Annotated in this window: 55 protein-coding genes and 1 tRNA gene (2 of these 56 running past the window's edge); 4 read left to right on the top strand and 52 right to left on the bottom strand. The window is 33.8% G+C overall.

Annotation, left to right across the window (positions count from 1 at the left end; genetic code table 11):
* From KO493_RS04755 to KO493_RS04620, 28 genes are all read right to left on the bottom strand, one after another.
* On the bottom strand, positions 1-996 hold the 5' end (the start) of the coding sequence (locus tag KO493_RS04755) for a class I SAM-dependent DNA methyltransferase (protein ID WP_216066788.1). It extends 1812 nt beyond the left edge of the window; the window shows 996 of its 2808 coding nt (coding positions 1-996); it begins with the start codon at positions 994-996; its stop codon lies off the left edge, out of view.
* A gap of 10 nt (positions 997-1006) precedes the next feature.
* Positions 1007-1204, bottom strand: coding sequence for a helix-turn-helix domain-containing protein (locus KO493_RS04750; RefSeq protein ID WP_216066787.1), 198 nt, complete (start codon positions 1202-1204; stop codon positions 1007-1009).
* A 113-nt stretch (positions 1205-1317) separates the two neighbouring features.
* Positions 1318-2898: a type IV secretory system conjugative DNA transfer family protein gene (locus KO493_RS04745; protein ID WP_216066786.1), complete on the bottom strand. Its 1581-nt coding sequence runs from the start codon at positions 2896-2898 to the stop codon at positions 1318-1320.
* 5 nt (positions 2899-2903) lie between these two features.
* Positions 2904-3935 carry a MobB family relaxase gene (gene mobB, locus KO493_RS04740; RefSeq protein WP_216066785.1) on the bottom strand — a complete coding sequence of 344 codons (1032 nt, stop codon included), beginning with the start codon at positions 3933-3935 and terminating at the stop codon, positions 2904-2906.
* A gap of 38 nt (positions 3936-3973) precedes the next feature.
* Positions 3974-4372, bottom strand: coding sequence for a BfmA/BtgA family mobilization protein (locus tag KO493_RS04735; RefSeq protein WP_216066784.1), 399 nt, complete (start codon positions 4370-4372; stop codon positions 3974-3976).
* A gap of 405 nt (positions 4373-4777) precedes the next feature.
* On the bottom strand, positions 4778-4975 hold the full coding sequence (locus KO493_RS04730; protein WP_034043620.1) for a hypothetical protein: 198 nt from the start codon (positions 4973-4975) through the stop codon (positions 4778-4780).
* 11 nt (positions 4976-4986) lie between these two features.
* Positions 4987-5367 (bottom strand): DUF6876 family protein, encoded by a 381-nt coding sequence (locus tag KO493_RS04725; RefSeq protein ID WP_216066783.1) that lies wholly within the window; start codon positions 5365-5367, stop codon positions 4987-4989.
* A gap of 77 nt (positions 5368-5444) precedes the next feature.
* A complete protein-coding gene (locus KO493_RS04720; RefSeq protein ID WP_055436643.1) occupies positions 5445-5798 on the bottom strand; it encodes a single-stranded DNA-binding protein in 354 nt (117 codons plus the stop codon).
* A 625-nt stretch (positions 5799-6423) separates the two neighbouring features.
* Positions 6424-6969 (bottom strand): hypothetical protein, encoded by a 546-nt coding sequence (locus KO493_RS04715; RefSeq protein ID WP_216066782.1) that lies wholly within the window; start codon positions 6967-6969, stop codon positions 6424-6426.
* Positions 6970-7005: 36 nt separating this feature from the next.
* Positions 7006-7167: a hypothetical protein gene (locus KO493_RS04710; protein WP_216066781.1), complete on the bottom strand. Its 162-nt coding sequence runs from the start codon at positions 7165-7167 to the stop codon at positions 7006-7008.
* Between the two features lie 258 nt (positions 7168-7425).
* Positions 7426-9222: a ParB/RepB/Spo0J family partition protein gene (locus tag KO493_RS04705; protein ID WP_216066780.1), complete on the bottom strand. Its 1797-nt coding sequence runs from the start codon at positions 9220-9222 to the stop codon at positions 7426-7428.
* A gap of 374 nt (positions 9223-9596) precedes the next feature.
* Positions 9597-11471, bottom strand: coding sequence for a P-loop NTPase fold protein (locus KO493_RS04700; RefSeq protein ID WP_216066779.1), 1875 nt, complete (start codon positions 11469-11471; stop codon positions 9597-9599).
* Between the two features lie 89 nt (positions 11472-11560).
* On the bottom strand, positions 11561-13525 hold the full coding sequence (locus KO493_RS04695) for a heavy metal translocating P-type ATPase (protein ID WP_216066778.1): 1965 nt from the start codon (positions 13523-13525) through the stop codon (positions 11561-11563).
* A gap of 11 nt (positions 13526-13536) precedes the next feature.
* Entirely contained in the window at positions 13537-13743 is a 207-nt protein-coding gene (locus tag KO493_RS04690) for a GDCCVxC domain-containing (seleno)protein (protein ID WP_034043606.1), read from the bottom strand.
* On the bottom strand, positions 13743-14336 hold the full coding sequence (gene merTP / locus KO493_RS04685; RefSeq protein ID WP_216066777.1) for a mercuric transport protein MerTP: 594 nt from the start codon (positions 14334-14336) through the stop codon (positions 13743-13745). The genes KO493_RS04690 and merTP overlap by 1 nt, the downstream gene beginning before the upstream one ends.
* 22 nt (positions 14337-14358) lie before the next feature.
* The gene (locus KO493_RS04680) at positions 14359-14943 is read right to left on the bottom strand and encodes a methyltransferase family protein (protein ID WP_216066776.1); all 585 of its coding nucleotides are present in this window, start codon (positions 14941-14943) and stop codon (positions 14359-14361) included.
* A 66-nt stretch (positions 14944-15009) separates the two neighbouring features.
* Positions 15010-15423 (bottom strand): Fur family transcriptional regulator, encoded by a 414-nt coding sequence (locus tag KO493_RS04675; protein ID WP_216066775.1) that lies wholly within the window; start codon positions 15421-15423, stop codon positions 15010-15012.
* Between the two features lie 2 nt (positions 15424-15425).
* Positions 15426-16631, bottom strand: a complete 1206-nt coding sequence (locus KO493_RS04670) for an efflux RND transporter periplasmic adaptor subunit (RefSeq protein WP_216066774.1) — start codon at positions 16629-16631, stop codon at positions 15426-15428.
* Positions 16632-16635: 4 nt separating this feature from the next.
* On the bottom strand, positions 16636-20970 hold the full coding sequence (locus KO493_RS04665) for a CusA/CzcA family heavy metal efflux RND transporter (protein ID WP_216066773.1): 4335 nt from the start codon (positions 20968-20970) through the stop codon (positions 16636-16638).
* A 124-nt stretch (positions 20971-21094) separates the two neighbouring features.
* Positions 21095-21406, bottom strand: coding sequence for a DUF6660 family protein (locus KO493_RS04660; RefSeq protein ID WP_147677779.1), 312 nt, complete (start codon positions 21404-21406; stop codon positions 21095-21097).
* Positions 21407-21514: 108 nt separating this feature from the next.
* Entirely contained in the window at positions 21515-21955 is a 441-nt protein-coding gene (locus KO493_RS04655; RefSeq protein ID WP_216066772.1) for a heavy-metal-associated domain-containing protein, read from the bottom strand.
* Positions 21956-21976: 21 nt separating this feature from the next.
* Positions 21977-23749 carry an efflux RND transporter periplasmic adaptor subunit gene (locus KO493_RS04650; protein WP_216066771.1) on the bottom strand — a complete coding sequence of 591 codons (1773 nt, stop codon included), beginning with the start codon at positions 23747-23749 and terminating at the stop codon, positions 21977-21979.
* Positions 23750-23752: 3 nt separating this feature from the next.
* The gene (locus tag KO493_RS04645; protein ID WP_216066770.1) at positions 23753-26251 is read right to left on the bottom strand and encodes a heavy metal translocating P-type ATPase; all 2499 of its coding nucleotides are present in this window, start codon (positions 26249-26251) and stop codon (positions 23753-23755) included.
* A complete protein-coding gene (locus KO493_RS04640) occupies positions 26248-27219 on the bottom strand; it encodes a metal-dependent hydrolase (protein WP_216066769.1) in 972 nt (323 codons plus the stop codon). Before KO493_RS04640 ends, KO493_RS04645 begins: the two co-directional genes overlap by 4 nt.
* Before the next feature lie 4 nt (positions 27220-27223).
* A complete protein-coding gene (locus KO493_RS04635; protein ID WP_216066768.1) occupies positions 27224-28441 on the bottom strand; it encodes a TolC family protein in 1218 nt (405 codons plus the stop codon).
* Positions 28438-32166, bottom strand: a complete 3729-nt coding sequence (locus KO493_RS04630; RefSeq protein ID WP_216066767.1) for an efflux RND transporter permease subunit — start codon at positions 32164-32166, stop codon at positions 28438-28440. The genes KO493_RS04635 and KO493_RS04630 overlap by 4 nt, the downstream gene beginning before the upstream one ends.
* Positions 32167-32277: 111 nt before the next feature.
* Entirely contained in the window at positions 32278-32691 is a 414-nt protein-coding gene (locus tag KO493_RS04625; RefSeq protein ID WP_216066766.1) for an HYC_CC_PP family protein, read from the bottom strand.
* A 214-nt stretch (positions 32692-32905) separates the two neighbouring features.
* Positions 32906-32987, bottom strand: a tRNA-Leu gene (locus KO493_RS04620).
* Positions 32988-33178: 191 nt separating this feature from the next.
* Between KO493_RS04620 and KO493_RS04615 the strand changes: the two genes are divergently transcribed.
* On the top strand, positions 33179-34567 hold the full coding sequence (locus KO493_RS04615; protein WP_216066765.1) for a dipeptidase: 1389 nt from the start codon (positions 33179-33181) through the stop codon (positions 34565-34567).
* Positions 34568-34805: 238 nt separating this feature from the next.
* Here the strand turns inward: KO493_RS04615 and KO493_RS04610 are convergent, their stop codons facing one another.
* Positions 34806-35084 (bottom strand): hypothetical protein, encoded by a 279-nt coding sequence (locus tag KO493_RS04610; RefSeq protein WP_216066764.1) that lies wholly within the window; start codon positions 35082-35084, stop codon positions 34806-34808.
* Positions 35085-35282: 198 nt separating this feature from the next.
* Between KO493_RS04610 and KO493_RS04605 the strand changes: the two genes are divergently transcribed.
* On the top strand, positions 35283-35747 hold the full coding sequence (locus KO493_RS04605; protein WP_252723155.1) for a YybH family protein: 465 nt from the start codon (positions 35283-35285) through the stop codon (positions 35745-35747).
* Positions 35748-35844: 97 nt separating this feature from the next.
* Here the strand turns inward: KO493_RS04605 and KO493_RS04600 are convergent, their stop codons facing one another.
* From KO493_RS04600 to KO493_RS04570, 7 genes are all read right to left on the bottom strand, one after another.
* Entirely contained in the window at positions 35845-36423 is a 579-nt protein-coding gene (locus tag KO493_RS04600) for a PhnA domain-containing protein (protein ID WP_216066763.1), read from the bottom strand.
* A gap of 86 nt (positions 36424-36509) precedes the next feature.
* Positions 36510-37331 (bottom strand): hypothetical protein, encoded by an 822-nt coding sequence (locus KO493_RS04595; RefSeq protein WP_216066762.1) that lies wholly within the window; start codon positions 37329-37331, stop codon positions 36510-36512.
* Positions 37332-37450: 119 nt separating this feature from the next.
* On the bottom strand, positions 37451-37819 hold the full coding sequence (locus KO493_RS04590) for an MmcQ/YjbR family DNA-binding protein (protein WP_216066761.1): 369 nt from the start codon (positions 37817-37819) through the stop codon (positions 37451-37453).
* 15 nt (positions 37820-37834) lie between these two features.
* Entirely contained in the window at positions 37835-38584 is a 750-nt protein-coding gene (locus KO493_RS04585; protein WP_216066760.1) for a cyclase family protein, read from the bottom strand.
* 12 nt (positions 38585-38596) lie between these two features.
* Positions 38597-39748: a radical SAM family heme chaperone HemW gene (gene hemW / locus KO493_RS04580; protein ID WP_216066759.1), complete on the bottom strand. Its 1152-nt coding sequence runs from the start codon at positions 39746-39748 to the stop codon at positions 38597-38599.
* 13 nt (positions 39749-39761) lie between these two features.
* Complete coding sequence (ruvC, locus tag KO493_RS04575) at positions 39762-40310, bottom strand: crossover junction endodeoxyribonuclease RuvC (protein ID WP_216066758.1); 549 nt, start codon at positions 40308-40310, stop codon at positions 39762-39764.
* Positions 40310-40948 carry a cell envelope biogenesis protein OmpA gene (locus tag KO493_RS04570; RefSeq protein WP_216066757.1) on the bottom strand — a complete coding sequence of 213 codons (639 nt, stop codon included), beginning with the start codon at positions 40946-40948 and terminating at the stop codon, positions 40310-40312. The genes ruvC and KO493_RS04570 overlap by 1 nt, the downstream gene beginning before the upstream one ends.
* Between KO493_RS04570 and KO493_RS04565 the strand changes: the two genes are divergently transcribed.
* Positions 40948-41946, top strand: coding sequence for a lysylphosphatidylglycerol synthase domain-containing protein (locus tag KO493_RS04565; RefSeq protein WP_289846507.1), 999 nt, complete (start codon positions 40948-40950; stop codon positions 41944-41946). The genes KO493_RS04570 and KO493_RS04565 overlap by 1 nt on opposite strands.
* On the top strand, positions 41943-43070 hold the full coding sequence (locus KO493_RS04560; protein ID WP_354667419.1) for a glycosyltransferase family 2 protein: 1128 nt from the start codon (positions 41943-41945) through the stop codon (positions 43068-43070). Before KO493_RS04565 ends, KO493_RS04560 begins: the two co-directional genes overlap by 4 nt.
* On the opposite strand, the gene KO493_RS04555 is transcribed toward KO493_RS04560, so the two are convergent.
* The 16 genes from KO493_RS04555 to KO493_RS04480 all read right to left on the bottom strand — a co-directional run.
* Positions 43071-43547 (bottom strand): hypothetical protein, encoded by a 477-nt coding sequence (locus KO493_RS04555; RefSeq protein WP_216066756.1) that lies wholly within the window; start codon positions 43545-43547, stop codon positions 43071-43073.
* A 126-nt stretch (positions 43548-43673) separates the two neighbouring features.
* A complete protein-coding gene (locus KO493_RS04550) occupies positions 43674-45011 on the bottom strand; it encodes a M56 family metallopeptidase (RefSeq protein WP_216066755.1) in 1338 nt (445 codons plus the stop codon).
* A gap of 2 nt (positions 45012-45013) precedes the next feature.
* Positions 45014-45373, bottom strand: a complete 360-nt coding sequence (locus KO493_RS04545) for a BlaI/MecI/CopY family transcriptional regulator (RefSeq protein ID WP_216066754.1) — start codon at positions 45371-45373, stop codon at positions 45014-45016.
* A 434-nt stretch (positions 45374-45807) separates the two neighbouring features.
* Complete coding sequence (locus KO493_RS04540) at positions 45808-46482, bottom strand: response regulator (RefSeq protein ID WP_216066753.1); 675 nt, start codon at positions 46480-46482, stop codon at positions 45808-45810.
* A gap of 9 nt (positions 46483-46491) precedes the next feature.
* Positions 46492-48471 carry a tetratricopeptide repeat-containing sensor histidine kinase gene (locus tag KO493_RS04535; protein ID WP_216066752.1) on the bottom strand — a complete coding sequence of 660 codons (1980 nt, stop codon included), beginning with the start codon at positions 48469-48471 and terminating at the stop codon, positions 46492-46494.
* 464 nt (positions 48472-48935) lie between these two features.
* Positions 48936-49082, bottom strand: a complete 147-nt coding sequence (locus KO493_RS04530; protein WP_216066751.1) for a hypothetical protein — start codon at positions 49080-49082, stop codon at positions 48936-48938.
* A gap of 19 nt (positions 49083-49101) precedes the next feature.
* Entirely contained in the window at positions 49102-49284 is a 183-nt protein-coding gene (locus KO493_RS04525) for a hypothetical protein (RefSeq protein ID WP_216066750.1), read from the bottom strand.
* A complete protein-coding gene (locus tag KO493_RS04520; protein WP_216066749.1) occupies positions 49268-49414 on the bottom strand; it encodes a hypothetical protein in 147 nt (48 codons plus the stop codon). The genes KO493_RS04525 and KO493_RS04520 overlap by 17 nt, the downstream gene beginning before the upstream one ends.
* Positions 49415-49722: 308 nt before the next feature.
* Positions 49723-50724 (bottom strand): LacI family DNA-binding transcriptional regulator, encoded by a 1002-nt coding sequence (locus KO493_RS04515; protein ID WP_216066748.1) that lies wholly within the window; start codon positions 50722-50724, stop codon positions 49723-49725.
* Between the two features lie 231 nt (positions 50725-50955).
* Positions 50956-51720: an SDR family NAD(P)-dependent oxidoreductase gene (locus KO493_RS04510; RefSeq protein ID WP_216066747.1), complete on the bottom strand. Its 765-nt coding sequence runs from the start codon at positions 51718-51720 to the stop codon at positions 50956-50958.
* Between the two features lie 33 nt (positions 51721-51753).
* Positions 51754-53043 carry an MFS transporter gene (locus KO493_RS04505; protein WP_216066746.1) on the bottom strand — a complete coding sequence of 430 codons (1290 nt, stop codon included), beginning with the start codon at positions 53041-53043 and terminating at the stop codon, positions 51754-51756.
* A 169-nt stretch (positions 53044-53212) separates the two neighbouring features.
* On the bottom strand, positions 53213-53929 hold the full coding sequence (locus KO493_RS04500; protein ID WP_216066745.1) for a FadR/GntR family transcriptional regulator: 717 nt from the start codon (positions 53927-53929) through the stop codon (positions 53213-53215).
* Between the two features lie 172 nt (positions 53930-54101).
* Positions 54102-55025, bottom strand: coding sequence for a polysaccharide lyase family 7 protein (locus KO493_RS04495; RefSeq protein WP_216066744.1), 924 nt, complete (start codon positions 55023-55025; stop codon positions 54102-54104).
* Positions 55026-55061: 36 nt separating this feature from the next.
* Positions 55062-56459 (bottom strand): PKD domain-containing protein, encoded by a 1398-nt coding sequence (locus tag KO493_RS16000; protein ID WP_216066743.1) that lies wholly within the window; start codon positions 56457-56459, stop codon positions 55062-55064.
* Between the two features lie 14 nt (positions 56460-56473).
* Positions 56474-57652 (bottom strand): hypothetical protein, encoded by a 1179-nt coding sequence (locus KO493_RS04485; RefSeq protein ID WP_252723154.1) that lies wholly within the window; start codon positions 57650-57652, stop codon positions 56474-56476.
* Between the two features lie 13 nt (positions 57653-57665).
* A protein-coding gene (locus tag KO493_RS04480) for a RagB/SusD family nutrient uptake outer membrane protein (protein ID WP_216066741.1) crosses the window boundary here: on the bottom strand, positions 57666-57671 show its final stretch. The gene runs 1539 nt beyond the window's last position; the window shows 6 of its 1545 coding nt (coding positions 1540-1545); the start codon falls outside the window, past its right edge; it ends in the stop codon at positions 57666-57668.

Genomic DNA, 57671 nt, shown 5'->3' with positions numbered 1-57671 from the left:
TGTTCTTAATTGGTTAACTGTTGTAGCATTTTCAAATGCTTCGTATAGTTCATCTAAAAACAGCGGTTTAATTAATTTCAGAATGTTTTCTACTGAAGTGTAATGCATTCCTAAATCACTACGATATTCTGGAATTACAACAGCTTGAATCATTGATCCAAAAATATCTGGATTAATGTCTTTCCATTGTAATTCTCCAAGGTCGATTAATGTTTTTCTTGCCTTTGTTGTAAATACAGGTGAACTTATGCTGTCATTAAATAATCCTCCATTTACATAAGGGAACTTTGCTAAATAATCTGGATACTTATCTGCCTTTTTATCGTTTAATCTGTCGAATAAATTATCTAAAAAAGTATGTGTGTCTTTTCCGTTTTCTGATGTATGTTGAGCTAACGTATTTGTAAAAATGTTTTCCTCAAATATCTCTGTGTCTTCTGAAAAAAAACAAAATAATAAGCGAGATAGAAAAATATTAAGATGATGAATACTTGCTTTTGAGTTATAAATCTGTGGATTTTCTTCTATAAGCAAATCGTATAAATCTGCCATTTTGTATGAAGCATTTCTATCAGCTTCATCATCATTTTTGGCATTATAAATTTCACTTCCAGCTAATGGCAAAAAGAAATCGAAATAGTTGGGTAGTTCTTTTAATTTAATGTCTAAATTTCTACTTTTAAGTAAGTCTTTAGCAACTATTTGCTTATAGTCAGTAAGAATTGCAAATCTTGGTTTGTGTTTTAAAATGCGTTCATCTTTAGAAATTTCTTCAATGCTACTCAATAGTTTATCAGTAGATTCTACCTTAAAGAATATTTTCTTTTTGTATAAAATTTCGCCATCTGCTTTGGCAAAATTATAATCGCCTTTTTTAAGTCGAGTTACAGAGGTTTTTGAGATTCCGTATGCAATCAACAAATCATAGATAAATTCCTCTTTTGAGAATTTATCTATTACGTTTTGAACGTTAGTTTTTATTTCGGTTGATTTCATTTACTTTTTTCTATTCAGGTTTATTAGAAACTAACAATTCTTTGATGTCAACATTAAGTATTTCAGCAATTTTGTATAAGTCGTCTAAACTCGGTTGTCTTTTGTTTTGAACGTAAGAGTGAACCATATTGTAACTCTTTTCTAACTGTTCAGCCAACCAGATTTGTTTTATTCCTTTTTGTTCTAAAACCTCTTTTATTCGGTTCATTTCGATTTTTTTTAATTCCGTTCACTAAAGTAAAGAACATTTTCAATATACTCACTAAATGAGTATTAAAATTATCATTTAGATTTTATGTTGGTTTTAAAGTGTAAGTCCTTCTATTTGAATATTGACTTCGCCTCCTCATAAACCCGCTCGAAGTTTTCCGCCAAATCAACCTTAGAAAACTGCTTCGATTCCTTTGGTAACTCTCTTTGGATATTAGCCAATTTGAATTGTACCTTCTTATCCCTACCATCGGCATAAGTGATAAACTCGCCCTGTTTCAACCTAAAAAATAAGTCCGCCCGAATCTTTGGGATTTCCTTTTCGCCCGTAGTAATGCGAGTATCAAAATCAAGGTTATGTCCTCGACTGATACTCTTGGTTGGGTCTTTAATAATTTCAAAAAAGCGTTCGTAATATTTTGCGGTGTCCGGGTCATTGACCTTTCCGAAAAACTGATAGGATAGGTTGCTCAAAATCGCCTTACTTGCTTTATCCCCATACATCATATCGTTCTGTATTTTATCCTGCATCACGTAAATGGTTGAGATGTTATAACTACGTAATGTTGCCGGAATGCGGTGCATATTCAATAAACGAATTGTAGGTGCTTCTTCCATTAATAGAAATGATGGTTTTGAGTTTCTCACGCTCATTTGCTTGGTAATAGTGTGAATTATTGTAGCAATTACTGGCGAATAAGAAGTTTCAAATTTTGGGTTGTTGACTATCGAAATTATAATAGGATTTTCCTCGCTATTGATGTTTAATGGCACTTCATCTGCGGATAGTGCCATAAAAATACGTTGTGTACTAATTCGTTTGAGCGCATTGGCCAAGGTGCTTTTTACACCTGCGGTTTGTCTTTCAGAATCTTTGCCACTAATAAAAGCATCTGCCATCGCCCTTGAGGTGGTGTTGGTTTCCAGAAACTGGATTAGGCTTTTTGTATCAAGAAATTGATAAACAGCTATCAAATGGGGTAACGTACAGTATTTTGGATATTCCGTTTTTAATTTCCAAATCAATCCACCAATCAAACCTTCCGCAGCATCGTTAAAGAATTTTGTTGTTCCCGTAGTTCCGCTTTCTCTTTGTTCTAATAGATTTTCGATTAAGACCCTTGAAACCTCATTAACGCTTTCCTCGTTCTCTAAATAACGTGGCGCAATAGGATTTACCCTATGGATGATTTTATCGAAGGAAATGACCTTAAACGGAATATCGCTATCCTTGAAAAGTGGATATGCCATTTCGGTCAATTCAAAATCTTTGTAATCGTGAATGATTCCGCAAAAGCCTTCTTTTTGGAAGTGTTTAAGAAATCCGTAAACGACACTTTCGGTTTTTCCGCTTCCAGCGGATCCGATGACGGATGCGCCACGTTTAATATTATCTAATTTGAAATTTCCTTTGGTGGTCGCAAAGTTGACTTGGTATTTACTATCTCCGTTTTGCGAGCTTTCTGTTTTATGCAGAAAAACGTATAGTCCTGTATTAATTAATAGTAGCGGACAAACTAGATACAACAAAATGAATGTTAATTCATTTCCAGCAGCAACATAGAATACGAGAAATGACAGTATTGCGATATTCAAAAGAAACGCATACTTACTTACCCGAAACATCGCATAGAAAACAGTAATGGTAAAACCAATAATTGAAAGTGTCGTTATGATATTATCTATCTGCATACTACTTATATTCCGATGGAACTTGATTTAATTGCTATTTCTGCACCACGTCTTAACCGTTTGAAAATCCGAAGTGCGATTTGTGTTTGACTAACTGGAATACTTGGCACTATCGGCAATCCCGTTTTTGTAATCATTTTGAAAGCCAATGCCTTTTCATTTGCTGGTAATTTCATCAAGGCTGCGAAATAGAGATTGGGATTTTTTACAAAATCTTTTCGTGCTTTGTAAGTCTCGGCAAAATTGCGTTTGTACCCAAAATTCTTATCGAAGGACTTTTCTGCTCTTTCAAAAAATTTGTCTCGGTCAAAACCTCGTTTTACGGTTTCCCCATTCAACTTCACATCGGAAGCTTTGTATTTGCTTCCGGGTGACAAACTGAATCGGTTTGATGCATCCTTTCGGCTCACTATGATGTGGATGTGACTTTGGTTTCCATCTTTCGCCATTCCCTGGACAATTCGTTTTCCGTTTTGTTGATGTGGTGCTTGCCGTTCCAGTTTGGCGATTTCCTTTTTCATCTTTTTGATATTCCCTTCAGCTCGTCCTTCTTGAATATTTCTAATTTCAGTTTTTAGCTGAAGTATTTTTGTGGCAAAAGGTTGGTTCTTTTTTACCTGAAAATCCGTCCCCTTAAATGTGCGTTGGTGTTCGACTTTCGCATAATATTTTATGTCGTCGATAATGACAGGTCGCCCTTTAATTTCTCTATTAAATGAAGCCACATAATCTTTCATCAGCTCGCGAGTATATCTTTTTAAATCTTCGCTACTGTTCTGAAGTTTTCGCAATTCATATTTTGAAGGACTCACGGTAATTGAATAGAATCTTGGTTCGTGTTTTTCCAATTTTGCGGTATTCCCATCTATTTCTTTGACTACTTCTTCAGCGGAAATTTCATCGCCATATGGATTGAAAAAATGTTCCATTTCGTGTTGTTCCAATCCTTGGTTTTCCTTCTCTAAATAGCCAACAAAATCTGCTGAACTTTTGGAAAAGTTACCGCCCATTTTTTGAGGTGTGATTGTGATGTACATAAGCTAAATTTTTAAAGTTCATTGTTGGTGTTTCGCTTTTACCGCTTCGCTCTCCCTTTGGTCGTGAATCTCGCAGACTCGATTTCGCGAAAGCGTACTTCCTTCTTTTCCTCAACATATTTTTTTTCCAAAATGAGCGGCTTTTTTTTGGGTTCGTCCATTACAAAAAGGGATTGCAACATTGCAACCGTAGGTTTGGTTTGGGTCTTTTCCACGTCTCGCATTATGGCGATAACTGCATTTATTCTTTTGAGTAACTTGGCTTCGATAGTACGTCCAGTTGGTCCCAATTTTTCCTTTGGGGATATCTCATTATAGAGGAAAAAATCAAGGATGTTTTCCATCGCTTCGGTGTGCGTCTTGAAGTGCTTTTTGGAAAATTCCTGAAACCTTTTTGCAGTTTTCCGTTTGAACCTGATAGTGATGAATGAGTCCATTTTCTTTCGCTTTTTTAAAGATTTGACGTAAATCCATCCCTGTTTACTGGTGTTTCAAGACCATTTGACGCAAATCGATGGATTTTTTATATCTACTTTATTTTTAAGTGCTTAAAAATCAATAGATTAAAATGAAAATAGAATAAGTAACGCGGCGCAGCCCGTTACCCTCTTGCTATTCCTTTTCGTCCAGCTCGCTGGACAAAAAAAATACCATTTCATCCAAAAATGTAATGGCTTTTTAACGATTGCTAATTGTAATTCAATTTTTTAAGAGTGTTATTCTTGAAGTTTAAAAGTATCTTTAAGGAATGGCTCTTTTTGTTGCAGAATATAAAATAACATGACAAAAAAAGACCTCTAAATAATTAGAGGTCCTGGGTTAATAATTCAATTATAAATCTTCTAAATGTTAAAAACATAACTATAAGTGTATAAATTTTTAATCATTTCTTCGTCTATCAGGCTATCATAATCTGCGCCGGTTTCGTCAACATACTTTTTAATGGAATCTCCATAAAGATATGTAACGTGTTCTCTTGAAACTTGTAAAAGTTCCTCTTGCTTTTCCGAACTCAAATCTTGAAATTTAATATAAATCATATCTCAAAAATTTAATATTCACTTGGAAGCATCAGCGTATTATTTACAAAAAACAATCGCAATTCATCCAAAGGAAAATCGGTTACATTATATCTATGCGTTTCAAAAATTTTATCATTTCCATCACTATAATTAATGATGGCTTCGCATTGCTTTTCAAACTGTTCCTTTTCAGAAAGTCGCTTAAAATCGATGGTAATAAAAGAACTTCTATTTGATAAACTTTTTGCAATTACCGATGCATCCGTAATCAACCAAAAGCATTCCGCTTCGTTGGCTAAATATTTCAATCCGTCAGTAAAACGAGTTCCAATTAATGGAATTTTAAAGAACATTTCTGTACCACAAAAATGTTGCAAATCGGCTTTTATTTTGTTAACTTTATCATTCATTGTAATTCTATTTAATAAGATTAATAATGAAAAAGAGAGCGCATCTTTCCACAGGAACGCTCTCTTTTAATTTTCAATTATTCCGTAGCGTTATCGCCTTTAATTCCTAAAAGCAAGATTTCATCTACGACCACTTCGGTAACGTATCTTTTTTCTCCCTCTTTGGTTTCATAAGAGCGTGAAGTCAATTTTCCCTCTAGTGCTACTTCTTTTCCCTTGCCTACATACTTTTCTACGATTTCGGCAATTTTTCCCCATGCTACAATATTGTGCCATTGGGTGTTTGTCACTTTTTCTCCATTAGAATCTTTGTAAGATTCATTGGTTGCGATTGAAAATTTTGCAACTTTCTTTCCGCTTTCAAGGTTTGTGATTTCTGGCTCGTTCCCTACGTTGCCAATTAACTGTACTTTGTTTCTTAGAGTACTCATAATTAAAAAATTTAAAGATTAATATTGACCTATCTGAACCATTCAGAAAGGCTTTGTTATTGATTTACTTATTATATCCAGAGCGTTTTCCTTTTTTTGTTTTTTTAACTTTTGTTCCGCTTCCTTTTTATTGATTTTGTAAGATTTCATAAGATTCATTTTAGATTTACTTCCCATAGAGCCGACGCTGTTACCTTCTTTTTGTTGCTTAGTGCTTTCGATATTCAGCTTTGTTTAGACATATAAAAAGTGCGAGGCACGAGCCTGGTTATGCTGTCGTTCAAAGCTGAATGTTGTTATTTTGCTGTCAAAAAAAGGTATGACGGTGTTGGATTACGGAAGTGATTCTAAAGTCTTTGTGAAATACAAAATCATAGGAAGTGGAACAAAATGCAAATACATTTTTCCTTATTTGGCGGACTTGATTCACGCTTTTTACTTGGAATGTAGTGTTCCTTTCCAGAGAAGCGGAAAGGGTTAACGTAATGGAAAGTCAAAAGTGTGGATTAGGTCCAAGACTTTGATAATGAAGCTCTTTTTCTGGAATGTAGTTTTTACGGAATGGAAGGAAATGTGCTGAATGGGATAGTAAAATAAATTCCCCTCGTAAATTGAATATTTATTTTTAAAATAGTTTCTCTTGAATATCTAGAATACCATCTTCTTTTGACACTTTATTCTTTTTCAAAATGTCTTTTAGAGCTTTTCTTCGTTTATCATAAATCCATAGTCTCAAGTTTTTTAAGAGTCCTTTTTCATAATCTGAAAGCTCTTTTGGTGCTATTTCAATCATAGCTTCTAGTTGGTCTTTACTTTTGTTCTGCATTGCATATTGAAGTCCTAACCATGTGTAAATATTTGCCCATTCTCTTTGCATAGGTGCTTCATATGTTCTGGGCATTATGTAAGCTAAAGTCTCTGTAAGCGATGCCATTTTCTCTTTTGTCATCGAGCAAATGATTCTTGATAGTTTTATTCTACCAAGTATGTCTTTTGGTATGGTGTCTTGCCATGCGGATTTAAAAACTATGATTGGACTAGAAAGGCAATCCATAAAATCGAAAACGAAATCACTCTTGTCCTTTTTAGTTGGTTTTACTACTTTTTCTTTTGCTAATATCGGCTTACATTCAAAACCGAAATCAAACTGAACTACTTTTAAATTTTCCATGATATGAGATTTTAAACCTGTCTGCCGACAGGCAGGTTAAACGCTATCTAATAGTACTTGATAATTCGCAGGATGCTTGTCTCTGTAATAAGCTAAATGACTTTCTCCACTATCGACATCGTATTTTTCACTACTTACTCGATAATGCTCTCCTACTTCTTGTAATGACATGTTGGGTTTTTCGGATACGTGTTTCATAATTCTAAGATTTTTTGATTAAACAATATTTGAGCAATACCTAAACGGAAGCTAAAATCACAGCTCAAAAGGAAACGGAATAAATAAGCGTTGGATGATGCGTAGGCTTTATGCCGTAGTCTTTTGATGGGTGTATTTTACGAGTTTACCTTTGCGCTGATATTGATTGAATACTTTCTACTTACCCATTTTCATGAATATTATATAAAAAAAATAAGAGCCAGCACGAATGCTGACCCTTACTTCCAACAACAAAAGCTAATCGTTTAATTCCTGAATTTTCTTTTCAAGATTTCCTATTCTCTCTTTCAAACGTTCTTCACGCTTGTTTCTCTCTTCTGCGTATTCCTTTTCAATATTGGCAATTTTGGTTTTGTAATAGCCTTGCATCGCATTGTAGAATGAAATGTTCGTCAAGTTATTAACGTGATTACTTTCGCCAAAATTCACTTGTTTGGTAAGGATATACCGAATCAACTTATAGAATTTTTCCTTTTTGAAATTCTTTTTGAAATTCTCGACAGTTTCCACATCAGACATCTTTGAGGTATTGCCCAATAATTTTGAAAAGTGCTTTTGTCGACCTACATAATCCACATTATTTTCAAATAAGGTTAATGAGAAAGCCACCATTTCATCTGTTGAAAGTGCTTTCTTCTTTTCAATATAATCGGTTTGGCGAATCATCTGAACCATATCCTCAAACTGCTTGTTATGCTCAATGTGTCTTTTACGAATTTCTCTTTCGTTGATTTTTACAATTTGTTCTTCAGGTGTACAATCCGCCATTTTTCTATTGGCCATTGGTTCAGAATATGTAGAATTTTCAGTTTTTGAATCTTCTTTTATCTTCACAAAAACTACTTTGTGTACATACGTTTTTGGATGAAACATGATGCCATTTACAAATCCATTTTCCTTTGCAGAATTGTATGTTTTCAACTCTTCCTTGTAATTCTCAATCGCTTCTTCAAGTTCAGTTTTCAGCTCATCTTCAGAATAGTCGTAATGTTGGTATTCAGTCCGAATTGATTCTATTGTAGGCTCAATCGGCTCTTCAATTATTTCAACATCATCCAGAAGATAGACTTTCAATCCTTTTTTTTCCAATTGTGATAAAATGAGCTGATTATTGTCATCATCAGCCCAATACTTGCGAATTTCAGGAATCAATAGCACATTCTCTTTCTTCGATTTCTCAATCAAGTTCAAGAACGACTTACTTTTTTTCGTTTCATAACAAGCTGATTTTGTACACACCATTTTACCATCGCCAAACAAATTACCTTGATTCATTGCGTTGAACGGACATGTTGTACAGGCACCAACTTTGGTAATCAATTTTTTATCGACTACATCAAAAGGTGCTTTCTCTAAATCATAGGTCTTGTTTTTAATCATCTGATTAATTTGATGGATGCTAAAATTTTCGCCCATTGTTTCCAGCATCATTTGCTGTTCTTCTGGCTCGAAAAGTGCAACACCTACTCCTAATGAAATAGTCATTTCGCCATTACGAACAAATGTTTTAAAACCTTCAATTAGACCTGCTAATTTTAAACGTTGCCTTACAAAGTTTTCAGTTCTTCCCAACCGTTTTGATATCTCTGTTGGTGCATATTTGTCGCTTAGGTACGCGATTGCTTCAGCTTCTTCGGTTGGCTCAACATCTTGTCTTTGCAGATTTTCGATAATTTGAATTTCCAGAACATCATTATTAGCATATTCCCTTACGATACTCGGAATTGTCTTCCTCTTTGCCAATTTGCTTGCGCGATACCTACGCTCGCCCATTACGATGATGTAATCTTTTCCAGATTTTCGGACTGTTATAGGTTGCAGAACACCATGCTCTTCGATGCTTTCAGACAATTGCTTAAGAGCTTCCTCGTTAAAGGACTTTCTTGGTTGCATCGAGTCTGGAATAATCCTGCCGATACTTAGCTCTTGAACTTGAAGTCCATTGGCGCTTTGTGTCAATTTCTTCTTGACTTCATTTTTAACGGTGGCTGTTGCCTCTCCGTTTTTGCTTACAGTACTTGCTTTTGTTGTCATAATACTTAAATTTTAGATTAAACAATATTTTTGCAGAACCCAAACGGAAGACAAAATTTCTGCTCAAAAGGAAACGGAATAAATGAGTTGTGGACGAGGCGTTGGCTTTATGCCGTAGTCTTTTGATGATAATATTTTGCGAGTTTATCTTTGTACCGATATTGATATAGATATCTCTCCCTCTTTTAAGCGGACGCTATTTCAAAATTTTATATTGGGAATGTAGTGTTCCTGCTCCCAAAGTTTTGGGATTAGGCAGGATTAAGCGAAGTGGAAATCTAAAACTTTGGAATTGTGTCCAAGATCTCTGTTAGTGAAGCTCTTTTCTTGGAATGTAGAGCAACGAAATGTAGGGAAATGTGCTGAATGGCTTGTTAACTTTTAAATGCAGTACCTAACTCGGCATCATCTTTTTTTAATGCTTCACATGTATTATCTAGCAAAGTTTCTAACTCCTCCCATAAAAACTTCCTTAGAGTTGGAATTTCATTTTCATTTAAATGCTTTTGAATAGCTAGATGCAATTGGTATAAACATTCATAATCATCAGGATAGAACATCTTAACATTAGTATGCTTATACCTTTCTTTAATTTCGTTTCTAAATAATGTTAAAAACTGATTTGTATTTTTATTTAAAGCTTGAAATAGTACCTGACCGTCTAAATATGCTATGAAATCTTTGTTGAATTTTTTATCTTTAAAAAGCTCGTCTAGTTTTTCGTATTCCTCCTTTGTAAGTACTTCAATAAGTTGATTACTTTCCTCTTTTACTAACTCTTTATTAAGTGCAGTATGAAGTTCTATAATCTTATCCCTTATAGGCTGTACAATTGGATTGCTTACTTCAAAATGAATCATATTATCGTAAAACCTACGGTCTATTTCATTTTTTTTTGAAGCAATTTGAATACCTGTGAATAGCTTTTTTTCTATTTCATCATTTGTATAGTCTATTAGACCTTTTTCTGCAAAGAAATGATAGAAGCCAGATAATTGCTCATAAGAATACATACTATAAGCACCTTCTTCTAAATACTTTAATACATCTGCGGTATAGGTTGCAAACTCATCGTCTGTAAATTTCCTAAAATTATAACTCATAAGATTACTAAAAGCCTCTTGTTCCTTTGTCGGTTGTTCTGGTTTTCTTTTTTCTAATTCTTTAGAAAGCTTATCAACATTTAAATAACCTGATAGCACGTAAGTGTAAGCACTCTCATAGAAATGATAATCTTCTAATCTGTTACTTACATACTTTAGATAAAATGTTTCGGCATAAGTTTTTTCCTTTTCAGGCTCTTCTTTCTTGCCTAGAATATTAACTCTTAGTCTATCTGATTCTACTTCTTGATACCAGAAATAAGTAGTGTTACCTAATCCTTTGTAGTCATGGGATTCATTGGATTTTAAAAAGCCTCTTTTAAATTCAATAGAAAGAATAGCAGTTAAGAACAGTAATTCTTTTTTTAATTCATCTTCAATATCAATAACACATTTTAAAACATTTTGAAGGCTATCTAGGAAGAATGAAATAATCCTTATATTATCTTCTTTCTGCTCATCAAATATTCGGAATATGTAGTTTTCATTCTTTTTCAAAAACGATAAAAAAGCTTTATCGTTTTCATACTTATTAAAAAGTTGCGGGATTACACTTTTAAGTTCTGGCTTATAATTTAAGACTCGTCCTATAACTTTTTCTTTAATGCTGTAGTAATTTGTTTTTTGATTTTCATCTGTCTCAAAAATCTTGTCCTCATCAGCTAGAATTAAGCACTTAAGATTTTTGTGTTCTACAAAACCATTTATAAAACCTAGCAATTCTTTCATTGGTATTCTACAGCGTTCTAAATCATCGAAACAGATAAATTTCTTTGAGAAATCAAAATTATCTACACCAATACCTTGAAACAAATCAGATGGGTCAACCTTTATAAAAGCTTTACTAGCCGATTTTATAAGATTACCACTAATTGTTGCTAATGCTTTTAATGTTTTGTTTTGAGCTTTATCAAAATACGGTATAAGCTTAAAGAAAAGTTGTTTTTGTAACGCATCTATGGTTTTTATTCCATTAAGAGATATGTAGATGGTATCAAGATTCTTTTGTTGAATTAATGGTAATAATGTGTCTTTCCAGAAAAATGTTTTTCCTGTTCCCCAACCACCGTTAAGAAGTAAGGCATATTGTGTGTTTTGCGTTTCTATATACTCTACAACTATTGAAGCTATATTTTCGGAATTCATTTAAAAAAGATATTAGCTCTACAAGTTAAACAATAGTATAAGATTAATTTATAAAAATTAATCTTATACTATTTATAGCTTCAATTCTTTTAATCAACCCATTTCATGCGCTGTAATCTAACCGCATTCAATATTGCTAACAATGCAACACCAACATCTGCAAATACTGCCTCCCACATTGTTGCTAAACCACCTGCGCCTAAAATTAGAACAATCACTTTAACACCGAATGCGAGTATGATATTTTGCCACACAATCTTTCGGGTTGAACGACTAATTTTAATGGCTTTTACCACTTTTGAAGGTTGGTCGGTTTGAATAATAACATCTGCTGTTTCAATGGCGACATCGCTTCCTAAACCACCCATTGCAATACCAACATCACTTGCTGCTAAAACTGGTGCATCATTAATACCATCGCCTATAAAAGCAATCTTATTTTTAGGGTCTTGTTTTAAAATTTCAACTTCATTTAATTTATCTTCTGGTAACAAACCGCCTTTAGCAATTTTTATATTTAATTCGGAAGCTACTTTTTGGGTAATGGAATCCTTATCTCCAGAAAGCATCATTATATTTTTGACACCTACTTTATGCAATGCTATAATCGTTTCTTTTGCATCTTCTTTTAATTCATCTGCAATAACCACATAACCTGCAAATTTGTCATCAATAGCAACCAAAACAATCGATTCTACAATGGTTTCGGTTTCCTCTAAAACAATAATTTCATTCGCTGTCATTAGGGCTTTATTACCAACTAAAACAGTCTTACCATTTACGATACCTTTTAAACCTTTTCCTGCTATTTCAGATACTTTGGAAGCCTCATAATCTGCACCTTCATCTTTATATTCTAAAATGGCTTTAGCGATTGGATGTGTAGATTGTTCTTCCATAGCCATAAGGTATTTCATAAACTCTTTTTCATCCCAATTTATGGCTTTAATCTCCTTGATTTTAAAGACACCTTTTGTTACCGTTCCTGTTTTATCCATTACCAATGTGTTTATCTTGGTCATGGCATCTAAAAACGAAGCTCCTTTAAACAAAATTCCATTTTTTGAAGCTGCTCCCAAACCACCGAAATAACCCAATGGAATGGATATAACCAAAGCACAAGGACAGGATATAACCAAAAATATTAAGGCACGATACAACCAATCTCTAAACACATAATCATCTACAAAAAGGTAAGGAATGAAAGTAACACCTATAGCCAAGAACACAACAATGGGTGTGTAAATTCGAGCAAATTGTCTGATGAATAATTCTGTTTTTGATTTTCGCGCTGTGGCATTCTGTACCATATCGAGAATTCGAGCAATTGAACTATCCTTAAACTCTTTTGTGGTTTCGATTTCTATAACACCATCCATATTAATACTCCCTGCAAATACTTTTTCGCCTTTTGCAATCGTATCAGGCTTGCTTTCGCCTGTCAATGCCGCTGTATTAAATGAACCCTTTTCGGAAAGTAGAATACCGTCTAAAGGAATTTTTTCTCCCACACGGACTTGAACTTTTTCTCCAATTTCAACCGTCTCTGGACTTACAGAAATGTAATCATTATTCCGATATACTAAAGCTTCATTAGGGCGTACATCGAGCAATGCTTTAATATTACTTTTTGCTCGATTGACTGCTGCACTCTGAAATAATTCTCCAACCGCATAAAAAAGCATTACTGCCACACCTTCGGGATATTCGCCAATAATGAATGCTCCTATGGTAGCAATAGACATTAAAAGGAATTCGGTAAAAAAATCGCCACTTTTAATGCTTTTCCAGCCTTCCTTTATAACAGGAAATCCAACTGGAATATAAGCTATAACATACCAAAGAATACGAATCCAACCAGAAAAATGTGGAAATACTTCAAAATAATCAACAGTAATTCCAACTATCAACATTACGAAACTGAAAATAGCTGGTAAATAGGTTTCAATATTTGAAACTTTTTTAGGACTGCTATGGTTATGACCATCATCGTGACTATGTTGTCCATCAGAACCTGGCTTTAAATCTCTTAGATTAACTTTCTTTTTTTTCATCAAGTTTTGTTTTAGCAACAACTTTTGTTTTGTTGAATTGGTGGACAAGGAACTGTACCATAAGAGCAATACACACAACAATCTCCTTCTTTTGGTTTCATTACCGTTTTGCAATTATCACATTCATAGAAGAATTGACAAGCATTTGTTGGCATATCTTCTTCTTTTTTATGACCACAGTTTGGGCAAGTGATTACTGATTTTAATATAATTTTCATTAGTTTTCTATTTTGTCAGTTATTTTGTAACCAGTTGAAATTATTGCTTTCTCAATTTCCCTCTTATTGGTTTTAGTTTTGTCAAATTCAATAATTGCATTACCCTTTTTGTATGAAGTATTTGAGTTAATAATTCCGTTGAGTTTATTTACTTCATGATTTACGTGTTCTTCGCAACTCGCACAGGTCATTCCATCTATTTTATATTCTGTAATTTTGATGTTTGATTTATCAACTACTAGGACTTGCTTTTCTGTGTTTGGATAAAAAATACTTGAGTAATATGGAAACGCCAACATTATAATTGCGAATACTGTAATAATCCCTAGAAAGGTTTTTGATTGAATAAATTTTGGTTTTTCATCTGTTTCACATTCACAATCGATTTCTTTTTCTGGTTTCAGTTTTTGATACCAAGCAAAGACAAGTACTAATATTGTAAGTCCTATTAAATAAGGTCTAAATGGTTCTATCCAAGAAAAAGTTGAAGCTACACCACTTGTTCCTGCAATTAAAGCCAAAACAGGTGTGATACAACACAATGAAGCCGTAATTGCCGTTAGTAAACTAGTGATGACTAATTTGTTTTTCATAATTACTTTAATTATTTAATATTTATATCCAACGCCTTACTTTATTTACATACTCTAAATAATCATTACCAAACTCTCGTTCTAAAAATGCTTCTTCTAATCTAATTTGGGTATTTATACTTATAGTTGATAATGAAATTATCAATAGTGTAAAAGCATTTGGAATAACCAAAAACAATCCCATATTCGCAATCATAATTCCGAGAAAGATTGGGTTACGGGAAAATGAAAATAATCCTTTAGTTACAAGTTTCGTCTTATTCTTTTCATCAATTCCAATTCTCCACGAATTAGCCATATGTGATTGAGCAATCCAAACTATGATTAGAGAAATAATTAAAAATCCCCAACCAATTATGGATAAAATTTCATTTTCTATATACCAAAAAGGAAGTAAATATTTATACCATTCAATCTTAAAAGCGTAGATTCCAACAACAACTAATTCCATAAAAGTTATTACGGTAAATACCTTTCCATTAAAACCGTGAGCATCATCAGTTTTATTAAAGGTCAATGGATTAATGCCTGTTTTATTTTTTAATAAAATTGACCTGATTACAAATACAAATAGAAAGTAAATTATAAAGAAAATGAATAAAAGCATTGATTCCTATATTAATTATGATGATACAAAAATGCTATAAAAACCAATGCAATGGAAGTGCAATTATTACCCACTACACTTATCACATATACCTTTTACAACCAAGTTTACATTTTCTGAAACAAAACCATCAGGTACTTTTATTTGAGGTATTTTATGGTCTGTTAAGCAAATGGTTTCATTACAATTATTACAATGAAAGTGTAAATGCAAATCAGTTTTTATATCGCAATTACAACCTTGTTCACATAACGCATATTTTGTAATCCCAGTACCATCATCTATTTGATGCACAATCGCTTTTTCCTCAAAAGTTTTTATAGTTCTGTATAATGTAGTTCTATCTGCTTTTACAAACGCATTTTCTATGTCACTTAAAGTAACAGCTACCTCTTTTTCTGCAAGAAACTTATAAATTAACATACGCATTGCTGTAACACGAATGTTTCTCGACTCTAATACTTGTTCTATTGTTTCCATAATTAATGTTCGTGTTCTGCTTCTCCCTTTTTCATTTCAGCAATTAAATAATATGCATTATTATAAGCAAATTTCATGGTTTTATCTTGCTCTTCAGTAAATTGAACAGCAATCCAATCGCCATCTTTTGCCCCTAAAAGCACTTCAATAGGTTTAAAACTCCAATCTTCATTTTCTCTTTCCGAGGAAAAAACATAAAACCTATCGCCCTCTTTTATAATAGCACTTTCTGGTAATGCCTTAGTTTCTTTATTCTCAACTTGAATTTTACCTCTTATATACATCCCTGGAATTAGATTCCCTTTTTTGTTTTCAATTTCAGCGTGTACGTGAAGCGCTTTAGGATTATCTTCAAAAGTCTTACTTACCGAATAGATTTCAGCTGTAAGATCTTCTTCTGTATTGGACTGTAAATTGAAAATCACTTTTTGACCTTTCTTTACTTTATAAACGTCTTTTTCGAACACCATTAAATCTGCGTGAACGTGATGCGTGTTTACAATTTCAAAAAGTTCGGTTTGTGGCTCAACATATTGTCCTGTTTTAACTTCAACTTTTTGGACAAAGCCTTCTATTGGACTTCTTAATGATATACTTTGAGCAATTGTTCCATTTCGTATTGATGACGTGTTTATGTTTAATAGTCTCAATTGGGCTTCCAATCCGTTTACCATCGCTTTAGAGGCATCATATTCTGCTTCGGCTTTTTGAAAATTTGCACCAGAGCCAACTCCTGCATCATTTAATTTTTGTTGACGCTCGTAGTTCTTCTTTAAAAAATTACTGTTGCTAAAAGCATTCAAATAATCAGTCTGCATTTTTATAATATTAGGATGTGATAGATATGCAACCACTTGACCTTTTTTAACTTTATCGCCTTCAATAACTTTTATAGATACCACATTAGCACCAACTACAGAAGTTATTGCAGCTTCGTTTTGTGGTGGCACTTCCAATGTGCCATTCGCTTCTACATAACCGCTCATATTGCGCAATACCAAGGTGTCAGTTTTCATTTTTAAGGCGTCAAACTGTTGCTGTGAAAGCATCACTTCTTCTTCATCACTATGGGCTTCTTCAGCTTCTGGCTTTGCATCTTCATTGTGTTCATGACCATCGCCTTCTTTATGACTTTCTTTATTTCCACATGCAACAACTAAAAGTGAAACTGCAAGTAATGTTAAGATTATATATCGTGTGTTTTTCATTTTCTTATTTATTAAAATATTGTAGTTGAAATGTACTTTCTAAATAATTTATTAATGCTTCTTGAGCTTGTAATTCAGATTGGATAGCTTCTTTTATGAGTTGTGTAAATCCTGTATAATCTACCTCGCCTTCTCTATAGGCAAATAAAGCACCCACTTTTTGTTCTTTTACAAGTGGTAAAACCTCATTTTTATAGAAAAGCCAAGAGGTCTTCCATTTTTGATAATTCTCTTTTGATTGTAGAAACTTGGATTGTACTTCTTGTTTTTTAAACTGAATGTTCGTTTCGGCAATTTCCTTATCTATTTTTGCAGTTTTAACTTTTGCTTTATTTGTACCAGACAAAAAAGGAATAGAAACACCTGCTTGATACGTATAAAAACCTGAATTTCCATTTACATTTTGTAAACCACCTTGAAGATTTAACTTGGGTAAGTTATCTGCTTTGGCAGCTTTATATGTTGCTTCTGCTTCTGACACTTGTAATTGTGCTAGACCATATAAGGGATGTTCTTCTATGCTAAAAGTATCAACATCAATTTCATTGGTTATTTCAAAATCATTTGGAACCGTATAGAACGTATCAGAAACCAGCCATAGGTTTAACTGTTGTAATGCAATATTGTATTCACTTTTTGATTGCATAAATTTATTTTGAATCTGTAAGGCTTGATTTTTAGCTGCTGAATATTCTAACATAGAAATAGCTTCAACTTCATAATTTAATGCTACTGCTTTTTCAAAATTGGTATATATAGAATCTAATTCTTTGTATAATTTATAATTCCTTTTACTCTGCAAGGCATTTGCCCACGCCTTTTTCACTTCCAATTCTAAATCTAATTCTGAAAGCTGAAACGCCTTTTGAGCTAATTGAATGCGTTGTTCTTGCAATCGCTTTTTTGCAGAAATACCGAACACATCAATGTTACTTTGACCAATTCCAATAGTCGTATAAATACCATTTCCGTTATTAATTTCCTCGCCTCCAGTAAAAATTTGAGATGTACCAAAATCGTAAGCTGTACTTTTTAACTGTTCTTGTTTGCTAATTTCTAATTGCTTTTGTTTTAAAAGCGGAAAATTTTCTTTTGATAATTTAACCGCTTCATTCATTGAAATAATTGGTAACGTATCATTAACTTCTTGGGCGTTTCCTGTTATTGGCAACAAAAACATAAAAGCTACCATTACAGTAACTGTAATTACTTTTTTATTTGCTCTAAACTTGAATGATTTGCTTTCTACCCAATGATATAATATCGGCAACACGAACAATGTTAATAATGTAGAGGTTAGTAAACCACCAATTACAACCGTCGCTAAAGGTCTTTGTACTTCTGCACCAGCTGATGCTGAAATTGCCATAGGTAAGAAGCCTAAAACATCTGTAAAAGCAGTTAACATTATAGGTCTAATTCTTCGTTTTGTTCCTTCTATGATTCTATCTTTAAGATTGGTAACGCCTTCTTCTTTCAACTCATTCAGCCCGCTTATCATTACCAGACCGTTAAGAACAGCGACGCCAAACAAAACAATAAAACCTACACCTGCTGAAATACTAAATGGCATATCCCTTAACCACAATGCTACTACACCACCAATGGTTGCCATAGGAATCGCGATGTAAATCATTAAGGTTTGTGGCAACGATTTTAAAGCAAAATAAATAAGTACAAAAATGAGTAATAACGCAATTGGAACTACAGTTTGCAATCTGTTACTTGCACGTTCTAAGTTTTCAAATGCACCACCATACCTAATAAAATAGCCAGTTGGTAATTCAAGTTTAGCATCTAACTTTGATTTAATCTCGGTTACTAAAGATTTTACATCACGTCCTCTTACATTAATACCAACATAGGTCCTTCTGTTTGTATTATCCCTGCTTATTTGCATTGGGCCTGCTTTGTAACTTATATCTGCAACTTCACGAAGTGGAATTTGAGTACCAGACGGTAAATTGATATATAAATTTTGAACATCTGAAATATCCTTTCGGTTTTGAGAATTTAATCTTACCACTAAATCGAATCGCTTTTCGCCTTCAAAAATAATTCCTGCTGTACCACCTGCAAAAGCCGATTGAACGATTTGATTTAAAGTATTTATTTGCAGTCCGTATTGTGCTAATTTATTTCTATTGTAGGTAATGGTCATTTGTGGTAAGCCTGTTGTGGCTTCGGCTTTCATATCTCCAATACCTTCTGTCCCTGCAATAATTTGAGATATTTCTTCTGCTTTTTGAGACAGTACATTTATATCTTCTCCATAAAGTTTTATAGCAATGTCCTCTCTAACACCTTCTAGTAATTCGTTGAAGCGCATTTCGATAGGTTGTGTAAATTCATAGTTAACACCTGGAACGATTTCAACCGCTTCTTTCATCTTCTCTATCAATTCATCTTTTGTAATGGGTGTTGTCCATTCGCTTTTTGGCTTCAGAATTACAAAAACATCAGCCAAATCCATTGGCATTGGGTCTGTTGGAATTTCAGCAACACCAATTCGACTTACAATTTTTTCAACTTCTGGAAACTTTGCCTTTACAATTTGTTCAATTTTTGTAGTCGTTTCAATAGTTTCTTTAAGGGAACTACCTGGTTTTAAAATGGCGTGAAACGCAATATCTCCTTCATCAAGTTGTGGTATAAATTCGCCTCCCATTCTCGTAAACATAAAGACTGCAATACCAAATAAAACAACAGAAACACCAATTATTAGTTTACCTTTCTTTAAGGCTTTTTCTAACAACGGTTGATATTTACGTTCTACCCAATGCACAAATTTATCGCCATATGATTTTTTGTCGTTTTTTGGTGCTCTTAAAATCAAGGCAGACATCATTGGCACATAGGTCAAACAAAGCACCATGGCGCCAATCATTGCGAAAATGAATGTCAATGCCATTGGTTTAAACATTTTCCCTTCAATACCTTGTAAAGCCAGAATTGGAAGAAAAACAATAAGGATAATAAGCTGACCGAAAAACGCAGCATTCATCATTTTTTTTGAAGCATTTGAAGCCACCTTATCTCTTTCTTTTGCTGTAAGGCTCTTCTTTTTAAGTACTCGGGATGTAATGAGAAATACAGTACTTTCAACTATTATTACTGCTCCATCTACAATGATTCCAAAATCAATCGCACCCAAGCTCATTAGGTTTGCCCACACATCAAATACATTCATCAATATAAAAGCAAACAACAACGATAATGGGATAGTGGATGCTACTATTAAACCACCTCGCCAGTTTCCTAATAAAAAAATGAGTACAAATATTACAATTAAGGCGCCTTCAATAAGGTTTGTTGCTACAGTTAATGTAGTTTCTGCTATTAATTTACTTCGGTCTAATAAAGGTTCAATAATTACACCTTCTGGTAAAGACTTTTCTATTTGAGCCATGCGCTCTTTTACATTCTCGATAACATCGTTTGAATTAGCCCCTTTAAGCATCATTACCAAACCACCTACAACTTCGCCTTCGCCATCTTGTGTTAATGCGCCGTAACGTATAGCAGAGCCAAATTGCACTTTGGCAATGTCTCCAATAGTTATAGGAATATTATTTATATTTTTTACTGTAATTTTTTTAATATCATCCAAACTACGCACTAAGCCTTCGCCACGAATAAAATTGGCTTGATGGTTCTTTTCGATATATGCACCACCTGTATTTTGATTGTTGTTTTCCAATGCTTCAAAGACATCGGTAATTGTTAATCCGATTGCTCGCAACTCATTTGGATCGACAGCGACTTCATATTGCTTAATTTTTCCGCCAATAGCATTAACTTCAACAACACCCTCAACCATTGCCATTTGACGCTGTACTATCCAATCTTGCATGGTGCGCAAATCAGTAACCGAATATTTGTCCTTATATTCTGCTTTGACTTTAAGTGTGTATTGATATATTTCTCCAAGACCAGATGAAATAGGCCCCATTGAAGGTTCTCCGAATCCCTCGGGAATTTGTCCTTTAATGTCGTTGAGTTTTTCAGCGACTAATTGACGCGGCAGATAAGTTCCCATATCATCGTCAAAAACTATGGTAACAACTGATAAGCCAAAACGAGAAATGGAACGAATTTCTTCGACATTAGGTAGATTGCTCATTGCTACCTCTACTGGATAGGTTATGATTTGCTCGATATCTTCTGTTCCTAAATTTGGTGCTTGTGTAATGACTTGTACTTGGTTGTTGGTAATATCTGGAACAGCATCGATTGGTACTTGGGTCATGCTCCAAATACCTGCTCCAACAATGGTAAGCGTAAGCAAACCAATAATGAATTTGTTATTGATTGAAAAATCAATGATTTTATTAATCATAGAAAATGTATTAATTCAGTTGAACTTCTCGATATAATTCTAAAATAAAAATTAGAATTACTTGAAATGAAAAGAGCCATAATAGGCTTGAAATTGGATATAGTTATCCTTAAAAAAAACTGAATTAAGCCCTAGGTGGCTGTAAAATTGAAGTAGTAAAATCTTTTTCTGTACCGTTTAAGTAAAGAAAATCTTGAGTAGATATATAAGGAAAATTAAATTTTAAATCTGCAAATTGAAAATATGTTGCATTTATATGGCAACATTGGCAAATACAAAAAGGCGAACATAAATCTGAATCTTGGTGCTGATGGTCATTGTCCATACCTTGTGAAATCTCAGTTTGCACCTCATTATCAAGCGTAGCATTATCTTCGCAAGGTGCTAAATTAAGCGCGAAAATATAAATTGATAATATGAAGGCTAAAAATTTCATCGTAGCAAAGATATACATTATTTAATGCAATGATGTTGCAAATAACGTAGACATGTAACTTTTATAATAGAAGAGCCTTTAATTAATAAGGCTCTTCTATATTTATTATTAATGGTCATGGTCTGAATGATCCTCTTCACTTTTATCTCCTGATTGATTCATTACCATATCATGTTCATATTTACAACATCCTGGCAGATTACTATATGCTTCTTCGCTTCCTGTTACTTTTTCAGTATCATAACCTGATGCTGCAATTGCGTTATGGATTGCCATTGCATCTGTTTTAGTATCGTCAAAAGACACGTCAATTTTCTTTTTATCGACATCCCAATTTGCACTAGCAACACCTTCAACTTTGTTTACAGCTTTTTCTATGGTTTTTTTACACATTCCGCAATTACCTCTAACACCAAAAGATATGTCTGCCATAGCCATGTCTTTAGATACTTCCGTTTTTGTTTCTGTTGTTTCTTGCTTGGTTTCGTTTTTACAACTTGTTAAACCTATAGCCATTACTACAGCTAAACTTAAAATTACTTTTTTCATTGTTTTAAAAATTAATTGTTATTATTCTATTACTTGTTTTACTTCTCCACAGGTTAGCATCGCACCACCAAAATATGGGTTGATTACTTTTTCTTCCCTGCTCAACCAGTATGCACCATTGTTATCGTCTACCATCGGACAAAACTCAACAAAGACTTTTTCATTGATACCAAAAGTTTGAATTGTACTAATTAAATGTGATGAGAGGTGCTTAAAATGATTTCGTTGTGATTCAATATTTGATGTATTTGAAATTGATCTTGCCGATGCTTTTATTTCTTTTTCTAATGACATCCAATGACCATGAGCCTCTTTATCTTTTAATAGCTTCATATCAACCTTAGATAAATTGCCCAATAGTCTTTTTGATTCTGTCATTACGTTATTAGTATCATCTTTAACCAAAACGTCTTTTAATTTGATATAATCATTAAAAACTACTTTAATTTGATTCTGAAAGTCCTTAGAAACTTTTATCCTCTCATTCATATTAGAATGATTCTCGTTATTTGCTGAAGGATTTTTTTCCATTCCCAAATGTCCTTCATGACCAGTCATAACTTTACCACCTTTTTTATTCATCATTGATTTTTTACCTTGTAATTGCGCTGCTCCATCAACAGTAAACGTTCCATTTGTTACTATCTCATCGTCAATACTCAAACCCTCTAACACCTCATAATTATCGCCAATTTGATTACCTAATGTAATAATTCGCATTTCAAAAACAGGTTGAGTAGGGTCTGTTTTTATATAGACAACTGAACGTTCTCCTGTCCATAAAACAGCTGTAGATGGAATGGTCAATACGTGTTCGTTACTTGAAGTCATTCCTTTAACTTTTCCTTCAACAAACATTCCTGGCTTAAAAACGTTCTGTTTATTATTAAGTACAGCTCTTAATTTCACAGTTCTTGTTTTTGTATCTAAAACAGGATCTATAAAATCTACTTTAGCTTTAAATTCTTTATTAGAATAAGTATTGGTAGTGACTGAAATCTCTTGTCCTTTTTTAAATAAATCGATTTGATTTTCATACACATCAAAATTTGCCCAAACCGTGTTTAGATTAGCTATTTTGAGTAAAGGTTGACCTTGTTTGATATAATCCCCTTGTTCTACTAACTTTTCAGAAACTGTACCTGAAACCGTTGCATAAACAGGAAAGTTTTCTTTGACCTTACCAGAAGTTTCAATTTGATTTATTTGATTTTCAGAAAGCTTCCATAATTTTAATTTGTTGCGCACAGCTTTGTATAATGCAGGTTGTGATTCTTTTAATGAAACTGCTGTAATGAGCTCTTGTTGCGCTGCATACAATTCTGGCGAATAAATAGTTGCTAATAACTGTCCTTTTCTAACTTCTTCGCCTGTAAAACTCACATTTAGGCGCTCTATTCTTCCAGAAAAATAACTGACTTGAACTGCATTAGCTTCTTCATTCTCTACAATTTTCCCTGATAATTTAACTGTATTATCTTCTGTTTTACCTTTACCAACAATTGACGTTTGAATATTTGCCAATGCCATAGCATTTTCTGAAAGCTTGAATTGGTCTGCTAATAATCCTTCAGAACTACTTTCCGCAGGAATTAAATCCATACCGCAAATTGGACAATCGCCAGCCTCTGGTTGCATAATTTGTGGATGCATCGAGCACGTCCACATCTGGTTATTTTCTGTTACTGCGTCATGATTGTGTTCTGTTTCTTTAGCCAATGAATTGCCAAAAAGAAGCCATCCTAACAAAAGTCCAACTGCTAATATTCCGAAGTAAATTATATATTTTTTCATTTTCTATATTTTAATATTTCTTAATCTTAATGCATTCACTATTACTGACACCGAACTAAAACTCATGGCTAATGCAGCAATCATTGGCGAGAGTAAAATTCCGAAAAATGGGAACAAAACACCTGCTGCAATCGGCACACCTAATGTGTTATAGATAAGTGCAAAAAATAGATTCTGTTTAATGTTTTTCATTACAGCATCGCTTAAATTTCTGGCTTTTACAATACCGTGCAAATCGCCTTTTACCAAGGTTATCATAGCACTTTCTATAGCTACATCTGTTCCTGTACCCATTGCGACACCTACATCACTTTTAGCAAGTGCTGGTGCGTCATTAATACCATCGCCTGCCATAGCAACAACTTTTCCTTTTTCTTGTAGTTTCTCTACTTCCTTGAGTTTATCCTCAGGCAACATACTTGCTTTAAAATCTGTAAGATTTAATTCTGTTGCTACTGCTTGTGCTGTGTCGTGATTATCGCCTGTTAACATGATGACTTTAATACCTTTGTCTTGAAGTTCCTTAATGGCTTTAGCGCTAGTTTCCTTAATTTTATCGCCTATTACTACATAACCAGTAACCTTTTTATCTATCGATAAATAAGAAACTGTTTTCCCTTGTTTCTGATATACTTTAGCTTCTTCTTCCATCTGCAAGGTTATCTCTGCATTGGCATAACCCATCATCTTAGGATTTCCTAATACCACCTTTTTATTTTTAATAGTAGCTTCTACTCCTTTACCTGTAACTGCACTAAATGCTTCTGATTTTAAAATTTCTGCTTTTTGTTCTTTTCCATATTTAACGGTTGCTTCTGCCAATGGATGTTCGCTGTTTTTGTTCAATGAAACAATATATTCCAGAATGTCACTTTCGCTAAAATCAGCATCAAAAGAACCTACTGTTTCAACGGTTGGTTTTCCTTCGGTAATTGTTCCTGTCTTATCTACAATTAGCGTAGTAACCTTATCCATTTTTTCAAGTGCTTCAGCATTTTTAATTAATACACCATTTTGAGCACCTTTACCAACACCAACCATTACAGACATAGGTGTTGCCAATCCTAACGCGCAAGGGCAAGCAATTATTAATACCGCAATAGCATTCACAAAGGCATAAACGTAAACTGGTTCTGGTCCCCAAATTGCCCAAACCGCAAAGGTTAGTAAAGAGATAATGACCACGACAGGCACGAAATAACCTGATACTTTATCGGCTAAATTTTGAATTGGTGCACGACTTCTACTGGCATTGTTAACCATGTGGATGATTTGAGAGAGTAACGTATCACTCCCCACTTTTTCAGCTTTCATTAAAAAAGATTGGTTGCCGTTTATTGTTCCGCTACTTACTTTATCATTTACTGTTTTATTAACAGGAATTGGCTCTCCAGTAATCATTGACTCATCAATAGTTGTATCTCCTTCTGTTATCGAGCCATCCACAGGAATTTTATCGCCTGGTTTTACTTTTAGAATATCATTTAATTCAATAGCATCGATGGTAACTTCAACATCTTCGCCATCTACTACTTTTATAGCTTTATTGGGTGCTAGCTTTAACAATTCTTTTACTGCTGAATTGGTTTTACTATGCGCACGAGCTTCTAAAAGTTGACCTAAAAGCACTAATGTTAGGATAACGGTTGCTGCTTCAAAATAAACGTGTACTGCTCCAGATTCCGTTTTGAACTGACTTGGAAAAATGTCTGGAAAAAACATACCAAAAACACTAAATAACCAAGCAACACCAGCACCTATTCCAATAAGTGTAAACATATTAAGATTCCACGTTTTTATACTTTTATAGGCACGTTCAAAGAACATCCAAGTGGCATAAAATACAACTGGAATGGATAATACGAACTGAATCCAATTCCAATATTTTTGTTCCATGATGTCATACAATGGATTATTGGTTAGCATTTCGCTCATTGCCATTAAGAAAATTGGCAATGTGAATATTACTGCAATCTTAAACTTCTTTAATAACTTTTTATAGGTTTTCTCTTCTGCTGAACTATCTGCTTCCATTGATACTAAATCCATTCCGCATTTAGGACAAGCACCTGCTTCATCTTTTATTATTTCTGGATGCATAGGACACGTCCATTGCTCTGATGAAGTTGTGGATAGATTTTGTTCTTCGACCAAATCCATTCCGCATACAGGACAATCGCCTGATTTGTCATAAGTTTTTTCGCCTTCGCAATGCATAGGACAATAAAACGTACCTGTGCCTTTTCCTTTTGGCTGTTTTTCCTTTTCTACTTTTGTATGATGGTGCTCTCCTAATTTATGAATACTATAGTTTCCGCCATCATTCTTTAAAGCTTCTTGAAACCTTTCTATTGGAATATGAGATTCCATTTCGATAGTTGCTTCTGCTTTTTCTAAATCAACAGAAGCCTTTGAAACACCTTTCACTTTTGAAAGTGTTTCTTCTACGTGACTTCGACAACCGTTGCAAGTCATTCCGTGTATGTGATATGTATGTTTCATTGTTTTTGTTTTTCGTGCATTCCTGTTGTTAAGTCATAATTCCCATTTAAAAGTGGCGTAATTTCAAAATAAAAAGCTGTGGGTGCTTTATAATTTCCATAAGTACGAATGCCTTGCATATCGCATTGCATATTGTACAATCTTAATTTTCCGTTATTTTCTACGACTGTATAAAAATCCTGAGAAAACCATTTTAAAGTTGAGGATATTTCAGCAGGAATATCATTCAATAAATGATCATTAATTGGGAACTCCGTCAATGTTATTGGATTTTGTGATAGGTTATTGTACCTACCAATAAATAAACTATTATTAGTTTTAGCAACCCCATACCAACTAATACTTCCAATTTTAACTGGAACTGTTAATAGCGAATTATATTCAATTCCTTGTGAAGTTAGAACTTCATCAAACTTTTGATTTACATAAGATTTGATTCCTAAAGTTAATAACAGGTATAGAGAGCTAATAGCTAGCCCAAGCTTACTATATAGGGTTCTTGAGTCTTTATTCCTGAAGTATGTAAGGCCTAAAATTAAACCTAATAATAAAGGCAAAGTATAAAAAGGGTCAACTATGTTAACACTATCGAAGCTTACTCGATAATTGGAAAAAGGCAACAATAGCTGAGTACCATAGGTTGTAAATGCATCTAATAGCATATGTGTAAATAGAGCCAACCAACAAAAAATTAAAAGTCTTATATAAGAAATTTGCTTTGTCCACTTTAGTTTTGTTAATATAAAAGCTATTAAAATTGAGCCTATTAAACTAAACAAAATGGAATGACTGAAACCTCTGTGAATACTTATTCGTTCTACTGATGAATAAAATGAAAGCAAAACAATATCGAGATCTGGAATAGTAGCGATAATAGCACCAATTACTGCACCTTTATATCCTATTTTTCGACCAAGAATTACTTCGCCAATTGCTGCTCCTAATGCTGCTTGTGTTAAACTATCCATACTCTTATTTAATTAAATAATTAATAATTGTGGTTTGCACATAGTAGGTTTTAACAGACTCAATTTGGTTCATTTGAAACTTCAATTGCAATTCTTGTATGTCCAAAACGTCATTAAAATCAATCGTTCCTGTTTCGTAATTTTTAATAAGAATCTCTTCAGCATCTTTAGCTTGCTTTAAGTTCTTCGTTTGGGTTGCATAACTTATTCTTGCTGAAACCTTATCGTTTGCTGCTTTATCTAATAGTGTTTCTAATGTATTTGTGCGCTCTTGTTTTTGTGCCAAAATCTCTTGCTGTTGCAACTCATTTTGTTTGGTTTGGGATTTGTACTTATTATTGAATATGGGAATAGATAGGGACACCATTGGCATAATTATATCTTTTCCATTGTCGCTAAAATCCATGTTAGGACGTTTATCAACATTGATATAATCTAAACCGAAACCAATCATTGGACTATTTTCTTTTTGGTTTAATAATTCGGATTGCTCTACCGACTGATAGAGTTTATCGAATTTCAGTAGTTCTGGGTGTAATGCTAAACTTTTAGTATTCATTTCAAAATCTTCTGAAGGAATTATTAACTCATTAACTACAGAAACTCGTACACCTTTATCACGATTTAAAAGCTTATTAATAGTAGTTTGTTCAGCTAAAAATTGTTGAACCAAAACATCCAATAATTGTTGCATTTCATTTTGACGCATTTGTAATCGTAAAACATCTACCGCTGAAGCTTTCCCAACTTCAACCGATGTTAAAGCCAATGTTTCGTAAGTATTAAGTAGTTTAATATTCTCGCTTAAAACGTCTTGTTTTGCTTTATTAGCGTAAAGATTGTAATAGGATTGTGATACCGAAGCCATCAATTTTCTTTTGACAATAACAATATCTTCGTATTTAGCATCTGCCAAAGCGCTCACATAGTTTTCTCTTGCAGTTATATTCCCAAACCAAGGCAACATTTGTTTAGCTGATACTTTGAAGCGTTGCGCTCCTGTACGTGTTTCTGGCTCGCTTACGAAGTAACCCACTCCAAATTCGGTATTAGGTAATGTATTTACTTCATTCACTTTTTCGGAAGCAATGCTATACTGTAATTCAAACTTTTGAATTTCAGGATTGTTATTTAATGCTTCACTAATAAGTGTTTCTAATTCTTGTGCATTAGAAACACTAAAAGTTGATAAACCTATGAGTGTATAAATTATTCTTTTCATTTGTTTGCTCTTTTCAATTTAAACTCTTCTCTCCAGCTGTATAAAACTGGTACAATAAAGTAAGAGGTAATGTCTATAACCATTCCGCCAAATATTGGAATTGCCATAGGTATCATAATATCACTTCCTTTTCCTGTGGATGTCAATACTGGTAACAGCGCCAAAATGGTAGTTACAGTAGTCATTAAACACGGACGAATACGTTTTTCTGCTGCTTGCAAAGCGGAAGTTCTAATACTCTTTTTATCGGCAGGTTTTTCACGCTCAAAAGTTTGCGTGAGGTATGTTGCCATAACAACTCCATCATCTGTAGCAATTCCAAATAAAGCTATGAAACCAACCCAAACCGCTACACTTAGATTGATAGTTTTCATATTGAAAAGGTCTCGCATATTCTCTCCAAACAAACTGAAATTTAAAAACCAATCTTGACCGTACAGCCATATCATTATAAAACCACCTGCAAATGCAACCGTTATTCCTGTAAAAACCATTAGTGAAGTAGTAACAGATTTAAACTGGAAATACAGAATCAAGAAAATAATAGCAAGTGCTAATGGAACGACGACTGAAAGAGTTTTTTCTGCTCGTAACTGATTTTCATAAGTTCCTGTAAATTTATAGCTGATGCCCTTTGGAACAGTTAATTCTCCTGAATCTATTTTCTGTTGAAACAATGCTTGTGCATTTTCAACAACATCAACTTCTGCGAATCCATCTAATTTATCAAACAACACATAGCCTACTAAAAAGGTGTCTTCACTTTTAATGACTTGTGGACCTTGCTCATATCGAATAGTCGCCAACTCACTTAACGGAACAGGGCTGCCTTTTTCAACAGGAATATAAATTCCTTTAATATCTTTTGGATTACCACGCAGTTCTCTTGGATATCGCACTCTAACAGCATAGCGCTCTCTTCCTTCAACCGTTTGAGTTATGGCCATACCACCAATTGCTACTTTTAGCACACTTTGTACATCTTCTATAGACACACCATAACGTGCTATTTTTTCTCTATCAATATCAATAAGTAAATAAGGTTTCCCTACAATTCTATCTGCAAAAACAGCTTGCTCTTTTACACCTTCAGCTTGTTTTAAAAGACTTTCTAATTGCAACCCAAACGCTTCAATTTGTTTTAAATCTTGTCCTTTTACTTTAATTCCCATTGGCGCACGCATTCCTGTTTGAAGCATTACCAATCTGGTTTCTATGGGTTGTAATTTTGGTGCAGAAGTAACTCCTGGTAAATTGGTAACTCTGACGATTTCATTCCAAATATCATCAGGACTATTAATTTCTGGTCGCCAATTACGATAGAATTCGCCATCAACATCTTCGATAAGTTGAGTATGTTCAACGTTTGTAAAAACAACATTTTCCGAATTATTAGGATTGGCGATAAATGTTCCATCTTTCAACTCAAAAGCACCTTCGTCGTTTACTTTGTAACGTTGTATTTTCCCTTTTGAATTACGCATGTATTCAGATTTATACTGAATCATGTTTTCGTACATAGATAAAGGCGCAGGGTCTAATGCAGATTCTGTTCTACCAGATTTCCCTACTACGGTTTCAATTTCTGGAATGGTGGATACAGCCATATCTAATTGCTGAAGCACACGTTTATTTTCCTCAACACCTGAATGTGGTAATGAGGTTGGCATTAATAGAAAAGAGCCTTCGTTTAAAGATGGCATAAATTCTTTTCCTGTATTATTCATTATCCATCCTCCAGAAACAAGTACAGTTGCTGGAATAATTAAAAACAATAACTTGTTTGCTAAAGCCCAATTTAAAATTTGTCCATAATACCTTCTAAAAATTGAAAATATTCCTAAAATTCCGAAGCAAATAATAGCCACAAAAATTAAGTTTATTAGAATACTTCTGTCAAAGCCTAATGGTCGCCAATATTCGGCAAGTAAAAATATAATGGCAGTACATGAAATAATAATATTTACAAGATTGCTGTTTTTCTTATTTAGTTTACCCAAAACCCCAAGTAAACCTGTAATACTAAAAGCAACTAAAATAATCCCTAGCCAATATCCAGTAACCATAATTGCGATTCCAGCAATTATTAAAGCACCATTTATAATGTATTTAAATGAACTTTTAAGTGATGTTTTTCTGAATAAATAAGCTGCGAATGGTGGAATTAGAAACAAAGCAATAACCAAAGATGCTGATAATGCCATCGTTTTGGTAAATGCTAAAGGTCTAAACAATTTTCCTTCTGCACCAATCATTGTAAATACAGGCACAAAGCTGATAATTGTAGTTAATACCGCTGTTAAGATTGCTCCTGAAACTTCGGCAGTCGCATTATAAACTACTTCATTTGTAGTTAACGCTGTACCATCTTCTCGTAACCGTAATTTTTCATCATCGAGATGGCGAATCATATTCTCTGCGAGAATGACGCCTACATCTACCATAGTTCCAATAGCAATAGCAATACCAGAAAGTGCTACAATATTGGCATCCACGTTAAACAGTTTCATGGTAACAAATACCATTAATACTGCAACAGGCAACAATCCAGAAATTAAAATAGAAGCTCTTAAATTGAAAACCATAACAATAATAACCAAAATGGTAATTAATATTTCTAGTGTTAATGCTTCGTTTAGTGTGTCTAATGTTTCTTGAATAAGTTCGGTACGATCATAGAAAGGAACGACTGTTAATTGAGATGTTCGTCCATCAGCCAATACTTTTGTTGGTAATCCTCCTTTTAGTTCTTCAATTTGCGCTTTTACATTGTTAATGACTTCCATTGGATTAGCACCATATCGCGCCACTACAACACCACCAACAACTTCTGCACCTTCTTTATCTAATAAACCTCTTCGCGTTGCTGGACCTAATGATACTTTAGCAATGTCTTTAATCTTAATTGAAGTAAAATCTTCTGAAGTAACTACAGCATTTTCAATATCTTCAACAGATTTTACATAACCCAAACCGCGTACTAAATATTCAGCTTGATTGATTTCTAAAGTTTGCGCACCAATATCTTGATTACTACTTTTAACTGCTTTTACGATCTGGTTTAAGCCAATGTTATATTGACGCATCAGCTCTGGATTGACATCAACTTGGTACTCCTGAACATAACCACCAATGGAAGCTACTTCAGAAACACCGCTTGCAGTAGATAAAGCATATTTCACATAGTAATCTTGAATGCTACGCAGTTCGTGTAAATCCCAACCACCAGTAACATTTCCTTTTTCATCTCGACCTTCAAGAGTGTACCAAAATATTTGTCCTAAACCTGTGGCATCTGGTCCCAATGCAGGATTAACACCTTCGGGTAATAATCCACTTGGTAATGAATTGAGTTTTTCGAGGATTCGACTACGACTCCAATAGAATTCTATATCTTCTTCAAAAATGATATAGATGCTTGAAAACCCAAACATAGAAGAACTACGAATGGTTTTCACTCCTGGAATACCAAGTAAAGAAGTAGTTAAAGGATAAGTAATTTGGTCTTCTATATCTTGTGGCGAACGACCATCCCACTTTGTAAATACAATTTGTTGATTTTCTCCAATATCTGGAATGGCATCTACCGCTACGGGGTTGCTTGGTAAAAATCCTCTGTCCCAATTAAGAGGTGCGTTTACAGTTCCCCATCCAACAAAAAGGACGAGTAGCAGAACTGCTACGAGTTTATTTTCTATTAAAAATTTGATGCTTTTATTTAGCATTAGCTTTGATTATTAAACAGTTAGACATTGGCGTTAGGAAAACACCGAATACAGCAAATTATCCTTATGACATTATACAGTCATAGGATAAAACAGTCTATTGTTTAAAAATCAAATTAAATAGGTCTCGTCAATCTTGTAGAGTTGCCTTATGACGAGTGGTGGTTTGTATTCTTCAAAAGAAGATACATTATTATCTAAACCTTCAAAAAGGTTGATATATGTGTAAACAAATGAAGCAATGAATACTTGTTGCTCAAAAGAAATTTTGTCAACTTGCAATTGCAGTTCGTCTTGACCATCGACTACCAATTGTTCATCATTACAACAGTTCTTTTTTATAATAGAGCAACCTTCAGCTGATGGTTTTTCCATTTCCATTCCGCATCCTTCCGCTTTATTGAACATAGCAGTTTCAACCAAAGTATTTCCACAATAATGCATATTAAGCGTAAATGACATTGTAGAGAATAACACTACAAAAGCCATTGCCAAAGACATTATTTGATGGAATATTTGTTTCATATTGATTGCGAAGTTACGAAATTTTGAAATGACAGTAATTAATTAACAAGAGTTTAAGTATTCTGTAATAGTAATTACAGTCAAAAACCACTAATTCATTTCAAATTAAATAAATTTATAAAAAAGATCAATTTGTTGTACCTATGTTGTACCTGAACAAAAAAAGCTCCTCAAAATTGAGAAGCTTTTGTCTACGATAACGCAGTTTAAAATGTGCGGGAGAAGAGACTCGAACTCTCACACCTCGCGGCACCAGATCCTAAGTCTGGCGTGTCTACCAATTCCACCACTCCCGCATTTTAATATTTTAATAACTTTTTCTTGCCTAATTCCTAAGTCTAGCGTGTCTACCAATTCCACCACGCCCGCTATTAGTCCCGATAATTATCGGGATGCAAATATAAACAAGATTTTTAAATTGCAAACTTTATAATGCCAAAAAAAATTCTTTTTTATACTTTTGAATATATCTCAAAGAGAAAATAGCATGAAAAACATTCAATCTTATATTACCGAAAACAAAGAACGCTTTTTAAATGAGCTAATCGAACTGCTAAAAATACCATCGATAAGTGCCGATTCAGCATACAAAACTGATGTTGAAAAAACGGCAGATGCCGTAAAAATAAGTTTGGAAAAAGCAGGTTGCGATCTGGTTGAAATTTGTGAAACCGCGGGCAACCCTATTGTTTATGGCGAAAAAATTATAAATAAAACCTTACCTACAGTTTTAGTTTATGGGCATTACGATGTGCAACCACCAGACCCTATCAATTTATGGGATTCACCTCCTTTTGAACCTGTGATTAAAACCACCGAAAAACACCCAGACGGCGCAATTTTTGCCCGTGGTGCCTGCGATGATAAAGGACAAATGTACATGCACGTTAAGGCTATGGAGTTTATGACCAGTACCAACCAACTGCCATGCAACGTAAAATTCATGATAGAAGGCGAAGAAGAAGTGGGTAGTGTTAATCTAGCGACATTCGTAAAAGCTAATCACGATAAACTTAAAAACGATGTCATATTAATCTCAGACACCGGCATGATTGCTAACGACGTACCATCCATCACAACAGGCTTACGTGGTTTGAGCTATGTGGAAGTTGAAGTGACAGGACCAAATCGCGACCTACATTCGGGATTATATGGTGGTGCGGTAGCAAACCCAATAAACATTTTAACCAAAATGATAGCTTCATTGCACGACGAAAACAATCACATTAGCATTCCTGGGTTTTACGACAAGGTTGAAGAACTTTCAAAAGACGAACGTGCCGAAATGGCCAAAGCCCCATTCAACCTAGAAAACTATAAAAAAGCCTTAGATATCGATGCCGTTTATGGTGAAAAAGGATTCTCAACCAACGAAAGAAATTCCATAAGACCTACACTAGATGTGAATGGTATTTGGGGTGGTTACACTGGCGAAGGTGCCAAAACCGTAATTGCAAGTAAAGCTTATGCTAAAATATCTATGCGCTTAGTACCACATCAAGAATGGGAAGAGATCACGAATCTATTTAAAACACATTTTGAAAACATCGCTCCAGAAGGCGTGAAAGTAAAAGTGACCCCGCATCATGGCGGACAAGGGTATGTAACCCCAATAGACAGTATAGGTTACCAAGCCGCATCAAAAGCTTACGAAGAAGCCTTTGGAAAAGCCCCTATCCCACAACGTAGCGGTGGCAGCATTCCCATTGTATCACTTTTTGAACAAGAATTAAAAAGTAAAACCATTTTAATGGGCTTTGGTTTAGACAGCGATGCCATCCATTCCCCTAACGAGCATTTTGGCGTTTGGAACTTCCTTAAAGGTATTGAAACCATACCAGGATTCTACAAACATTTTACAGCATTATCTAAATAAATTGGGTGTTACCAGCTTTTGCTTTTAAGGGAGCAAAAGCTGGTCGCGCTATCCGTTACAAGTTTTGGCTCTCCCGATAGCTATCGGGAGCAGTCGCTCGCCAAAAGCTTTCCTCTACTATCCCTAACACGAGAAACTCGTGACCACATTAAAAATATACACCAAAAAAAAACCATATAAAATCAGCTTTTTGCTAAATTTCATATGGTTTTTATATTTATAAAAAAGCGCAGGCTATTTAAGCAGCAACCTCTGTTTTAAAATGATCATAAAGTTCTTTACAACCATATCCAATAATAGAAAATTGTTTGTTTTTCATTAAAGCCTCTGCATGAAGTTTTGATAAGGCTTCGACACCAGATTTATCCATACTTTCAATATCTTTAATACTGATAGTAACTGTGTCTAGCGTTTCAAAAATGTTGTTAAACTCATTAGTAAAAATGCTTACATTACTTTTGTTTAAAATGCCTTTTACTTTAAAAAAATTGTTACAGCTTGTAATTTGTAAATCCATGTGTAAGTGTTTTAAATGGTTAGACTAATAAATAGAGTTAATCATAGGGTTGTCGAGTAAAAGTAACTATTCAGGGCAGTTTGCCCACTATTTTTTCGACCAAGCGATTTGAACATCAGATGAAAGGCAATACCGCGTATATTTCATCGACAAGCAACCTATTAACTACAAGATTTTATTACATTTACTCCAACCTATTTGCTCTATTTATACTATTTAGATTTTCCGAAAATGAAAAAAATCATTCTACTTCTGTGCCTTTTCAGTGCATTTACTAGTTTTTCACAATCAGATGAAAGTGCAGACAAAAAAGCCATTAATGAAGTACTAAAAAAGCAAAGATTAGCTTGGTCCAAAAACAATATCGAAGCATACATGGAAGGATATTGGAAAAGCGACTCTTTAAAATTTTATAGCAGAAGTGGTGTAACAACCGGTTGGGAAAACACATTGGATCGTTACCTTAAGGCCTACCCTACCAAAGATCATACAGGTATATTAAGCTTCAAAATAAACGACATTACTAAAATAAGTATGGATGTTTATTATGTTTTAGGAGAATATCACATAAAACGAGATCTGGGTAATGCAGACGGTATTTTTATGCTAGTTTTCAAAAAGATTAATGATGAATGGAAAATCATTGCAGACACTTCAACTTAAAGCCTCTATTCGAACTACTGCATAAGTTGAAGCTATTATCAAACAGATTAGACTTCACTATACAGAAAAGCAATTCATTGTAAAAGTATCCTAAGCATTATAGCTTTTTAACGTAATCGGTAATAATAACAATTTGTTGTGCACCAACTTTGCCTTCGATATACTTATCGTTTTCACGATCTACACGAATATTCCTAACTGCCGTACCTTGTTTAGCTACTAAACTGGAGCCTTTCACTTTCAGGTCTTTAATTAATACTACCGAATCGCCATTATCTAAAATCACACCGTTTACATCGCGATGAATTATTTTATTCGCTGCATCTTCATGCTCACCTGTTGCACGTGCTAAAGCCAGAGCCTCGTCGTCTAGGTACATCATATCCACTAAATCTTTTGGCCAACCTTCATTACGTAAGCGTTGTAACATACGCCAAGCCATAATTTGAACAGCGATATGCTCACTCCACATGCTGTCGTTTAAACAACGCCAATGGTTAGGATCCATCTCCTCTTTTTCTTCAATCTGATCTAAACATGTTTTACAAACCAAAACATCATTAGCCACATTTTCATTTAATGATGGTGGAATTGTGTATTGAGATAATGCGTTAGTTGAAGTACATAATTCGCAAGTGGAATTACTTCTATCTTTTAAGGTTTGTAAAACACTCATAGGTATAAATTTTGTAGCGCAAAAATACGGTTAATTAAAACCTTCCACAAGTTTCAATTAAAATGAAAAACCGTTACTAAGCTGGATCACTTTGAAAGTCCCCCTACGAATGTATATACATTATCTTCATGTATATTTTTAAAATATTTTTTTACAACTTCGGTATGCTTCTTTAGCTCATGATCTCCTGGCCATGCTTTTCTCTCAAGGTCTGGAACACTTTCAAATAGTTTCTCTAAATCTGAAATAGAAGAAAGAAAATAAGCGTTCTTTATTTCACTGCCATTAGCACCCCAAGCATGTCTATAGGTAAAGAAACCTTTGATAAGGGCATTACCTTTTACTAATTTATCATAATTTTCTTGTAATAAACCAACAACTTCATCCTCTTTCCCATCCTCAGGAAACGTTAAATATTGAGTTCGTACGTAACACACCATGTCTTTAGACCAGTCTTGAACTGGTTTCATAATAGGAAGTACGGAGTAAATTTCATCGGAATGATCATGTCTGTAAAACGAACGTTGCTTTTTCTTAAATTCTTTTAAGTGTCTTTCATTAGGCCATGCGTCTTTTTCTAACTCTTGATTTCGTTCGGCAGCTTTTTCAATGGCCACCCATGAAGCGTAAACCCTTACCACTACTAACTTACCACTATTACCAGATAATTGTGGCTTATAAAATGAAGAGCCTAAAATATACTCATTCTTTTTAGTTACTTTTTCTAAATACTCTTGTTCAACAGCTTTCCATTCATCCATATCTAAGTCCCCATTATCTTGATTCCAACTCAAGGTTGTGGAGGTCATATACCTTGGTATTTGGTCTGATTGTGCTAAAACGGTTTCGGAATAAAACAACATGAGCAGAACACTCAAGGCTGTTAAAGTGTGTTTAATAGTTTTCATAATCTATCTAATTTTAAAGTTAATAAATTCGACTTTAAGATTTTAGGGCGATGATTATGCTAATAATAATGTTTTGATTTTCAGAGAGATAACAAATATACAATAAAAAACAGTGGTAATTACAGTTCCTCCAATTTGCTTTGCATCTTTTTTGTCATCCCTTGAACTACCATTTTGTAAGAATGATCGATTAGTGATTTAACAAGATCTGGATGTAACTCAGTTTCTTGAAGATAAACTGTATTCCAATGCTTTTTATTCATATGGTAGCCCGCACGAATATTGTGGTAAGTTTCACGAAGTTCTATAGCGTATTCCGGATTTGCTTTTAAGTTGATAGCCGCTTCGCCTTCCTCCCATTTTTTTAGGGAAATTAGCGCATACATTTTACCTAGCACTTTAAAAACCAAGGTGTGCTCATCAAAAGGAAATTCTTCGGTCACGCCTTTTTTATTCAAACAATAACTTCTAATCTGTTCGATATCCATAATACTACAATTAAATTAACTTAATACTTCATATAAGATAGGCTTACTTGGACTAGCATCATTTTCAAAAGGTGCTATTTGTAAATTCAGAAAATACTCGCCATCTTCTACTGTATTGGGCACAAAAATAAACTCCGTAATCGTGGCGTCTAATCGTAACTTTCCGCTTGTATTCCAAAAAGCATTATGTGCCAAAAGTTGACATTCGTCCTTTTCTTTATCTACACTAGGTAAGTCTATTAATAAATGCTTAATACCTTTTTCCTTTAAGTAAATAGCGGCATCTTCCAACATATAAGTTGGGTTTGTATTGGAATAATGCGCCGAAAGTTTCTCTCTTGTATTTGGCATGGTGCGAATTACAACGGCCTCGCGCTTTTTATTTCCTAAGGCAAATTTCAACTGCTTTTCCGATATTACAAAATCACCATTTAAACGCTCGGGAGCCACGGTAATCACTTCGGCTAAGAAGAAAAACTGATTTAAATGTTTATTGACAGAATGTACTTTTTCGGTAATATGACCAACACATTCGGTGTGTGTGCCATGGGCATGCGGATTAAAAGATATGTTATTAAAATTTATGCAAGCCCCGTTTTTCACGGCAATTTTCCAGTCGCCATCTTCTGCAGGTTCTATTTTTGGTGCGTTAACGTACCAGGCTCTCACGTTATTTTCTGAAGCACGAAGCGGAATAGAAATATCTATGGGTTTACGTAAATTTATTTGAAGTTTTCTTGAGTTGTATTGGATAGTAGCATTCATACCCAAATATAATCAAATCATAAACAGTTCTGAAGCAATTCCATCAATTAAAAATTTACCTTTTTGAGTTGCTGTTAGGCGTTGCATAAGCGTATTAGAATCATCAAACTCATCTAAAACACACAGTAGCCCGTCGTTAATAAACACTTGAGACAAGGTATTTAAATGCTGAAGAAAATCGGGCCCAAAGTCGGCTTCAACTCGATTTAGAGATACCCCCCATATAGTACGAAGCCCCGTCATAACATATTCGTTAAACTGATCTTCGCGAGATAATATTTCACTCGTAATTGGTAGGATTTCATTTTCAATGGCCTCAATATATTTGGTATTATTTGAAACATTCCAACGGCGTTCATTTCCTAAAAAAGAATGTGCAGAAGGCCCAATACCTAAATAGGGTTTTCCCTGCCAATAACTGGTGTTATGTTTCGAAAAATAATGAGGTTTTCCAAAATTTGAAATTTCATAATGCACAAAACCAACTGCCTCAGTTCGTTTTACCAAATGGTTAAAATGCTGCAGGGCTAAATCTTCATCTATTGGTGGAAATGCACCTTTTTTCACAAAGGCATCTAAAGCCGTTTTAGGCTCGACCGTTAAGGCATAACTTGAAATATGACTGACTCCAAAATTAAAGGCTTGTTCTAAATTAGCATCCCACTTCTGCAAACTCATATTTGGAATACCGTAAATTAAATCTATCGTAATGTTATCAAAATAACGTGTGGCCACTTCTAGGCACCGTTTTGCTTCATCAGCATTATGCGCACGATTCATGCTTTTCAAATCATCCTCAAAAAAAGATTGAATCCCAATACTTAATCGGTTTATAGAAGAATCTGCAAGCGCCATGATACGATTTGCTGTTAAATCATCTGGGTTGGCTTCAAGTGTTATTTCGGGGTTTTCAATAACTTTATAGTTAGCATAAACAGCCGCGATTAGCACCTCTAATTCAGCGTTTGATAACAAACTAGGAGTTCCACCGCCAAAATAAATAGTTTCAACAGTATAATTTGCGAGCTCTTTTTTCTGAATTTCTAATTCTTCTACAAGAGCTAAAATAAGAGCATCCTTCTTTTTTAAAGAAGTTGAAAAATGAAAATCGCAATAAAAACACGCCTGTTTACAAAACGGAATGTGAATATAAATACCAGCCATTATAACTTGAAGATTAACCTATTTTATTCGGATTTTGCTTTACAAAAGCATCCCATCCAGAATAGCTTTTACCCACATCAATACGCCCCGAATTGTAAAAATGGCAAACAGCCGCCGCTAGCCCATCTGTGGAATCTAAATTTTTCGGTAAGGTTTTTAACCCCAATAAACTTTGAAGCATTTTAGCCACTTGTTCTTTACTAGCATTTCCATTCCCCGTAATGGCCATTTTTATTTTTTTGGGCAAATATTCTGTAATTGGAATTTCCCGGCTTAAACCTGCAGCCATAGCTACACCCTGAGCGCGGCCTAATTTAAGCATACTCTGTACGTTTTTCCCAAAAAAGGGTGCCTCAATGGCTATTTCATCTGGATTGTGTGTATCGATGAGTTCGATGGTACGCTCGAAAATAAGTTTCAATTTGATGTAATGGTCGCTGTATTTTTTTAAATCCAATTCATTCAGCTGTAAAAAGTGCATGTTTTTACCAACCACTTTTATAAGTCCGAAACCCATTATCGTTGTTCCAGGATCAATTCCTAAAATTATTCGTTCTTGCATTAATCATTACAATAGTAACAACCGCTTAGCGAAATGGACGCTCCAATCGTTACGGTTAATATATCTCCGTTAAAAGCACCAAAACCCTCCGATGGTGTGTTAAATGCTTCTCCGAAGCCAAAGATATAAGAACCATCCAAATAAATGGATAAAACGTCATTAATAGCATAGTGAAATTCTGCCCCCACCATTGTATTTAAGAAATTTGTTTTATTCTGGCCGTAATTAGCCAAAGGGGTAATCATTGTAAAGCCTGGCCCCGCATGTAGAAAAGTCCCCATTCTAGGAAAAAACCTAATGATATGAGTCGCATCGTACACGGCTTGTAAATTAATTCTAGTATAATTTGTTTTAAATGCCGTGGCGTTTGTTTCATTAGAAAATCGGTTATAACCAAAATCTAACTTGGCACCAATTTTAGTTGAAAACAGATACTGAATGCCTAAATTAATTGTTGGAAAATTAATAGGTTTGACTTCAAAACCACTAACAAATCCACTACTCATAGGCGTGTTAATTCCTGTAGCAAACTGCACTTTAAATGTACTAGAATCATCTTGAGCTTGAGAAGAACCAAACCAAAATAACAAGATAACAACTACCCAGATACTCTTAATTTTTTTTAAATAAGCAATCATTGCGTAATATTGATTTAATTTGCACCATCATAGTACAGACCCTATCATACAGAACGAAACACTTTCTACTTCTGCTTATTAAACTAAGCATAGTTGTTGCTGCACTGTACTTTATATATCAGAAATTAATTAACAATAATACGTTAGATTTTTCTGATTTCTATACAATTTTGACTGAAAATAGCAATTTCTCTATCAAAACGGTTAGTTTTTTACTGTTTTTATCTGCTTTTAACTGGTTTTTAGAAATATTAAAGTGGCAGTTACTGGTGAGCTCATTTAAAAAAATTAGCTTCAAAAATGCCACCGCACAAAGCCTAGGTTCCCTTACCGCCTCTTTAATTACACCTAACCGCATCGGAGAATATGGTGCAAAAGCCATGTTTTACCAGACCACATTCCGAAAAAAAATAGTTTTTATTAACCTCATTAGCAATTTATTACAATTACTTATCACGACTGTTTTAGGGCTAATAGGCCTAGCTTTCTTTTTACAAGCTTATGAAACTTCTTTTAACCTTTACAGCTTTTCATTTTATGCTAGCGGGCTTCTGGTTCTCGTCCTACTATTAAGTTTTATTATTTTTAAAGGTACATTCAAGTTTAAAGCATTTTCAATAGCTAAGGTAAAACGTTTTTTAACAAATTTTCCGAAGAACAAACTACTTCAAGGCCTAGGCTTATCCTTTGTGAGATATGCCGTTTTTTCATTTCAGTTTTATTTTTTAGTGCAGATTTTTCAAATTCAGCTATCTTATTTTGAATCCATTATTATTATTTCAACCATGTATCTATTGGCCTCAATAATACCTTCAATTTTTATTTTTGATGTGTTAATTAAAGGCAGCATTGCGGTGTACTTATTTTCGTTTGCCCAAGTGAATGAATTGTTTATATTATCTATAGTTACACTTATGTGGTTGTTTAATTTTGTATTACCTAGCCTTATCGGAAGTTATTATGTGCTTAAATTCAACTTTAAAAACAATTTATCATGATGGTTATTATTTGCATAGGCATCACCCTAGCTTACTTAGTTTTAATTGGAAGCTTTGTTTACGGTTTTGATACAATAGAACCTTATGAAACTAAAAACACTACACCTAAAACGAAGTTCTCTGTAGTTATTCCTTTTCGGAATGAAGCGAACAACCTACCGAAACTGCTAGAATCCATCCATGCTTTAAATTACCCCTCAAACCACTTTGAAGTCATTCTTGTTAATGATGCCTCTGAAGATGATTCGGTTGAAATCATTCAATCTTCAACTCAAAACTACCCAACCGATATTCGAATTACCCAAAATAAAAGACACTCCAATTCACCTAAAAAAGACGCGATCAGTTCAGCCATAAACCAAGCCAAACACGAATGGATCATTACAACTGATGCCGATTGTATTCTGCCTCAAAATTGGCTACAAACTTTTAATGCCTTCCTTCAGGAAACCAGTACCTTTTGTGTAGCGGCACCTGTAACTTACCATTTGGACAATTCTTTTTTAAATCGCTTTCAATGGTTAGACCTTATGAGTTTACAAGGTGCTACTATTGGTGGTTTCGGACTTAAAAAACCATTTTTATGTAACGGAGCCAATTTTGCTTATAAAAAATCATTGTTCTTTGAATTGTCTGGTTTTAATGGAAACTCCAATATCGCTAGCGGAGACGACCTATTTTTACTAGAAAAAGCAACCCAAAAACATCCAAAAAAAGTTCATTATTTAAAAAGTGAAGACGCGATAGTAAAAACGAATGCTCAACCTAATTGGAAATCGCTGGTTTCACAACGTGTACGTTGGGCAGCCAAAACAACGGCTTATAAAAACGGATTTGGAAAATTAACAGGGTTTCTTGTTTTCTTAATGAATTTTATGGTTGTTTTAAGCTTAATTCTAAGCCTTTTAAATCTTTTTAACTTTAGAATATTCGGCTATATTTTAACGATTAAATGTAGTATTGATTTCTATTTAATTTTTAAAACTGCCCGTTTTCTAAATCAGAAATATGCCTTAAAAAGTTATTTAACAGGTTTTATCATCTATCCTTTTTTTAGTGTATACATCGCTTTAGTTTCTATAATGTCGGATTATAGCTGGAAAGGGAGAACGTTTAAAAAATAATTAGTTTACACTAATAATAAGCGGTAATTGAAATTCTGTAGTAACTTGTTGTCCGCGTTTAATAGCGGGATAAATAGTAGGTAACGAATCTAAACTCTCTGTTAAAAGGCTTTCTATATTTGGAATTTCTTCAATGGTAATAGAATCAATCGTTACATGAGTTAAAATCAAATCACCAGCTTTAGACACTTGAAATTCCAAAACAACCGTATCATTAATATCCTGAGTTACGATTATGGTTTCCTTTTGCAAATAATTGGTAATGTGATTTGTTAATGTATTTTGAAAACAAACTTTACGACTTTCCTTAGTATCGGACCCCTCGCATATTGAAAAACCAGGATATTCATCTACATCCTTCCAATTAAAAGTCTTCAATTCTTCATTCAAAAAGGCTTCTGAAGATGTTTTTTTCACATTAAAATACTCACATGATGAGAGCATTAAAACGAATAGAAAGACAATAGCGTACTTCATGAATTAAACAGAAAACCGAAAAATACAATTTTTTTAGATTCTACATCCTTAAAAAAGTAAAAACCAAGGCTTAAGCCTCGGTTTTTGTAGTATTCAATAAAATAACAAAATAAAACATCAATGTTTTTAGCTTTGAGGCTTAAAAATAATAGGCAAGGAATAAAGGACATTAACCGGTTTCCCCTTATTCATTCCTGGCTTAAAAACTGGAAGTGCTTCAATAACACGAATAGCCTCTGCTTCTAGTTTTGGATGTGATGCCCTAGAGGCCACTTCAACAACTTGACCATCTGTGTTTAATTTAAACATGACATTAACACGCTGCCTGCCTTTCAAATTAAGACTGTTTGCCACCTCCGTATTAAAATTATTATTAACAAACATTGAAATTGTTTTTGATATACAATCTCTTTGTTCTTCTATTGGTGCATCTTCGCAGCCAGGAAAAACAGGCACTTGATCTACTAAACTAAAAGGCACATCGGTAGCATTTTTAAATTTTTCTTTTTCCTTTAGAAATAACTCCTGTGTTTCACTCATTTCAACAGCCGACTTAGAATCTTGGTTTGAATGAACTTCAACTTTAGCATCTGGTTCTTCTTGACAGGACGTGTAAAATAGCATGCCTAAAACTACTGGAATTAATAATGTAAATTTTAATAAATTAACTTGCTTTGACTTCGATTTTTGTAACATAACGATTCGTTTTTTGATTAATGATTGTTTAAAAAATGGATTGATGAATGAAATATTTTTGGTTTCAAAAATTTGCGACAACAAATTCTGATAATATTTTGATTTATCGTGATTTCTAACGGCTCCCGAATCGGCTAAAAACTCATGTAACGTCATTACTCTCTTTTGATACATGTACACCATTGGACTGAACCAAAAAACAATACGAAGTAATTCAAAAAACAATAAGTCTAAACTATGCCATTGTTTTACGTGTACCAATTCATGCCTTATAACGGCAGCTTCATCTTCTGGATTTAAGAGCGTCCCTAGAAATATGAAATTGAAAAATGAATAAGCCACATTACTGTTCCCAAGTTTAACAAAAACAACTGGGGCTTTGCGTTTATTGGGATTTCTATTTATAAGAATAAAAATTTTAGCGATTTTAATGAGAAAAATTATGGTGGCAACAAAAACACCTAATAAAAATACACCATGTAAATAGGACCATGTGGCATTAAAAAGAGTAAACTCAAAGGCATTTGCCCCTTGCACTTCTGCTAAACCTTGCCCCAATACAACTTCTGGAAGAGCAATCACATATTCATCTGAAATAAGGGCTTTAAAACTGTGAACCTTTATAAACGGAAGCATCATGGATAATAGCGCCGTAGATAGCAAGTAAATACGATTACAGCTAAAAAAGGTCTCATTCTTCAAGAATACATCATAAATGATTAAAAAGAGAAACTGAAATCCGACCAATTGAATGATATAATGTGCCATATTTAATCCTTTTTGTTAACCTCATTTAAAACAGATTCAAGCTCTTCTATACTCATGTCATTTTTCTTCATAAAAAAGGACACCATACTTTTAAAAGAACCTTGAAAATAATTGTCTACAAGCTTATTTAAAGATTGATTACTATATTCACTTTTATTCACAATTGGGAAATAAATATGACCGCGCCCTTCTTTTTCATACCCAACAAAACCCTTACCTTCCAATATCCTAATGATTGTAGATACGGTATTGTAAGCAGGTTTTGGATCAGGAAATTCTTCAATTAACATTTTTACATTCGCATTTTTCAAACGCCATAAAATTTGCATGATATCCTCTTCAGCTTTCGTAAGTTGCTTCATAATAATTTACATTTCACTTATAAACAATGTTTTACATAAGCAAATATAACTAAAAAATTAGTTTAAACTAATTTTTTAGTTATAAAAATAGATAAGTATGATATAGGAACAACTAACAATGGTAATCTAATTTAAGTTTTGGGAAAATCGAAACGGGAATAAATACGAAACTTTATAAAAAGAAGAACCCTGTGGGTCTCTCACCTCCACAGGGTCATGTAAATTGCTATTATCAACTAAAAAATTGAGGGATTAATTAATTTTTGAATTGTTGATACATCAAAGATAAATAACCTTATCCTTTTCAAACTGCGGAAAACCCACAGCAACAAATGAATCTCAATGTAAACAACTTATAACCAGTTATTTAGGTTTTTAAAATAATTTATTTTATTAAAAATTATTCTAAAAAAGTTGAATTTTTCTATTATAAATTAAACAAAGCCTTTTTTTCTAGCTTGATTTAGTAAGGTTTCATCTTGCCCATCTTCTACTTCAAAAAGATCTCGCAATTGTTTTTTTCGCTTCTCAATGGCGCTTAATGAAATATCTAAGTGCGATGCTAAATTTTTAGTTTTAACCCCTTGAGACAGCAAATGCAGTATTTTTCTATTTTTATCGTCTATAACAATATCACTACTAGTTGTTCTTCTAATTAATTGTTTAACAGTAGCGCTATAGATGGTGTCGCCATCTAACACTTTTTGAAAAGCACTAGCGAGTTCACTTGAAGTTAAATCACTTTTAATGATAAGACCTTCTGGATTTATAGTTTTAAGGATGTTATGAATTCTAAACGCCTCATTAAACATCGTTAAAATAATTATTTTTGAATTTGGCAAAATTTTCCTGGCATATTCGGCTAAATCTTCACCAGAGCTCATGGTACCATCGGTAGAAGCTGGTAAACTAATATCTACAAACAACACATCGTAAGGGGTGTTATTCTTTATCGCCTTATTCATTGCTACTAGAGCCTCATCACAGTTATTTGCAATTTCAATATCTAATTCTTGATTGTCTCGCTTTGTAAAAAGCAGGGTGTTTTGATACCCCTCGATAATCATGGGATGATCATCAATCATTAGTATTTTAATATTTTCAATCATAATTTTAGGTTAAGACGTGGGGACATCTATTTTTACGGTAGTTCCTTCTTCTTTTTGCGAAGTTATGGCTATCGTTCCATTTATTTCTTTAATTCGAGACTTCATGTTTTTTAAACCTATTCCCGATTTTGCTCTATTAACATCGAAACCTGATCCATTATCAATAATACTTAAACGAATGGTTTCACTTTCAAACTTAAAACTAACTCGAACTTCTGTTGCTTTAGCATGCTTGTATATATTGTGAAGTGCTTCCTGAATAATTCTGTAAAAGTGAATTTTTATTTTATTAGACACCTCATCCCAATCTATAGCACTTTCCCAATCCAACTTATAACTTAATTCATAAGTAGCTGTCTGGGTTTCAATTAGATTTTTTATGATTTCTCTAAAACCTGAACCCGATACGAAATCTGCATTTAATTCGTGAGACACTTTTCTAATATCTTCTTCAATTACTTTTAACTCAGAGATGTATTGCCCTCTAGTTTTAATAGCTATGTCGCTATTATTCATATTCAGACTATCTAAACTCAAGCGGGCACCAAACAGTCTCCCTAAAACACCATCATGGAGCTCTTCTGAAATTCGTTTCTTTTCTAAAGCTCGAGCATCCTCAATCACTTCATTTTGAGAAAGCATCAAATTATAAATTTCTTCGTTTGTTTCTTGTTGCTTTTGAATAAACTCTAACTCTTTGTTTTTATTGCGCTGTGTAAAAATAATATAGAGTAAAAAAGAAGCTACAATAATGACGATTGAAATTATTAACAACCACATGCGCTCCTTAGCAATTTTGACATTTTCCTCCTCTATCTCATTAGTTTCATACTTAATTCGAGCAAATTTATTCCTAATGGCGCGCTCACTTTTCTGTAAACTATCATTTAATTTCACATAATCCCTTAAATACTTTGCAGCTATCTCACCTTCTTCTATTTCTGAAAGCAATAATAAGGATTTTAAAAGATCATCGTTATGAAATTTTTCCGCAATTCGTTTTGCTTCATAAGCATAGTACTTAGCAGAGTCTTTTAACCCAAGATCATGATAGTATTCAGCTAAATGCTTAAGAACAACTATAGATTTATAATTATCCTTCCCTAAGGTCTTGCTCACACTTAAGGCTTTGTGATATAAGCCAGGAAGAGCGCTCTTCTTTGAGGACAAATATAAGGCATGTGCATAATTATCTAGCACCATAACATAGAAATCAGGCTGTTGCTCAGCTAAAGTATTATCCTCGAGAATCTCCTTAAAAGTTTCAATCGCTAACTCGTATTTTCCAGCTTCTTTTAAAGCATTACCTAAATTATTTTTTGATAATTCTATTGAAGACTTATTATCTCCTTTTAACTTTAATTTCAGAGCAATAGACTTATTTTGATATTCTATAGATTTATCATATTGCTCAAGCACATTAAAAACGATGCCTAAACTATTATAGAAATAAGCCTTCTTACGAATCACTTCTTTCGAGGGATATTCTATCTTATTTAAGAGCTTAAGCCCCTCAATCAAAGTAAGTTCACTTCCTGTGTAATCCTTCCCCTCCCTTTGAAGTGAAGCAACATCTAATAATACAGCAGCAGTATTAAAATGATCGTTTAACTTCCTAAATAATTTTTCAGCTTTATTGTTGTAATAATGTGCACTATCATGTACTTTATCGTAATAATAATAGCCTAAATTTTTATTCATATGGGCTACCGTAATACTATCCTTAAACTCTTCAGCTAGCTTCAGATTTTCGTGCGTGAACTTTACATACAACTTATTTTTATCAAATGCCTTGTAAAGGCCTATTAATTTCAGATTACTTTTTTGCTGAAGCGAATAACTATGAATCTCGGCAGCTAAAGTTTTAGCCCTTAAACACATTTGTTCTCTTTTCTTAAAGGCTACTTTATTATTATCTGCTAATTTTAAATAATAGAGAATACTATCAAATTTCTCTTCATTATATGTTTGTGCGTACGTCGTACTCACGTATAAAAACATTAACAATAAGAAGAAACTAATTATTCTCACAAATATTCAGGGTAAACTGCCCAAATGTATTTAATATTTTTCAAAAAACATGACATAGCGAGTTTATATCACACATAAAAACCTTCCCCAAACATAATAATACTCGTTGCTTATAAACACACAATACACCGCCATTTTATTATAAGTTAATAAATCGCCGCATAAGCAACTTGATTACCACATGAGATAAACAAGGCTATAAAATTGTTGGTAATATAGTGCTTTTTAGAATTTTTATATGCTTTTCTCAAATTAACCTAACGCTCTACTATGTTTCCTTCTACATATAAAACTGTTGCCGAGGTAGCAATTAATACATCCTCTTCATGTAAGTTTTGCTTGCCACATGATGTAAACAAGGCGATAAATACTACTATTATTAAAATAAATTTTAGAATTTTCATATGTTTTATTTCAGTAAATTAACGTTCAACTCCATTTCCATCTGTAAATAAAACTGTGGTAGTCTCGTCTGTCAATAAATCATCTTCATGTAAATCTTGCTCTGTACATGAGGTGAATAAGGCGATAAATAATGCTACTAATAAGGTGATTTTAAAAATTTTCATAAGGTTGTTTTTTTGGTGATTAACGTTCAACTCCATTTCCATCAGTAAATAAAACTGTTGTCGTATCTTCAATCAATAAATCATCTTCTTGTAAATCTTGCTCGGTACATGAAGAGAATAAGGTGATAAATAAGGCTATTAATAAAGTGATTTTAAAAATTTTCATAAGGTAATTTTTTTCGTGATTAACGTTCAACTCCATTTCCATCGGTATATAAAATTGTTGTCGTATCTTCAATCAACAAATCATCTTCATGTAAATCTTGCTCGGTACATGAGGTGAATAAGGCAATAAATAAGGCTACTAATAATGTGATTTTTAGAATTTTCATTTGTTCTGATTTTTAGGGTTATATAATTATTTTGTAAATTTAAAACATAATTTTTTACCAAGCTTTCCAAAGAAAAACTCAGTTTATATTGAATAAATAATAATGCCAATTGCAAAAAAATGCAACGACTACATATGGAAAAATGAGAGATTATGACTAGAAAAAGTCATGAATGAAAAATTTTTAGGGAATACGGTAGCAATTCGATAATCATTCAGTAGCCTAAGATATATACAAATATTTAAACAAAGAATACCTCTAACAGAAAGACCGATTTTTATCGCTGAAATGCACTAAACTTTAACAAATCACAAGGTTGATTTGTTTCTTACTAAGCTGGTTTTCACTATTTTAGTGTGGTAATTTTCCGACTGAGGTGTTTCCTGCAGTCTATTAATTAGTAACTCTGCAGCCTTAGATCCAATAATTTTAGCATGCTGACGAATAGTAGTTAAACGAGGTAGTGTATGATAAGAATCTGACTTACTTGCAAAGCCAATTACTGAAATATCTTTCGGCACTTTAAGTCCAAAATTTACTGCCATGTTAAGCCCAATAATTCCCGATGCACTATCAGCAGCAACAATACCATCCAGTTGCTTGTTACCTTTAAAGAAACTTTTTATCTTTTTATGCTGATCGTCTTTTTTCTTTATTTTTAGTACAATAGGCTCCAATCCAGCTTCTAGAACGGCTTTATTATAACCACGCTCTCGTAATTTCCCAACACTTAAATCGTTTATATTACTTATAAAACCAATAGCCTTACGGTTTTCAGCCAATAAAGTTTTCGTTGCATTGTAAGTAGATTCAAAATCATCAACAATCACCTTATCACACTTTACATCGTGAGCCACCCTATCGAACATAACAATAGGAACACCTTGAGCAATTGTTCTCTTAAAATGCTCTATTTCGCTTTTAATTTGTGTTTCCTCAGCCATAGATAATATGAAGCCATCTACACTTCCATTGGCAAGTAGCTGTAAACTTTCTTTTTCTTTATCTAAAGATTCGTTAGAAATGCAGGTAATTATATTGTACCCATTCTTGGTGGCCTCCCTTTCAATACCGAACAATACTTTCGCTAAAAAATGATTCAGAATATTCGGAATTATTACTCCAATAGTTTTGGTTTTATTCTGTTTTAAACTTAAAGCAACTTTGTTGGGTTTGTAGTTATATAATTCAGCTAGCTCTTTGACACGTTTTACAGTCTCTCCTCCTATTTCAGTACTATTATTTAACGCTTTTGAAACCGTAGATATCGATACATTTAGCTCTTTAGCCAATTGCTTTAATGTCACCATAAATTATTCTGGAATTATATAACCTATGCAATGTACAAAATAAGTTTTTGTCACTAAACATTTATTTTTTCAGCAAATACGCTTTAATACTAAAATATAAAGGTTTAACTTATTTTAGAAAACATAAAAGCAAAGCACAGTATTGCACAAATATGAATATTCAATTTTAAAGATCGAACACAAAAAAAGGCCACCTTTTCAGGTAGCCTTTTCTATATAAATTTAAAAGAATTAGATTCCTAATCCTTGACCACCTGTAACCTGAATAGTTTCAGCTGTTAAGAAAGACGCATCTTTACTAGCTAAGAAAGAAACCACAGAAGCAACTTCTTCTGGTTTACCTAGTTCACCTAATAAAATGTTGTTTTTCCATGACGCAAATACTTCTGGCTTAGTAGATTTAATTTGAGCGTGGAAAGGCGTATCAATTGTACCAGGAGATACAGCATTTACTCTAATTCCATACTCTGCTAAATCTTTAGCTAAAGCTCTTGTAATCGCTTGAACTCCTGCCTTAGAAGTACCATATACCCCAGCTCCAGGTCCACCAGCATTCCATCCTGCGATAGACGTATAGTTGATGATTGATGCATTTTCAGATTTTTTCAAGAAAGGTATAGCCGCTCTTGAAGCAAAAAATGTAGAATCAAGGTTTAAAGCCATAACAAATCTGTAAAATTCAGTTGTCATTTCTTCAAATCTAGATCTTCCACCTAAACCACCTGCATTATTTACAAGAACATCAATTTTCCCAAATTTTTCACCAATTTTAGTGATGTTTGAGGTTACAGCTTCATCGTTAGTAACATCAAAACCCCAGTACTCGGCAGTGATACCTTCTGCAGTAAGTTCTTCCACTCTTTTTGCTCCAACTTCATCTTCAATTCCGTTTAAAACAACAGTATAACCATCCTTACCAAGACGTTTTGCTACTTCAAAACCTATTCCTCCAGTAGCTCCAGTGATTACTGCTACTTTATCGTTTACATTTCCCATTTTTACTATATTTAAAATTTTAATTAGTTTTTATTATTCTTCTACTGATTTTATGGTTCTTGCGAAATAATAGATGGCTCCAATACCTAGAGGTACGAAAACAGCAATCGCAATAAAGATTGGAGTATAAGAGAATTTCTCTTGTACTATAGGAACTAAAAAGTTCATAAGTATTACAGAGAAAACACCAACCATACCAGCTAATCCAGCTAATGATCCTACAGATTTACCACTAAATAAGTCACTAGGTAAGGTTTGTACATTACCAATAGCAAATTGGAAACCAAATAATACAAAGAAAACAATGGCTACGAAACGCTCTGGAGAATCACCAAACATAACGGTAGCTACTAAACCTAAGAACATGATGATACCACCAATAAGAATTGTAAGTTTTCTTCCTTTATCAATAGAATGCGTTTTTGAAATTATTTGACCTGAAACATAACCACCGGCAATACTACCCAAAGCAGCACCAACATAAGGTACCCATGCAAACATACCAACTTCTTTTACGTCAAAACCATAAACGTCAGCTAAGTAAAGCGGCATCCAACCTACAAATAACCACCAAATTGGCTCTAGGAAAAAACGACCAACCACAATTGCCCAAGATTCTTTGTGAGATAAAATTTCTTTTAGACTTAAACCTTTAGTATCTGCCGTAGCTTCTTGATCGGCTTTACTCTGACCTTCTAAAATATATTTTTGTTCTTCTTTTGAAATCCAAGGGTGCGTTTTAGGACCCGATTTATTAATTATCAACCAAGGTATAATCCATAAAATACCGAAAGAACCTATAACCATAAAAGTGGTTCTCCAACCAAAGGCAACAAACAACGTTGCGATAAAAGGAGGTGCAATTACAGAACCAATTGAGGCACCCGCGTTGAACAAACCTTGAGCAAAGGCACGCTCTTTAATTGGAAACCATTCAGCATTACTTTTAACACCTCCTGGCCAGTTACCAGCCTCTGAAATACCAAGTGTACTTCTAAAAAATGTTAACCCTGCTAAACCATTAACAAGGGAATGACAAAATGAAGATAATCCCCAAATACCAATACTAATTACATAACCGATTCTTGTACCTACTTTATCAAATAATTTACCTGAAAATAATTGACCAAGAGCATAAAACACCATGAAGATATTTAATATCAATCCATAGTCGTTTTTATCTAGCCCTAATGACCCAGAGATAGAATCGGGTTGATCACTACTACCCCACATAATTGCTAAAGCACTTCTATCAATGTAATTGATAACCGTTGCTAAAAAAATAAGTCCAATAATGAACCAACGTAAACCTTTTACTTTCATAATTTTATTTGTTTATAAATATTAATTCCCGCTAACAACTTACTAAAGTTAGGAATATGATATACAAATGTCTATTTGTACGACTTTAATAAAATTTTAAATGAACACAAACTAATATCGATGTATCCATTACTTAAATAATCTGCTTAGTAATTGAATAACAACTACTTTATTCAGCATTTTCAGCACTATAACAATATTGGTATAAAAAGTTAAAATGTTCCTTCATCTTTTCTCTTGCATCAGCCGAATTTTGATTTTTGATTGCCTCATAAATATCGCGGTGCTCCTGGATACCCAATACAGATTGGTCTTTATCACATACATGATATTTCTCAAAATCCATAATAATTTGTGGTATAATAGTTAGCATAAACATATTCATCGTAGCATTCCCACTAGCTTTAGCAATAGCTAAATGAAAGAGTAAATCCTCTTGAACGGCATCTTCACCATCTCTTGCTTTTACTTCGTAAGCATTAAGAGCATCTTCAATATTCTTTAGATCTTTATCGGTTCTTCTCAACGAGGCTAGGCTCACTGTTTTTAACTCTAATAATATTCTGGTTTCTACTAATGATTTAAAATCTGGTGATTCTAATCTTAAAATATCATCTATCATCCCGTTCATAGCAACTACCCCAATATTTGCCACGAATGTTCCACTTTGTGGAATCGATTTTAGTAAACCATAGAACTCCAGTTTTTGTATGGTGTCACGAATATTACTTCTAGTCACACCAAACTTTTCTGATAGCATTCTTTCAGATGGTAACTTATCACCAGGTTCTAAATTTTTATAATTTATTAATTCTTTAATTTGACTAATAATAGCCTTTTGTGCATTGTTGTTGTTGTCATTGACAGTAAAGATGTCTAATTTCATTTTAATATGGGGCTTTATATAACCTGGTTAACTTATTAATGCCTTTAACTTATTACAATTTAAAAGGCTGTGTTTTTGAATCTCACTTCATTATTACGTCATAGTAAAATCCAGGCAAAATTAACACTAAACAATAACTCAAACAAATCTTAAATATTTAACATAAAAGGGCTTAATGACTCACTTCTAGGTCGTAAAATTTAACCTTAGCATAGGCACCATCATCTCTCGACTGAAAATAGTTTCCAGCTTTAAAATAATTTTCAAACACGCCCCAACGTTGCATGTGTATGCCTTCATAAACCTTATACTGGTTACCATTTAAAACAATAACCATTTTACCTTCAGAGATCTTAACCTCTAATGTAAATTTTCTAAAACCAACTTCTTGTTCGAAATTAAAACCATCGTCATCACCCCAAGCATCTTCATGAAGAATTTCTTCATTTGAAGCGGCTATGTTTTTCAGCACTTTAGTTTTAACTCTAACTTTACCATTTTGCCAATATATCTTAAGCATTGGTGGTGCGTTATTATCATCTTCTCCTATTAAGTCACGTTGTTCATTAGATAAACGCCCATGAATTTGCATAATAATAACTTTATGATATTTACCATTAGAATCTTTTGATACTTCATCCATGGCAATAGTACCTTTCATGTTTCCACCGTCCTTAAACGTCCAGTTTACATTGTTTTTACCAGAAACCATTTGTTCTCTAAGCTCAGACCTTGTGTACTTGGTGTTTTTGGTTGTTGATTTTGTTGGCATGGCATGAAATACTATAGAACCATCTGTAGAATCAATATACATATATGGCTTAGCTACTTCAATATTTGCAAAATCCAAAATTTCTGGAGGATCAATTTCATAAGGTTTCCCTTTTTCATTTTGTACTGGTAAGGTAACCTTCCAATGACTTAAGTCAATATCTGGTAATCTCACCTTTCCTCTTCTTTTCTTTTTCTTTTTAGACTTTTTCTCAGTCTTAGCCTTACTATCTGTAGTGCTACTTGCCTTATCTTGGCAAGTAGCACTTACAGAAATAAAAACTATAAGCAATAATCCTAAAATTTCTTTTCGAAAATTTTTCATATTAACTTTAATTAATTGTCTGGATTAGTTTAATTACTAAAATCCAGGAGTTTCAATTTTAATATCATCTAAATACACTTCAGACGAACCGTCTACACCACTAAAAGGCACAGCATAAAACACCGCTGTAGTCGTTGTAGGAATAAATGTAAAAGTATATTCAGTATACGTATTCGCATTTCCTGAAACAACGAATACCTCATCACTATTACCTGCTAAATCACTTTCATCTTGAACTTCGTTGTTTAGCATGTAAATAGTAAAATCATCAGGAGTTTCTGTTCTTACCCACATAGAAATTGTGTATTCAACACCAACTTCTACGGCAAATGGTTGATAAGCTCTACGTTCATCGTCACTAAATTTTAAAGCATATAAACCTCCGTTACTAGAAGTAGTAATACCAGCAGCTTTTTTACCTAAAGCTTTCAGACCTGCATTTGCCCAAGTATAAGGACTCGCAGAACCATCTTTTAATGTATTTGGTGGATCAACCTCCCATGCATCATTATTATCATCTTTATGTCCAGTTAAACCATCAATATCACCGTTTTCAATAACAGCAGCAACAGTGGCTTGAATACCACCTACAGGTACAATTTGCGTTTTACTTTTAGAAACACCAGAAGCATTTGTAGTTGTTAAAGTAACATCGTACGAACCATCAACAGCATAGGTATGTGATGGATTTAAAGCAGTAGATGTGTTACCATCTCCAAAATCCCATAAGTGAGACACTGCAAGAAGTGAAGCGTCAGTAAAATCAACAGTTAACTTATTTACATTAAAAGTAAAATCAGGAACTGTAGATAACACTAAATTATCAATGTTTTTAGTAACAGAAATATCATCACCAACAAAGTTAGTTACTGTTAAAGTTGCTTGAAAAGGTCCAGTACTCGCATAAATATGCACTGGGCTAAATTCAGGATCTTGTTCTGTACCTGTTGCTGAATCCCAAGAAACAGAATTACCATCTCCATAATCCCAAGTTAATTCCATGGCACCAGAAGTCATATTGTTAAAAGTAACTTCAGAATCAACAACCGAAAAGTCAAAACCAACAGATACAGGTCCTACTTGTGTTGAATCAACCGCTGTTAAACCATCTGAACTAATCGTGGTTAATTTAACATCATACAATCCACCATCTGCGTAAGTATAATTTGGATTTGCATCAGTTGATGTATTTCCATCTCCGAAATCCCATAAATAAGAAACGGCATCGGTAGCATAACTTCTAAAAATCACAGATAAATTGTTACTAGCATCTAAACTCGTAGTAAATTGAGTATTAGGCTGAATACCATTTATATTACCTGTAGGCGGCTCAAATGGCTCGTGACCATCATCATAACAAGACATAAGTCCCAAAAACATAAAAAGTAATGCGAAAGAACTCTTTGGTTGTTTTTTAATTAATTTATAAATCATAATATTTATTTTTTTTATTGTTTAACTGATATCTGAAATGCATCTAATCTACCTTCAGCACCAGAATTTGTAAGTAAAATTATTACTTTATCCAAAGTTCCAGCCTCAAATGTAATAGCATTATTAGTGAAAACATCTTGAACCGTTGCTGTATTATCAGACGTTTTTGATGCAATGATATTAGCTGGTAATTGAGCCTGTGCGAGATCTGCAGCAGCCGGATTAATAACAGACACTGTAATATCGCCAAAATTAGCACCAGGGTCTACTGTACTAAAGTAAGTTAACACATAAGTTGCTCCAGGCGTCACTTCAATTTCTTGGTATCCTACACGAGAACCATCAGCTGGAAATTTAGCGGCTTGAAAACCTTCAGGCAAACGTCCTTCTACAGAAGTATTATTAATTTGGAAAACACTTCCCCATTTACTACTACTTGGAGACCTCCAAGAATCTCTACCATCTCCAGAACCATCAAATAAATCGCCATCTTCAAAACCAGCTTCCCCAATTTCAGGTACAGGAATTGTTGGAATTGCTTGAAGCACTGTAAAAGATTTTTCTGTAGTATCAAACTTACCAAGATTATCAGTTACCTTTAAAGCAACATCATAATCACCAGGACTTGGAAACGCAAAAATAACTTCTTGATCGTTCAAACTTCCCGCTGGCAATGCGGCGATCTGAGCGTTCAGATCATCAATAGTTGCAATTGTTTCTGGCGTACGCGCAGCTTCAGCAGCAGCTAAATCCACCTTAAGATCGGCCACTGTAGCTTGCATAACCGCTACTTTAGCTGGATCAGTTTCACAAGGAATTTTGAACTCTATTTTATCTATTTCAGATTGAATACCCACAACTGCAGCATCTGCATTAGCTATCGATTGTTCAAGAATAGGCAAATCTTTATTAATTAAATCAATTTCAGTATCTGGTGTAATAGTCCACTCATACATGGTACCGTTAACAGCCAAGTTCGATCCCGCTTTAAAGTTAAAATCATAATTAGCTGTAATTTCATTATCATCACAGTCAAATTCTGAACTAGAAACATCAGTAGTACTATAAAATGGGGTTGGTCCAGTAAAATCTGGTAAATCACCTACCTCTGGTAAGTCATCGTTAACACATGAAGCTAAGGACACTAATGCGCCAACTGCCACATACTTTAAATTAAACAAATAGTTTTTCATAGTTTTATAAGTTTTAGTA

Source organism: Pseudotamlana agarivorans (assembly GCF_018860245.1).
GTDB lineage: Bacteria > Bacteroidota > Bacteroidia > Flavobacteriales > Flavobacteriaceae > Pseudotamlana > Pseudotamlana agarivorans_A.
This window is presented reverse-complemented; position numbering and strand designations above follow the sequence as displayed.

What these genes read in the sequence shown, in the direction of transcription:
- KO493_RS04705 (WP_216066780.1), bottom strand. Translation starts at nt 9,222, where the DNA reads ATGACAACAAAAGCAAGTACTGTAAGCAAAAACGGAGAGGCAACAGCC.
- merTP (WP_216066777.1), bottom strand. Translation starts at nt 14,336, where the DNA reads ATGAAAAACAAATTAGTCATCACTAGTTTACTAACGGCAATTACGGCT.
- mobB (WP_216066785.1), bottom strand. Translation starts at nt 3,935, where the DNA reads ATGTACATCACAATCACACCTCAAAAAATGGGCGGTAACTTTTCCAAA.
- KO493_RS04570 (WP_216066757.1), bottom strand. Translation starts at nt 40,948, where the DNA reads ATGATTGCTTATTTAAAAAAAATTAAGAGTATCTGGGTAGTTGTTATC.
- KO493_RS04650 (WP_216066771.1), bottom strand. Translation starts at nt 23,749, where the DNA reads ATGAAAAAATATATAATTTACTTCGGAATATTAGCAGTTGGACTTTTG.
- KO493_RS04515 (WP_216066748.1), bottom strand. Translation starts at nt 50,724, where the DNA reads ATGGTGACATTAAAGCAATTGGCTAAAGAGCTAAATGTATCGATATCT.
- KO493_RS04520 (WP_216066749.1), bottom strand. Translation starts at nt 49,414, where the DNA reads ATGAAAATTCTAAAAATCACATTATTAGTAGCCTTATTTATTGCCTTA.
- KO493_RS04725 (WP_216066783.1), bottom strand. Translation starts at nt 5,367, where the DNA reads ATGAATGATAAAGTTAACAAAATAAAAGCCGATTTGCAACATTTTTGT.
- KO493_RS04720 (WP_055436643.1), bottom strand. Translation starts at nt 5,798, where the DNA reads ATGAGTACTCTAAGAAACAAAGTACAGTTAATTGGCAACGTAGGGAAC.
- KO493_RS04505 (WP_216066746.1), bottom strand. Translation starts at nt 53,043, where the DNA reads ATGAAAGTAAAAGGTTTACGTTGGTTCATTATTGGACTTATTTTTTTA.
- KO493_RS04690 (WP_034043606.1), bottom strand. Translation starts at nt 13,743, where the DNA reads ATGAAAATTATATTAAAATCAGTAATCACTTGCCCAAACTGTGGTCAT.
- KO493_RS04510 (WP_216066747.1), bottom strand. Translation starts at nt 51,720, where the DNA reads ATGGGAAATGTAAACGATAAAGTAGCAGTAATCACTGGAGCTACTGGA.
- KO493_RS04675 (WP_216066775.1), bottom strand. Translation starts at nt 15,423, where the DNA reads ATGGAAACAATAGAACAAGTATTAGAGTCGAGAAACATTCGTGTTACA.
- KO493_RS04615 (WP_216066765.1), top strand. Translation starts at nt 33,179, where the DNA reads ATGAAAAACATTCAATCTTATATTACCGAAAACAAAGAACGCTTTTTA.
- KO493_RS04550 (WP_216066755.1), bottom strand. Translation starts at nt 45,011, where the DNA reads ATGGCACATTATATCATTCAATTGGTCGGATTTCAGTTTCTCTTTTTA.
- KO493_RS04585 (WP_216066760.1), bottom strand. Translation starts at nt 38,584, where the DNA reads ATGAATGCTACTATCCAATACAACTCAAGAAAACTTCAAATAAATTTA.
- KO493_RS04555 (WP_216066756.1), bottom strand. Translation starts at nt 43,547, where the DNA reads ATGAAGTACGCTATTGTCTTTCTATTCGTTTTAATGCTCTCATCATGT.
- KO493_RS04525 (WP_216066750.1), bottom strand. Translation starts at nt 49,284, where the DNA reads ATGGAGTTGAACGTTAATCACGAAAAAAATTACCTTATGAAAATTTTT.
- KO493_RS04625 (WP_216066766.1), bottom strand. Translation starts at nt 32,691, where the DNA reads ATGAAACAAATATTCCATCAAATAATGTCTTTGGCAATGGCTTTTGTA.
- KO493_RS04680 (WP_216066776.1), bottom strand. Translation starts at nt 14,943, where the DNA reads ATGCTTTTATTCATTTTCTTTATAATTTACTTTCTATTTGTATTTGTA.
- KO493_RS04495 (WP_216066744.1), bottom strand. Translation starts at nt 55,025, where the DNA reads ATGAAAAATTTTCGAAAAGAAATTTTAGGATTATTGCTTATAGTTTTT.
- KO493_RS04600 (WP_216066763.1), bottom strand. Translation starts at nt 36,423, where the DNA reads ATGAGTGTTTTACAAACCTTAAAAGATAGAAGTAATTCCACTTGCGAA.
- KO493_RS04670 (WP_216066774.1), bottom strand. Translation starts at nt 16,631, where the DNA reads ATGAAAAACACACGATATATAATCTTAACATTACTTGCAGTTTCACTT.
- KO493_RS04545 (WP_216066754.1), bottom strand. Translation starts at nt 45,373, where the DNA reads ATGAAGCAACTTACGAAAGCTGAAGAGGATATCATGCAAATTTTATGG.
- KO493_RS04500 (WP_216066745.1), bottom strand. Translation starts at nt 53,929, where the DNA reads ATGAAATTAGACATCTTTACTGTCAATGACAACAACAACAATGCACAA.
- KO493_RS04590 (WP_216066761.1), bottom strand. Translation starts at nt 37,819, where the DNA reads ATGGATATCGAACAGATTAGAAGTTATTGTTTGAATAAAAAAGGCGTG.
- KO493_RS04660 (WP_147677779.1), bottom strand. Translation starts at nt 21,406, where the DNA reads ATGAAATTTTTAGCCTTCATATTATCAATTTATATTTTCGCGCTTAAT.
- KO493_RS04635 (WP_216066768.1), bottom strand. Translation starts at nt 28,441, where the DNA reads ATGAAAAGAATAATTTATACACTCATAGGTTTATCAACTTTTAGTGTT.
- KO493_RS04715 (WP_216066782.1), bottom strand. Translation starts at nt 6,969, where the DNA reads ATGGAAAATTTAAAAGTAGTTCAGTTTGATTTCGGTTTTGAATGTAAG.
- KO493_RS04530 (WP_216066751.1), bottom strand. Translation starts at nt 49,082, where the DNA reads ATGAAAATTTTTAAAATCACCTTATTAGTAGCATTATTTATCGCCTTA.
- KO493_RS04540 (WP_216066753.1), bottom strand. Translation starts at nt 46,482, where the DNA reads ATGATTGAAAATATTAAAATACTAATGATTGATGATCATCCCATGATT.
- KO493_RS04665 (WP_216066773.1), bottom strand. Translation starts at nt 20,970, where the DNA reads ATGATTAATAAAATCATTGATTTTTCAATCAATAACAAATTCATTATT.
- KO493_RS04735 (WP_216066784.1), bottom strand. Translation starts at nt 4,372, where the DNA reads ATGGACTCATTCATCACTATCAGGTTCAAACGGAAAACTGCAAAAAGG.
- KO493_RS04595 (WP_216066762.1), bottom strand. Translation starts at nt 37,331, where the DNA reads ATGAAAACTATTAAACACACTTTAACAGCCTTGAGTGTTCTGCTCATG.
- KO493_RS04695 (WP_216066778.1), bottom strand. Translation starts at nt 13,525, where the DNA reads ATGAAAAAAAAGAAAGTTAATCTAAGAGATTTAAAGCCAGGTTCTGAT.
- ruvC (WP_216066758.1), bottom strand. Translation starts at nt 40,310, where the DNA reads ATGCAAGAACGAATAATTTTAGGAATTGATCCTGGAACAACGATAATG.
- hemW (WP_216066759.1), bottom strand. Translation starts at nt 39,748, where the DNA reads ATGGCTGGTATTTATATTCACATTCCGTTTTGTAAACAGGCGTGTTTT.
- KO493_RS04655 (WP_216066772.1), bottom strand. Translation starts at nt 21,955, where the DNA reads ATGAAAAAAGTAATTTTAAGTTTAGCTGTAGTAATGGCTATAGGTTTA.
- KO493_RS04640 (WP_216066769.1), bottom strand. Translation starts at nt 27,219, where the DNA reads ATGGATAGTTTAACACAAGCAGCATTAGGAGCAGCAATTGGCGAAGTA.
- KO493_RS04700 (WP_216066779.1), bottom strand. Translation starts at nt 11,471, where the DNA reads ATGAATTCCGAAAATATAGCTTCAATAGTTGTAGAGTATATAGAAACG.
- KO493_RS04750 (WP_216066787.1), bottom strand. Translation starts at nt 1,204, where the DNA reads ATGAACCGAATAAAAGAGGTTTTAGAACAAAAAGGAATAAAACAAATC.
- KO493_RS04645 (WP_216066770.1), bottom strand. Translation starts at nt 26,251, where the DNA reads ATGAAACATACATATCACATACACGGAATGACTTGCAACGGTTGTCGA.
- KO493_RS04630 (WP_216066767.1), bottom strand. Translation starts at nt 32,166, where the DNA reads ATGCTAAATAAAAGCATCAAATTTTTAATAGAAAATAAACTCGTAGCA.
- KO493_RS04745 (WP_216066786.1), bottom strand. Translation starts at nt 2,898, where the DNA reads ATGCAGATAGATAATATCATAACGACACTTTCAATTATTGGTTTTACC.
- KO493_RS16000 (WP_216066743.1), bottom strand. Translation starts at nt 56,459, where the DNA reads ATGATTTATAAATTAATTAAAAAACAACCAAAGAGTTCTTTCGCATTA.
- KO493_RS04710 (WP_216066781.1), bottom strand. Translation starts at nt 7,167, where the DNA reads ATGAAACACGTATCCGAAAAACCCAACATGTCATTACAAGAAGTAGGA.
- KO493_RS04560 (WP_354667419.1), top strand. Translation starts at nt 41,943, where the DNA reads ATGATGGTTATTATTTGCATAGGCATCACCCTAGCTTACTTAGTTTTA.
- KO493_RS04610 (WP_216066764.1), bottom strand. Translation starts at nt 35,084, where the DNA reads ATGGATTTACAAATTACAAGCTGTAACAATTTTTTTAAAGTAAAAGGC.
- KO493_RS04485 (WP_252723154.1), bottom strand. Translation starts at nt 57,652, where the DNA reads ATGAAAAACTATTTGTTTAATTTAAAGTATGTGGCAGTTGGCGCATTA.
- KO493_RS04730 (WP_034043620.1), bottom strand. Translation starts at nt 4,975, where the DNA reads ATGATTTATATTAAATTTCAAGATTTGAGTTCGGAAAAGCAAGAGGAA.